General features: G+C 71.3%; 54 protein-coding genes and 1 other RNA gene (2 of these 55 only partly in view). 32 read left to right on the forward strand and 23 right to left on the reverse strand.

The features are described 5' to 3' along the window. On the reverse strand, nt 1–208 hold the 5' portion of the coding sequence (locus tag OG371_RS21265; protein WP_329071811.1) for a DUF3224 domain-containing protein. The gene continues 188 nt to the left of window position 1, outside the view; 208 of the gene's 396 nt are visible here — the first part of the coding sequence; it begins with the start codon at nt 206–208; its stop codon lies beyond the left edge, outside the window. Nucleotides 209–270: 62 nt separating this feature from the next. On the opposite strand from OG371_RS21265, the gene OG371_RS21270 reads away from it, so the two are divergent. Both OG371_RS21270 and OG371_RS21275 read left to right on the forward strand, forming a co-directional pair. Beyond that, entirely contained in the window at nt 271–1248 is a 978-nt protein-coding gene (locus OG371_RS21270) for a helix-turn-helix transcriptional regulator (RefSeq protein ID WP_329071813.1), read from the forward strand. Then, nucleotides 1241–2056 carry a uroporphyrinogen-III synthase gene (locus OG371_RS21275; protein WP_329071815.1) on the forward strand — a complete coding sequence of 272 codons (816 nt, stop codon included), beginning with the start codon at nt 1241–1243 and terminating at the stop codon, nt 2054–2056. The genes OG371_RS21270 and OG371_RS21275 overlap by 8 nt, the downstream gene beginning before the upstream one ends. Nucleotides 2057–2059: 3 nt before the next feature. Here the strand turns inward: OG371_RS21275 and OG371_RS21280 are convergent, their stop codons facing one another. The 3 genes from OG371_RS21280 to OG371_RS21290 form a co-directional block, all read right to left on the reverse strand. Beyond that, nucleotides 2060–2533 (reverse strand): hypothetical protein, encoded by a 474-nt coding sequence (locus OG371_RS21280; protein ID WP_329071817.1) that lies wholly within the window; start codon nt 2531–2533, stop codon nt 2060–2062. Between the two features lie 57 nt (nt 2534–2590). Continuing rightward, entirely contained in the window at nt 2591–3412 is an 822-nt protein-coding gene (locus tag OG371_RS21285) for a siderophore-interacting protein (protein WP_329071819.1), read from the reverse strand. 111 nt (nt 3413–3523) lie between these two features. Next, nucleotides 3524–3853 carry an MGMT family protein gene (locus tag OG371_RS21290; protein ID WP_329071822.1) on the reverse strand — a complete coding sequence of 110 codons (330 nt, stop codon included), beginning with the start codon at nt 3851–3853 and terminating at the stop codon, nt 3524–3526. Between the two features lie 171 nt (nt 3854–4024). Here OG371_RS21290 and OG371_RS21295 point away from each other — a divergent pair, with 171 nt between their 5' ends. The 3 genes from OG371_RS21295 to OG371_RS21305 are packed head-to-tail and all read left to right on the forward strand — an operon-like array spanning nt 4025 to nt 10984. Continuing rightward, nucleotides 4025–7198: an ATP-dependent helicase gene (locus tag OG371_RS21295; RefSeq protein ID WP_329073237.1), complete on the forward strand. Its 3174-nt coding sequence runs from the start codon at nt 4025–4027 to the stop codon at nt 7196–7198. After that, complete coding sequence (locus OG371_RS21300) at nt 7195–10611, forward strand: ATP-dependent helicase (RefSeq protein ID WP_329071825.1); 3417 nt, start codon at nt 7195–7197, stop codon at nt 10609–10611. The genes OG371_RS21295 and OG371_RS21300 overlap by 4 nt, the downstream gene beginning before the upstream one ends. A 22-nt stretch (nt 10612–10633) precedes the next feature. Then, nucleotides 10634–10984: a VOC family protein gene (locus OG371_RS21305; RefSeq protein ID WP_329071827.1), complete on the forward strand. Its 351-nt coding sequence runs from the start codon at nt 10634–10636 to the stop codon at nt 10982–10984. 27 nt (nt 10985–11011) lie between these two features. Here the strand turns inward: OG371_RS21305 and OG371_RS21310 are convergent, their stop codons facing one another. Continuing rightward, nucleotides 11012–11395 (reverse strand): DoxX family protein, encoded by a 384-nt coding sequence (locus tag OG371_RS21310; protein WP_329071830.1) that lies wholly within the window; start codon nt 11393–11395, stop codon nt 11012–11014. Nucleotides 11396–11490: 95 nt separating this feature from the next. Between OG371_RS21310 and OG371_RS21315 the strand changes: the two genes are divergently transcribed. Together OG371_RS21315 and OG371_RS21320 are read left to right on the forward strand one after the other, a co-directional pair. After that, the gene (locus OG371_RS21315; RefSeq protein WP_329071832.1) at nt 11491–12573 is read left to right on the forward strand and encodes a potassium channel family protein; all 1083 of its coding nucleotides are present in this window, start codon (nt 11491–11493) and stop codon (nt 12571–12573) included. Nucleotides 12574–12656: 83 nt separating this feature from the next. Continuing rightward, a complete protein-coding gene (locus OG371_RS21320) occupies nt 12657–13127 on the forward strand; it encodes a hypothetical protein (protein ID WP_329071834.1) in 471 nt (156 codons plus the stop codon). Nucleotides 13128–13276: 149 nt separating this feature from the next. Here the strand turns inward: OG371_RS21320 and OG371_RS21325 are convergent, their stop codons facing one another. Then, the gene (locus OG371_RS21325; protein WP_442876130.1) at nt 13277–14503 is read right to left on the reverse strand and encodes a neutral zinc metallopeptidase; all 1227 of its coding nucleotides are present in this window, start codon (nt 14501–14503) and stop codon (nt 13277–13279) included. A 200-nt stretch (nt 14504–14703) separates the two neighbouring features. On the opposite strand from OG371_RS21325, the gene OG371_RS21330 reads away from it, so the two are divergent. From OG371_RS21330 to OG371_RS21350, 5 genes are read left to right on the forward strand one after another with little or no spacing between them, the layout of a single operon-like run. Continuing rightward, nucleotides 14704–16086, forward strand: coding sequence for a hypothetical protein (locus OG371_RS21330; RefSeq protein WP_329071836.1), 1383 nt, complete (start codon nt 14704–14706; stop codon nt 16084–16086). After that, on the forward strand, nt 16080–16715 hold the full coding sequence (locus OG371_RS21335; protein WP_329071838.1) for a DUF4129 domain-containing protein: 636 nt from the start codon (nt 16080–16082) through the stop codon (nt 16713–16715). The genes OG371_RS21330 and OG371_RS21335 overlap by 7 nt, the downstream gene beginning before the upstream one ends. Then, a complete protein-coding gene (locus OG371_RS21340) occupies nt 16712–17851 on the forward strand; it encodes a DUF4350 domain-containing protein (protein ID WP_329071840.1) in 1140 nt (379 codons plus the stop codon). The genes OG371_RS21335 and OG371_RS21340 overlap by 4 nt, the downstream gene beginning before the upstream one ends. After that, on the forward strand, nt 17848–18822 hold the full coding sequence (locus OG371_RS21345; protein ID WP_329071842.1) for an AAA family ATPase: 975 nt from the start codon (nt 17848–17850) through the stop codon (nt 18820–18822). Before OG371_RS21340 ends, OG371_RS21345 begins: the two co-directional genes overlap by 4 nt. 4 nt (nt 18823–18826) lie before the next feature. Beyond that, the gene (locus OG371_RS21350) at nt 18827–20119 is read left to right on the forward strand and encodes a DUF58 domain-containing protein (RefSeq protein ID WP_329071844.1); all 1293 of its coding nucleotides are present in this window, start codon (nt 18827–18829) and stop codon (nt 20117–20119) included. Nucleotides 20120–20177: 58 nt separating this feature from the next. Here the strand turns inward: OG371_RS21350 and OG371_RS21355 are convergent, their stop codons facing one another. Next, on the reverse strand, nt 20178–21182 hold the full coding sequence (locus tag OG371_RS21355; RefSeq protein ID WP_329071846.1) for a stage II sporulation protein M: 1005 nt from the start codon (nt 21180–21182) through the stop codon (nt 20178–20180). A gap of 52 nt (nt 21183–21234) precedes the next feature. Here OG371_RS21355 and OG371_RS21360 point away from each other — a divergent pair, with 52 nt between their 5' ends. From OG371_RS21360 to nudC, 6 genes are read left to right on the forward strand one after another with little or no spacing between them, the layout of a single operon-like run. After that, entirely contained in the window at nt 21235–22176 is a 942-nt protein-coding gene (locus OG371_RS21360; protein ID WP_329071847.1) for an RDD family protein, read from the forward strand. A gap of 22 nt (nt 22177–22198) precedes the next feature. After that, entirely contained in the window at nt 22199–23473 is a 1275-nt protein-coding gene (locus tag OG371_RS21365) for a hypothetical protein (protein WP_329071849.1), read from the forward strand. Beyond that, nucleotides 23470–25059, forward strand: coding sequence for a DUF2207 family protein (locus OG371_RS21370; RefSeq protein WP_329071852.1), 1590 nt, complete (start codon nt 23470–23472; stop codon nt 25057–25059). Before OG371_RS21365 ends, OG371_RS21370 begins: the two co-directional genes overlap by 4 nt. Nucleotides 25060–25068: 9 nt before the next feature. Next, nucleotides 25069–26373 carry a M16 family metallopeptidase gene (locus OG371_RS21375; protein WP_329071854.1) on the forward strand — a complete coding sequence of 435 codons (1305 nt, stop codon included), beginning with the start codon at nt 25069–25071 and terminating at the stop codon, nt 26371–26373. Then, a complete protein-coding gene (locus OG371_RS21380; protein ID WP_329071856.1) occupies nt 26370–27749 on the forward strand; it encodes a M16 family metallopeptidase in 1380 nt (459 codons plus the stop codon). The genes OG371_RS21375 and OG371_RS21380 overlap by 4 nt, the downstream gene beginning before the upstream one ends. Then, a complete protein-coding gene (gene nudC / locus OG371_RS21385; RefSeq protein WP_329071858.1) occupies nt 27749–28768 on the forward strand; it encodes an NAD(+) diphosphatase in 1020 nt (339 codons plus the stop codon). Before OG371_RS21380 ends, nudC begins: the two co-directional genes overlap by 1 nt. A 39-nt stretch (nt 28769–28807) precedes the next feature. Here the strand turns inward: nudC and OG371_RS21390 are convergent, their stop codons facing one another. Then, nucleotides 28808–29689, reverse strand: coding sequence for an SDR family oxidoreductase (locus OG371_RS21390; protein ID WP_329071860.1), 882 nt, complete (start codon nt 29687–29689; stop codon nt 28808–28810). Nucleotides 29690–29782: 93 nt separating this feature from the next. Between OG371_RS21390 and OG371_RS21395 the strand changes: the two genes are divergently transcribed. Beyond that, nucleotides 29783–30373 (forward strand): TetR/AcrR family transcriptional regulator, encoded by a 591-nt coding sequence (locus OG371_RS21395; RefSeq protein ID WP_329071862.1) that lies wholly within the window; start codon nt 29783–29785, stop codon nt 30371–30373. Between the two features lie 22 nt (nt 30374–30395). On the opposite strand, the gene OG371_RS21400 is transcribed toward OG371_RS21395, so the two are convergent. From OG371_RS21400 to OG371_RS21420, 5 genes are all read right to left on the reverse strand, one after another. Further along, nucleotides 30396–31127: an ESX secretion-associated protein EspG gene (locus OG371_RS21400; protein WP_329071864.1), complete on the reverse strand. Its 732-nt coding sequence runs from the start codon at nt 31125–31127 to the stop codon at nt 30396–30398. Then, entirely contained in the window at nt 31124–32419 is a 1296-nt protein-coding gene (locus tag OG371_RS21405; RefSeq protein WP_329071866.1) for a WXG100 family type VII secretion target, read from the reverse strand. Before OG371_RS21405 ends, OG371_RS21400 begins: the two co-directional genes overlap by 4 nt. Then, nucleotides 32419–33039 (reverse strand): DUF3558 domain-containing protein, encoded by a 621-nt coding sequence (locus OG371_RS21410; RefSeq protein ID WP_329071868.1) that lies wholly within the window; start codon nt 33037–33039, stop codon nt 32419–32421. The genes OG371_RS21405 and OG371_RS21410 overlap by 1 nt, the downstream gene beginning before the upstream one ends. Then, the gene (locus tag OG371_RS21415; RefSeq protein ID WP_329071870.1) at nt 33032–33520 is read right to left on the reverse strand and encodes a hypothetical protein; all 489 of its coding nucleotides are present in this window, start codon (nt 33518–33520) and stop codon (nt 33032–33034) included. Before OG371_RS21415 ends, OG371_RS21410 begins: the two co-directional genes overlap by 8 nt. A 134-nt stretch (nt 33521–33654) precedes the next feature. Continuing rightward, entirely contained in the window at nt 33655–34266 is a 612-nt protein-coding gene (locus tag OG371_RS21420; protein ID WP_329071873.1) for a DUF3558 domain-containing protein, read from the reverse strand. A gap of 286 nt (nt 34267–34552) precedes the next feature. On the opposite strand from OG371_RS21420, the gene OG371_RS21425 reads away from it, so the two are divergent. The 6 genes from OG371_RS21425 (at nt 34553) to OG371_RS21450 (ending at nt 41369) form a co-directional block, all read left to right on the forward strand. After that, entirely contained in the window at nt 34553–35764 is a 1212-nt protein-coding gene (locus OG371_RS21425; protein ID WP_329073239.1) for an ROK family transcriptional regulator, read from the forward strand. 42 nt (nt 35765–35806) lie between these two features. Then, the gene (locus OG371_RS21430) at nt 35807–37180 is read left to right on the forward strand and encodes an extracellular solute-binding protein (RefSeq protein ID WP_329071875.1); all 1374 of its coding nucleotides are present in this window, start codon (nt 35807–35809) and stop codon (nt 37178–37180) included. Beyond that, nucleotides 37177–38166, forward strand: coding sequence for a carbohydrate ABC transporter permease (locus OG371_RS21435; RefSeq protein ID WP_329071877.1), 990 nt, complete (start codon nt 37177–37179; stop codon nt 38164–38166). Before OG371_RS21430 ends, OG371_RS21435 begins: the two co-directional genes overlap by 4 nt. A gap of 70 nt (nt 38167–38236) precedes the next feature. Continuing rightward, nucleotides 38237–39127, forward strand: a complete 891-nt coding sequence (locus OG371_RS21440; RefSeq protein WP_329071879.1) for a carbohydrate ABC transporter permease — start codon at nt 38237–38239, stop codon at nt 39125–39127. Continuing rightward, complete coding sequence (locus tag OG371_RS21445) at nt 39124–40383, forward strand: 6-phospho-beta-glucosidase (RefSeq protein WP_329071881.1); 1260 nt, start codon at nt 39124–39126, stop codon at nt 40381–40383. The genes OG371_RS21440 and OG371_RS21445 overlap by 4 nt, the downstream gene beginning before the upstream one ends. Beyond that, complete coding sequence (locus tag OG371_RS21450) at nt 40374–41369, forward strand: N-acetylglucosamine kinase (RefSeq protein WP_329071883.1); 996 nt, start codon at nt 40374–40376, stop codon at nt 41367–41369. The genes OG371_RS21445 and OG371_RS21450 overlap by 10 nt, the downstream gene beginning before the upstream one ends. Before the next feature lie 77 nt (nt 41370–41446). Here OG371_RS21450 and OG371_RS21455 read toward each other — a convergent pair whose 3' ends face one another. The 4 genes from OG371_RS21455 to OG371_RS21470 form a co-directional block, all read right to left on the reverse strand. Next, complete coding sequence (locus OG371_RS21455; protein WP_329071885.1) at nt 41447–41959, reverse strand: SRPBCC domain-containing protein; 513 nt, start codon at nt 41957–41959, stop codon at nt 41447–41449. Further along, nucleotides 41956–42282: an ArsR/SmtB family transcription factor gene (locus tag OG371_RS21460; protein ID WP_329071887.1), complete on the reverse strand. Its 327-nt coding sequence runs from the start codon at nt 42280–42282 to the stop codon at nt 41956–41958. Before OG371_RS21460 ends, OG371_RS21455 begins: the two co-directional genes overlap by 4 nt. 79 nt (nt 42283–42361) lie before the next feature. Beyond that, complete coding sequence (locus OG371_RS21465) at nt 42362–43729, reverse strand: GntT/GntP/DsdX family permease (RefSeq protein WP_329071889.1); 1368 nt, start codon at nt 43727–43729, stop codon at nt 42362–42364. Beyond that, complete coding sequence (locus OG371_RS21470) at nt 43726–44220, reverse strand: gluconokinase (RefSeq protein WP_329071891.1); 495 nt, start codon at nt 44218–44220, stop codon at nt 43726–43728. The genes OG371_RS21465 and OG371_RS21470 overlap by 4 nt, the downstream gene beginning before the upstream one ends. A 102-nt stretch (nt 44221–44322) precedes the next feature. Here OG371_RS21470 and OG371_RS21475 point away from each other — a divergent pair, with 102 nt between their 5' ends. Together OG371_RS21475 and OG371_RS21480 are read left to right on the forward strand one after the other, a co-directional pair. Then, nucleotides 44323–45018, forward strand: coding sequence for a FadR/GntR family transcriptional regulator (locus tag OG371_RS21475; protein WP_329071893.1), 696 nt, complete (start codon nt 44323–44325; stop codon nt 45016–45018). Between the two features lie 44 nt (nt 45019–45062). Beyond that, on the forward strand, nt 45063–45995 hold the full coding sequence (locus OG371_RS21480) for a cobalamin biosynthesis protein CobD/CbiB (protein WP_329071895.1): 933 nt from the start codon (nt 45063–45065) through the stop codon (nt 45993–45995). Nucleotides 45996–46007: 12 nt separating this feature from the next. On the opposite strand, the gene OG371_RS21485 is transcribed toward OG371_RS21480, so the two are convergent. Both OG371_RS21485 and OG371_RS21490 read right to left on the reverse strand, forming a co-directional pair. Next, on the reverse strand, nt 46008–46838 hold the full coding sequence (locus OG371_RS21485) for an SURF1 family cytochrome oxidase biogenesis protein (RefSeq protein ID WP_329071897.1): 831 nt from the start codon (nt 46836–46838) through the stop codon (nt 46008–46010). Between the two features lie 78 nt (nt 46839–46916). Further along, nucleotides 46917–47378, reverse strand: coding sequence for a low molecular weight protein-tyrosine-phosphatase (locus tag OG371_RS21490; RefSeq protein WP_329071899.1), 462 nt, complete (start codon nt 47376–47378; stop codon nt 46917–46919). A gap of 44 nt (nt 47379–47422) precedes the next feature. On the opposite strand from OG371_RS21490, the gene OG371_RS21495 reads away from it, so the two are divergent. The 4 genes from OG371_RS21495 to OG371_RS21510 all read left to right on the forward strand — a co-directional run bounded on the left by OG371_RS21495 (nt 47423) and on the right by OG371_RS21510 (nt 52051). After that, nucleotides 47423–48250: a Nif3-like dinuclear metal center hexameric protein gene (locus OG371_RS21495; protein ID WP_329071901.1), complete on the forward strand. Its 828-nt coding sequence runs from the start codon at nt 47423–47425 to the stop codon at nt 48248–48250. Beyond that, nucleotides 48247–48984, forward strand: coding sequence for a zinc ribbon domain-containing protein (locus tag OG371_RS21500; RefSeq protein WP_091626006.1), 738 nt, complete (start codon nt 48247–48249; stop codon nt 48982–48984). The genes OG371_RS21495 and OG371_RS21500 overlap by 4 nt, the downstream gene beginning before the upstream one ends. Continuing rightward, the gene (locus tag OG371_RS21505; RefSeq protein ID WP_329071904.1) at nt 48981–50126 is read left to right on the forward strand and encodes a bifunctional RNase H/acid phosphatase; all 1146 of its coding nucleotides are present in this window, start codon (nt 48981–48983) and stop codon (nt 50124–50126) included. Before OG371_RS21500 ends, OG371_RS21505 begins: the two co-directional genes overlap by 4 nt. A 182-nt stretch (nt 50127–50308) precedes the next feature. Continuing rightward, a complete protein-coding gene (locus OG371_RS21510; RefSeq protein WP_329071906.1) occupies nt 50309–52051 on the forward strand; it encodes a hypothetical protein in 1743 nt (580 codons plus the stop codon). 54 nt (nt 52052–52105) lie between these two features. On the opposite strand, the gene OG371_RS21515 is transcribed toward OG371_RS21510, so the two are convergent. From OG371_RS21515 to sfnG, 4 genes are all read right to left on the reverse strand, one after another. Further along, nucleotides 52106–53350 (reverse strand): SLC13 family permease, encoded by a 1245-nt coding sequence (locus tag OG371_RS21515; RefSeq protein WP_329071908.1) that lies wholly within the window; start codon nt 53348–53350, stop codon nt 52106–52108. Nucleotides 53351–53429: 79 nt separating this feature from the next. Then, on the reverse strand, nt 53430–53681 hold the full coding sequence (locus tag OG371_RS21520; protein ID WP_329071910.1) for a helix-turn-helix domain-containing protein: 252 nt from the start codon (nt 53679–53681) through the stop codon (nt 53430–53432). Nucleotides 53682–53740: 59 nt separating this feature from the next. Continuing rightward, nucleotides 53741–54436 carry a hypothetical protein gene (locus OG371_RS21525; protein ID WP_329071912.1) on the reverse strand — a complete coding sequence of 232 codons (696 nt, stop codon included), beginning with the start codon at nt 54434–54436 and terminating at the stop codon, nt 53741–53743. 253 nt (nt 54437–54689) lie between these two features. Next, entirely contained in the window at nt 54690–55817 is a 1128-nt protein-coding gene (sfnG, locus tag OG371_RS21530) for a dimethylsulfone monooxygenase SfnG (protein WP_329071914.1), read from the reverse strand. Nucleotides 55818–55970: 153 nt separating this feature from the next. Here sfnG and rnpB point away from each other — a divergent pair. Then, an RNA gene (rnpB, locus tag OG371_RS21535) (RNase P RNA component class A) lies at nt 55971–56301 on the forward strand; it runs 73 nt beyond the window's last position.

Consider the following 56301-nt stretch of genomic DNA (forward strand, 5'->3'; position numbering starts at 1 on the left):
CGGTGCCGTCGAAGCGCTCGTAGCCGGGCGACGTGGTGTCGCCGCCGTCGTAGCCCTCACCCGCGTAGTACAGCAGGTAATCGCAGATCGACTCGGCTTCGATCACGCCGGTGTACGCCATCGTGGCGTGCGCGTACGCCACCCGCGGCTGCCCTTCGGCGCCGCTGGCCAGGTGCTCTTCCCAGTTCTTCATGGTGAATGTGCTCATGGAAGACACTCAATCAGCCATACCTGTCAACTTGTGTCAGGTATTTCGGTCATACTCGAATCATGCGCGCCAGCCGGCTCCTGTCCGTCCTCCTGCTGCTGCAGAACCGCGGCCGGATGACGGCCGACGAGCTGGCGGCCGAGCTGGAGGTGTCCGTGCGCACCGTGTACCGCGACATCGACGCGCTGTCGGCGTCCGGCGTCCCGGTGTACGCGGACCGCGGCCGCACCGGCGGCTACCAGCTCGTCGACGGTTATCGCACGCGCCTGACCGGGATGACCGAGGAGGAGGCGCAGTCCCTCTCGCTCGCCGGGCTGCCGGGGGCGGCCGCCGAGCTGGGGCTCGGCACGGTGCTCGCGGCGGCCCAGCTCAAGCTGCACGCGGCGCTGCCGAAGGAGCTGCGCAGCCGCGCGGGACGCGTCGCCGAACGCTTCTACCTGGACGTGCCCGGCTGGCACCGCGGCATCGAAAGCCTGCCGCACCTTTCGGCCGTCGCGGACGCGGTGTGGTCGGCGCACCGCATCCGGATCCGGTACGAGCGCTGGGGCCGTCAGGTGGTCGAGCGGGAGCTGGAGCCGCTGGGCCTGATCCTCAAGGGCGGCAACTGGTATCTCGCCGGCCGGTGCGACGGCGCCGACCGCACGTACCGCGTTTCCCGCGTCCAGGAGCTGGAGGATCTCGGCGAGCCGTTCGAGCGGCCGCCGGACTTCGACCTCGCGGCGTACTGGCAGGAATGGTCGGCGCAGTTCGAAAAGCGTATGTATCCGACGGCCGCGAAGGTGCGGCTTTCGTCGCGCGCGCAGGCTCTCGTACCGTTCTACTTGGGCAGTGTCGGCGCGCGGGCGCTGCGCTCGGCCGTCGACGGCGGCGCGGAACCCGACGAAGACGGCTGGCTCACCATGGAGCTGCCGGTCGAGTCGGGGGAGCCCGCGATCGGCGAGCTGCTGCGGTTCGGGCCGCATCTGGAAGTGCTCGAACCGGCGGACCTGCGGGCGCGGCTCGCGAAGGCGATCGAGGAGATGGGCGCGGTGTATGGGTGAGCTGGACGGGGTCCGGATCGGGGTCACGGCCGAGCGGCGGGCCGACGACCTGATCGGGGCCCTGACCAGGGCCGGCGCCGAGGTCCGGCACGCGCCCACGATCACCATCGTCGATCTGCCCGACGACCCGCAGTTGCGCGACGGCACGGGCGAGGTGCTGGCCGAGCCGGTCGACTTCACCGCCGTGACCACCGGCGCGGGCTTCCGCGGCTGGCTCTCGGCGGCCGAGGGCTGGGGCTTGCGCCAGCCGTTGCTGGACGCCTTCAGCGCGTCACGGATCTTCGCGCGCGGCCCGAAAGCGGTCGGCGCGCTGCGGGGCGCCGGGCTGCGCGAGGAGTTCTCGGCGCCGGGGGAGAGCAACGCGGAACTGTTCGGCAGCTTGGTGGACGCGGGGGTCGCGGGCGCGCGCGTCGCCATCCAGCTGCACGGCACGCCGCTGCCGGAGTACACGAAGCTGCTCACCGACGCGGGCGCGTCGCTGGTCACCGTGCAGCCCTACCGGTGGCACTCGCCGCCCAACACCAAGCCGGTTTTCTCGCTGATCCACGACGTGCTGTCCGGCGAGGTCGAGGCCATCGCCTTCACCAGCGCCCCGGCGGCGACGAACTTCCTCGCGCTGGCCGGCGAGTATGGCCGTGGCGCTGAGCTGCTGGAGGTTCTGCGGCGCGGTGACGTGGTGTGCGCCTGTGTCGGGCCGGTTACTGCGGCGCCCTTGGAGGACGCCGGCGTCCGGACTGTGCAGCCGGAACGTCAGCGTCTTGGGGCGTTGGTGAAGTTGCTGGTTACGAGGCTGGGGCGGGAAAGCTGAGGTTCAGCTGCTCGCCGCAGCCTGGGCGCTCGCCGCGGTTCGCTTGCGGCGCCAGGTCAGCAGGACCGCGGCCAGGGCGAACAGCTGGAGTTCGGTGGCGAGGCCGGGCAGGTCGGCGGTAGCCCCGGCGCCGCCCATGCCGTCGCGGCGGAGGGTGCCGGTCGGGCTGCCGTCCGGGGCGAGCATCGAATACTCGCGGCTGCCCAAGGAGTTCGCGCGGAACCGGATGTCCTGGCCCGAGGCGTGCAGAGTCCAGTGGCGGCGTACGCGGTCGGTGCTCGCCAGGACCTCGTCGTTCTCGGCGAGCAGCTCGTAAACGCCGCTGAAACGGTGCCGGCGCACGCGGTAGCCGGTGCCGTCGAGGCTGAACTCGGCCTCGACGCGCCCGCGTTTCAGCACCAGTTCCGGCAGCTGCTGCCCGTCGTCGGTGACCTCGTACTGGTGGCCCAGCAGATGGGTCCGCTTCGCTTGCACCATGCCCATGAGGATTCCCCGAACTCCTGATCTCCATGCACTCTCGATTCGAGAGTATCCTCAGGCGCTCTCGGCCACGTTCGCGCGGCCCACGGCTTCCTCGCTCATCCCTTGACGCCAGTACCCGGTGAAGCAGATCGCGCGCTTGTCGAAGCCGCGCTCGCGCACCAGGTGACGGCGGACCTGCTTCACCACTCCCGCCTCGCCGGAAACCCAGGCGTACGGCACGCCGCCGGGGAGGTCGGCGGCGCGGACGGCGTCCAGGAGGGCCTCGCCGTGGCGGCGGCCGCTGTTGATGATCCAGTGCAGCTCGACCGCGCCGCGCGTCTCGAATGCTTGGCGTTCCTGACGATCCGGGACCTCGACGTACACGACCGCGCGCGTCGAGGCCGGCAGCGACTCGAGGATCGCGCCGATGGCGGGCAACGCCGTCAGGTCACCGACCAGCAGCTGCCAGCCGGTGTCCGCCGGCACGTCGTACAGGCCGTGGGGGCCGAGGAACGCGACCGCGTCGCCCACGCCGGCCTGCGCCGCCCACCCGGAAGCCTGGCCGCCGTCGTCCTCGTGCAGCACGAAATCGACGTCCACCTCGCCGGTGCCGGGGCGGGCGGCGCGCACGGTGTACGTGCGCATCGGCGGCCGCACGTCGTCCGGCATCGCCAGGTAGCTGCCGCGGTACCAGGACGCCACCTCGCCGTTCACCGGCGGCGGCAGCCGGGGCTCGGCTTCGCCGGGGAGCGGGAAGAAGACCTTCAGGTAGCCGTCAGGCGCGACCGGCCCGGCGGCGGCGAGGCTCGGCGCGGCGAACGTGATCCTGGCCATGCGCGGCGTCAGCCGGCGGACCGCGGTGACCCGGCCGCGGTGGTAGTTCAAGCTAATCATTAGGCCAGGCTAACCTACTCTGCTGTCCGGTTGCTGATCTGACGGCAGCTACGCGCATAGGGCTCAGCGAGCGGGCCGGTTGCAGACCGTATCCGCCTACTTTCGGTCAGATCAGCAAAACAACCCGTCCGGGCCGTCCTCCTCGACCACACCGTCCGGGCGCCAGCGGTACTTGCGCAGGTCGACGCGCTGACCGTCGGCGAGCACGCCCTCGCCGCGCAGGCGCTCCAGCTGCTCGTGCGCCAGATGGGGCGCCGGGGTGCCGTTCGCGCGCAGGATCCGTTGCCACGGCAGGTCGTGGCCGTCTTCGGCGAGGACCCGGCCGACCAGCCGGGGCGAGGGCGCGCCCGACAGCGTCGCGATGTCCCCGTATGTCGCGACGGTCCCCGCGGGCACGTCGGCGATGACCGCGCGGATCCGCTCGTGCAGTTCGTCGTCCATGACCACGCACTCTGTCGGATCGCACTTTGCCGCACCACACCGGCGCTCTGTCGGACAACACCGTGCCGCACCGGACCGCCAAGTGCGTGCCGGTGCGCCACCCCGGTCGGTCGGCGTGGTTCCATCGCTGGTGTGAACGGGCGGAGAACGGCGCAGGGGCAGGCGCGGCTGGTGCGCCCGCCGGTCGTCGGCGCGCCTTCGTTCACCTGGGACGCGGGCGCGCGAAAGGTCCTCTCGGCCCCGGCCGGTTTCGTGCGGGTGCTCGGCGGGCCGGGCACCGGGAAGACCTCGCTGCTCGCTTCCGCGGCGGCGCGGCGCATCGCCGACGGCGCGGACCCCGAGAGCGTGCTCGTGCTGACCACTTCGCGTAAGGCCGCGGACACGCTGCGGGCCGACATCACCCGGCGCCTCACCGCCGACCCCGACCAGGCGTCGCCGTTGCCGCGCACGGTGAGTGAACCGCTGGTGCGCACAGTGCACTCGTACGCGTTCTCCCTGCTACGCCTGGAGGCGCGCGCCGAAGAGCTGCCCGCGCCCCGCCTGCTGGCCGGCGCCGAGCAGGACGTCGTCGTGCGCGAGCTGCTCGAAGGAGACCTGGAATCGGGCGCGCTCGACTGGCCCGAGCAGCTGCGCCCGGCGCTGGTCGTGCCCGGGTTCGCCGAGGAGCTGCGCGACCTGCTGATGCGCGCGGCCGAACGCGGCCTCGGCCCCGAAGACCTCGAAGAGCTGGGAGGCCGCAAGGACCGTGAGGAGTGGGTGGCCGCCGGGCGGTTCTGGGCGCAGTACGAGGAGGTCACGCAGCTGCAGGGAGTGGGCGGCAACGCGCTCGGCGTCCGCAGCGCGCCGGCGCTCGACGCGGCCGAGCTGGTCACGTCCGCGCTGCTCGCGCTTGAGGACGACGACGAGCTGCGAGACCGTGAGCGCGCCCGCGTGCGGCACTTGTTCGTCGACGACGCGCACCACCTCGACCCGCTGCAGAGCCAGCTGATCCGGCTGATCGGGCACACCGCGGCCGAGTTCGTGGTGGCCGGGGACCCGGACCAGTCCGTGTTCTCCTTCCGCGGCGCCGACCCGAGCCTTTTCGCCGACGCGGACACCGACGGGGACCGGACGGTCATGTTGACCACCTCGCACCGGCTCGCCCCGACCGTGCGCGAGGCCGTGAACAGGCTCGGCGCCACGCTGCCCGGTGCGTCCCAGCATCGGAAACTCGTGACACCGCAAGGAAAACGCGGTGGCAAGGTGCGCGTGCGGCTGATGCCGACGCCGGCCGCGGAGGCCAGCTGGATCGCCGACCAGCTCCGCCGCGCCCACCTCGTCGACGGGGTGCCGTGGACCGAGATGGCCGTGCTGGTGCGCTCGCCCGCGCGGACTTTCCTGGTGCTGCAACGGGCTCTGCGTGCCGCGGGGGTGCCGATCGGCTCGGCGACCGAGGAGCTGCCGCTGGCCCGGCACTCCGCCGTGCGGCCCTTGCTGGCCGTGCTGCGGATCGCCGCCGAGCCGGAGCTGCTGGACGTCGACCTCGCCGAAATGCTGCTCTCGTCCGCGCTCGGCGGTGCGGACCCGCTGGCGCTGCGGCGGCTGCGACGCGGCCTACGCCGGCTGGAGCTGGCCGGCGGCGGGCAGCGCTCCAGCGACGAACTGCTCGTGGAAGCCTTGCGCGGCGGCGACATCCTGGCCGGGCTCGCCGACGCGGAGGCGCTGCCCGTACGCCGGGTCGGCTCGCTGCTGAGCGTCACGAACCAGGCGGTGCAACGCGGCGACGGCGTCGAGCAGGTGCTGTGGGAGCTGTGGCAGGCCAGCGGTCTGCAGGAACGGTTGCTGCGCATGGTCGAGCGCGGCGGTTCGCTGGGCGCGCAGGCCGACCGCGACCTCGACGCCGTGGTCGCGCTGTTCGACTCGGCCGGTCGGTATGTCGACCGGCTGCCGCGGGCGAGCGTCGCGGCGTTCGCCGACTACCTGTCCTCACAGAACATCGCGGGTGACACGCTCGCGCCCGCCGCGATCCCGGGCGACGGCGTCTCGCTGCTCACCGCGCACGCCTCGGCCGGTCGCGAGTGGACAGTGGTCGCGGTCGCCGGTGTGCAGGAGGGCGCGTGGCCGGACCTGCGGTTGCGCGGATCCCTGCTGGGCGTGGAACGGCTCGTCGACCTGCTGTCCGGAGTGGACGACAACGACAAGGTCTCCGCCATCGCGCCGATCCTCGCCGAGGAGCGGCGGCTGTTCTACCTGGCCGCCAGCCGCGCGCGCCGGACGCTGCTGGTCACCGCGGTCGCGGGGGAGGACGAGCAGCCCTCGCGCTTCCTCGACGACCTGGAGGAGAACGGCGCCGACGACGGCGCGCTCGACTCGCGGATGAAGCCGGCCGGCCGCTCGCTGGTGCTGGCCGAGCTGGTCGGCGAGCTGCGCGAGGTGGTCTGCGACGACAAGTCGGAACCCGGCCGCCGGGCCCGCGCGGCCAAGCAGCTGGCGCGGCTGGCGAACGCCGGGGTGCCCGGCGCGCACCCGAGCACCTGGTACGGCCTGCTGCCGCCGTCCACCGACCGGCCGGTGCACGGGCCCGGCGACCTGATGCGGATCTCACCGTCCACAGTGGAAATCCTGGTGAAGTGCCCGCTGCGCTGGCTGATCGAGCGCCACGGCGGCAGCGACCCGGCGCAGCTCGCCGCCGTCACCGGCACGCTGGTGCACGGCCTCGCGCAGGCCGTCGCGGGCGGCAGCACCGAGGACCAGATCCAGGCGGCGCTCGACGACGCGTGGGTGCGCGTGGACGCCGGCGCCCCGTGGTTCTCCCGCCGCGAGCGCGGCCGGGTGGAGAAGATGCTGCGCAACTTCGTCACCTGGCTGGAGACCAGCCGCCGGGAGCTGATCGAGGCCGGGGTCGAGCAGGACATCGAGGTCGAGCTGCCGATGGGCGACGACGAGGTGCGGGTGATGCTGCGCGGGCGCGTCGACCGGGTCGAGCTGGACAAGGACGGCCGGCCGGTGATCGTCGACATCAAGACCGGCAAGGTGCCCGTGTCCGCCGCCGACGCCGAGCAGCACCCGCAGCTCGCCGCGTACCAGCTGGCTGTGCTGCTCGGCGCGATCGAAGGCAAGAACACGCCCGGCGGCGCGCGGCTGGTGTACGTCGCGAAGTCCAACAAGCAGACCGGCTCGACCCAGCGCGACCAGCTGCCGCTCGACGAGGACGGCGGCAAGCAGTGGCTCGAGCTGGTGCGCTCGGCGGCGAACGCCGCGGCCGGGCCGGACTACCAGGCCAGCGAGAACCCGGACTGCGACCGCTGCCCGGCGCGCGGCTGCTGCCCGCTGCGCCCGGAGGGCCGGCAGGTGACCGGACCGTGAGCCCATTGCTTATTGCGAACCCGGTGGAGCCGGCGGAAATCGCCGACGCGCTGGGCCTGCACCGTCCGACGCCGGAGCAGGCGACCGTGATCGCGTCGCCGGTGGAGCCGTCGCTGGTGGTCGCGGGCGCCGGCGCGGGCAAGACCGAGACGATGGCCGCGCGGGTGGTCTGGCTGGTGACCAACGGGATCGTCAGCCCGGAACGCGTGCTGGGCCTGACGTTCACGCGCAAGGCCGCGCGGCAGCTCGGCGAGCGCGTGCGGGCGCGGCTGCGGCGGCTGGCCGGGTCCGGGCTGCTGGAACGGCTCGACCCGACGGGCGGGCTGCGCGCCACCGTCGTCGCCGGTGAGCCGACGGTGCTGACCTACCACGCGTACGCGGGCCGCCTGCTGAGCGAGCACGGGCTGCGGCTGCCGGTGCAGCCCGGCGTGCGGCTGCTTTCGGAGACGTCCTCGTGGCAGCTGGCCCATCGGGTTGTGTCTACATGGGACAACGACCTGGAGACCGACCGGGTGCCCTCCTCGGTCACCGCGCAGCTGCTCGCGCTGGCCGGGGAGCTGGGCGAGCACCTGGTGTCCACCGAGCGGCTGGGCGAGTACACCTCGTGGCTGTGCGAGGTGATCGAGAACGCGCCGCGCGCGAAGGGCCAGCGGGCCTCGCTGCCGGTGAAGCTCATGGAAGTCATGGCGGCGCAACGGTTCCGTCTCGAGCTGCTGCCGCTCGTCGAGGCGTACCACCGGCGTAAACGGGCCGAAGGCGCGCTCGACTTCGCCGACCAGATGTCCCTGGCGGCGCAGCTCGCCGACCACTACCCGGCGGTGGTGACCGGCGAGCGGGAGCGGTACGGCGCCGTGCTGCTCGACGAGTACCAGGACACCGGCCACGCCCAGCGCGTGCTGCTGCGGTCGTTGTTCGGCGGCGGTGGGCACCAGCCGATGCCGGTCACCGCGGTCGGCGACCCGGCGCAGGCGATCTACGGCTGGCGCGGGGCGAGCGCGGCCAACCTGCCGCGGTTCACCACGGACTTTCCCCGGCACAGCGGGGAAAGACTGGAGCCCGCGCACGAATTCGGGCTGCTGACCAGCTTCCGGAACCCGCCCGAGATCCTGGAGCTGGCCAACGCCGTGGCCGAGCCGCTACGGGCGCGCGGGCTGGGCGTGGAACGGCTGCGGGCACGCGAGGGCGCCGGGCCGGCGGACATCGCCGTCTCGCTGCAGCCGGACGTGCGCGCCGAACGCGAGTGGGTCGCGGACGCGCTGGCCCGCCGCTGGTTCGCGGAAAAAGAGGAGTCCGGCAAGCCGCCGACGGCCGCGGTGCTGGTGCGCCGCCGCGCGGACATGGCGCCGATCGCGAGCGAGCTGCGGATGCGCGGGCTGCCCGTGGAGGTCGTCGGCCTCGGCGGGCTGCTGGACGAGCCGGAGGTCGCCGACCTGGTCAGCACGCTCCGGGTGCTGGCCGACCCGCTCGCGGGCAGCGCCGCCGCCCGGCTGCTGACCGGTGCGCGCTGGCGGCTCGCGGCGGCGGACCTCGCGGCGTTGTGGCGGCGGGCCAATGAGCTTTCGTCGCCGGTGCCGTCCGGTGGCTCCGGTTCCGGCGAAGAGCCGACGCTGGTCATGGAACGCGCCGAGCAGGCGGGTCTGATCGACGCCGTCGACGAACCGGGCTCACCCGAGCGTTACTCCGAGGACGGGTATCGGCGGATCCGGCGCGTCGGTGCCGAGCTGGCGGCCTTGCGACGGCGGCTGGACCAGTCGCTGCCCGAGCTGGTGGCCGACGTCGAGCGGACGCTGCTGCTGGACGTCGAGTCGCTGGCCCGGCCGGGCTCGGCGGGGCGGGCGCACCTGGACGCGTTCGCCGAGGTCGTCACCGACTACGCGGAGACGGCGCCGACCGCCACCCTGCTGTCCTTTGTGGACTACCTGAACACGGCCGCGCACGCGGAGGACGGCCTGACGCCCGGCGAGGTCGAGGTGGCGCCGGACCGCGTGCAGGTGCTCACCGTCCACTCGGCGAAGGGGCTGGAGTGGGAGGTCGTCGCCGTTCCGCACCTGGTGGCCGACGTGTTCCCGAGCAAACGGCGCTCGTCCTCCTGGCTGCGGACCTCGACGGCGCTGCCCGCGATCCTGCGCGGCGACTCGGCGGACCTGCCGGAGCTGCGCGTCTCGGAAGGCTTTGACCGCAAGGAAGTCCAGGAAGCGCTTGAGCTGCACGAGGAGGGCTTCGCCGAGCGGGAGGCCGACGAGGAGCGGCGGCTCTGTTATGTCGCGCTGACTCGCTCCGAGCGCGCGCTGATCGTTTCCGGGCATTGGTGGAACGAGAGCAGTACCCGGCCCAAGGGGCCTTCGGTGTTCCTGACCGACATCGCGGAGGTGTTGCGCGCTGCCGACCCGCCGATCGGCTCGCTCGCGTCGTGGGCCGAGGAGCCGGCCGCGGACGAGGAGAACCCGCTGGTCGCGGACTCCCGGACCGGCCGCTGGCCGCTGGACCCGCTGGGCGACCGGCGGACCGGGGTGTCGACGGGGGTGGAGCTGGTCTTCGCGGAGATGGCCGCCGCGCCGCCGGAGCCGGACCCGGCCGCTCCCGTCGAGAAGGTCGAAACCCCGGTTGAAACGGCGGCGGACTCGGATGAAGAGTGGCCGCTGCCGCCAGAACCAGAGGAATTCGAGGACTCCTTCGCCGACGAGGAACCGTTCGAAGAGTCCGAAGAGGACCCTTCCGACGAGGTCGACCCGGAGGACCCGGACGGCTGGGCTTCGGACACCGACGTCCTGCTCGCCGAGCGCGCGCGGGCCCGGGCCACCGTGGACCGCGTGGTGCTCCCGTCGCAGCTGTCGGTGAGCCAGCTGGTGGAGCTGGCGGCCGACGCGGACGGGCTCGCGCAACGGCTGCGTCGCCCGCTTCCGTTGCCGCCCAACAGTTTCGCGCGCCGCGGCACGGCCTTCCACGGCTGGCTGGAGCAGCGCTTCTCCGGCGACCGACTGCTGGAGATCGACGACCTGCCCGGCGCCGCCGACTTCGGCGAGGCCCCGGACAGCGACTTCGAGGAGTTGCAGGAAGCCTTCGAACGCAGCGAGTGGGCCGAGCGCGTACCGCTGGCCGTCGAGATCCCGTTCTCGGCCGACGTCGAGGGCATCACCGTCCGCGGCCGGATGGACGCCGTGTATGCCGACGCCGACGGCGGGTGGACTGTGGTCGACTGGAAGACCGGCGGCGTGCCGTCCGCCGAGCGGCTGCCCGCGCTCGCCGTGCAGCTGGCCGCATACCGGCTCGCCTGGGCGGCGCTCAAGGGCGTGCCGGTCGAACGCGTGCGCGCGGCGTTCCACTACGTCCGCCCCGGCCACACGCTGCGCCCGGCGGACCTGCTGGACGCGGAAGGCCTGCGTGACCTGCTGCGAAACGTGCCCTCGGAGTAGCCCGCAGGCTTATCCTGGCGGCGTGATCAATGGTGGGCACGTCATCGTCTACAGCCGCGACGCGGAAGCGGACCGGGCCTTCTTCCGGGACGTGCTGGAGTTCCCGCATGTCGACGCGGGCGGCGGCTGGCTGATCTTCAAGCTTCCGCCGAGCGAGGTCGCGGTGCATCCCGCGGAGGGCCCGGAGACGCACGAGTTCTACCTGATGTGCGACGACGTAGACGCGACCGTGGCCGATTTGAGCGCGAAAGGCGTCGAGTTCACGCAGCCGGTCACCAACGCGGGCTGGGGACGGCTGACCAGGTTGCGCCTGCCGGGTGGCGGCGAGGTGGGCCTGTACGAACCCCGCCACGAGCGCGCCACGGAGCTGTAAAGGCGTCCAGCCACAACGAGTTCGGGCTCAGCCGCGGTCGCGGACCGTCAGCGCCCACCGGACCAGCGGCCACTGCACCGGCAGCCGCAGCCAGGCGATGGCGCGGTCGCGGGCCGGGCGGCCGAGCCGCTGGCAGTCGAGCGCCATCTTCACGTTGCCCGGGAACACCCCGACGAACAGCAGCGCCGCCGCGAGCCCGCCGAGCCGCCGGGTGCGCGGAGCGACGATGCTCGCCGCCACGCCCAGCTCGGCGACCCCTGAGCCGTACGTCCAGGCGCGGCGCGAGCCCGGCAGCTCCTTCGGGACCAGCGCGTCGAACGGCTTCGGGCGCAGGAAGTGCAGGGCGCCGGACGTCGCGAGCAGGCCGGCGAGGAGGTAGGCGGCCCGCTGTGAACCACGGGAGTCGGGCATGTGCTCACCCTGCCACAGCGACGGGTGTGCAGCGGGTGACCTTGAGCTAGGCTCCCCGACGTGAGTGACGCCGAACACCCGCGGGGAGCCGGTGCATGAAGGCCCTCAAACGGCTACCGCTGAACGTCCGGCTGAACGACCGCCCCGATCACGAGCTCGTCGGCGTGATCCGGATGCCGGAACTGACCGTCAGCCCGATGCGCTCGATCGTCAAGCGGGTCATCGGCGCGCTGCTGGCGCTGCTGGCGACGGTGCTGATCGTGTACGCCGACCGCGGCGGCTACCGCGACGTCAACGGGGACGGCGTCTCGTTCCTGGACGCCATCTACTACTCCACCGTCTCGCTTTCGACCACCGGCTACGGCGACATCGCGCCGGCCTCGGCGACGGCGCGGCTGGTCAACATCGTGATCATCACCCCGCTGCGGGTGCTGTTCCTCATCGTCCTCGTCGGCACCACGCTGGAAGTGCTCACCGAGCGCTCCCGGCAGGCATTCAAGATCCAGAAGTGGAGGACGAAGGTGCGCGACCACACCGTCGTCGTCGGGTTCGGCACCAAGGGCCGGTCGGCCGTCAACGCGCTGCTCGGCGACGAGGAGGTCCAGCCGAGCCGGATCGTGGTGGTCGACACCGACCAGCAGGCGCTGGACGCGGCGAGCGCCCTCGGCCTGGTCACCGTGCACGGCTCCGCGACCCGCGCGGACGTGCTGCGGGTGGCGGGCGTGCAGCACGCGCGGGCCGTGGTGGTCGCGCCGAACCGTGACGACACCGCCGTGCTCGTCACGCTGACCGCGCGTGAACTGGCGCCGAAGTCGCACATCGTGGCGTCGGTGCGGGAGGCGGAGAACGTCCACCTGCTCAAGCAGTCCGGGGCCAGCCAGGTGGTGGTGTCCAGCGAGACCGCGGGACGGCTGCTCGGCCTGGCCACGTCCACCCCGCTGGTGGTGGACATGGTCGAAGACCTGCTGACACCGGAATCGGGCCTGGCCATCGCGGAGCGCGCGGTGGAGCCGTCCGAGGAGGGCGGCTCGCCGCGGCACCTGCCGGACATCGTGCTCGGCGTGGTCCGCGACGGCGTGCTCTACCGCGTGGACGCCCCGCAGTCCGACGCCATCGAGCCCGGCGACAGGCTGCTGTACGTCAAGAAGGTCACCCAGTCCGACAAGGTCGAACGCTAAGGTCCGCAGGCCCGCGCGGGGTCACCCGGGGCCAGGCGTCACCTTCACTGGGTTTTGCCCGGGGTATCTGGAACCATGGCGGCGTGCTGTCTTCCGACCCGGCGAGAAAGACCTCCCTGCAGCGGTGGCTGCAGGTGGGCATCCCCACGGCCGCCGGTGTGCTCGTGGTCGTGCTGGCCTGGTTCGCCGGGCCCGGCCTGTTCGGCATCACCGTCAACGACGGGGGAGTGCCCACCCCGGCGGAGGTCACCAAGCCGGCGGCCTGCTCGGCCGCGAACCCGGTGGAGACGGTCAAGTTCACCCTCGGCGGCAAGCCGCGCGAGGGCACGTTGAACGCCTGCGGTCACGCCCAGGGCGACCACGTCGAGGTCGGCGTCCCCTCGGACGCCCCCGCCGACGGCCCGATCACCCTCCGCGCGTCCGACACCTCGGCCGGCGCCCAGGACCTGCGCGGCCCGATCGCGCTGGTGCTGCTGGTTTTCGCCTGCTTCGCGGGCGGGATGTACGCGTTCCTGGTGATCAAGGGACCCGGCCGGCTGGCCCTGCTCAGCTGACCTGCCCGCTCGCTCGCCCGGCTGCCCGGCCGGTTCGGTTGCGCCCCAATGTGGCGTTGGTTGCGTTCAACGCACCCAATGTGGCATTGGGGCGTTTGGGCCGGAGGCCGGGGCGGGCGCGGGCGGGCGAGCGAGCGGGGCGGCGTCGCTCAGCTGACTTCGGAGGCCGGGGCCGCGAAGGTGTTGCAGTCGGCGATCCGGTTGCTGCGCGCGCCGGCCCGCCACCACTGCGCGTAGTGGGCGTTGGTGCCGTGGTCGTGGCTGTGCGAGGTGTTGTCGCCGCGGGTTTCCTGGTCGTTCCAGGCCTTGTTGTACATGTCGCGGGTGACGGTGCCGCCCTGGTCGACGTGCGCGCCGAGGAACATGCCCGAGAAGCACTGGGCCTGCAGCTCCTTGCGGCGCGACATGTCCAGGCCGTCCGGGCTGTTCTGGCCGGCCGCGTAGATCTTCTGCCACGCGGCGTCCATGATCCCGGCGACCTCCTGCACGTGGTGGCCGTACTCGTGCGCGAACAGCGCCAGGTAGACGCCCGGGTTGTTGCCGTACTGGTCGGTCTGCAGGCCCTTGAACGGCACGTACAGGTTGTTCTCGCAGTAGTACGCGGCGGTCGCGATGCCGACCTGGATGGTGCCGCACTCGGTCTCGAAGCTCGGCCCGGTCGGGAAGTGCAGCGCGGGCGAGGTGAACGGCAGGTTGTAGGCCTGGAGGAACGGGCCCCACGCGGCGTCCAGGCACTTGCTGGCCGCGGTGAAGAACGCCTCGGCGCCGTCCTGCGTGCTCACCCACGGCGGCAGGTTGCAGACGCGGTTCTGCAGGCCCGCGTTCGGGTCCTGGAGGATCGGGTGATCGGCGAGCTTCAGGATCTTCTGCGGGCCGGTCGAGCTCGGCGCGCTGCTGGGCGCGTCCGAGGTCGACGGCTCGGACGAGGGGGTCGACGAGCCGTTGTTCGGCGGCAGCTCGAACGGGCTGCTCGGCGCGGGCGTCGGGGTGTTCTGGTAGCCGGCGTTGGTGACGCCGGAGCCGGACCCGTTCAGCGCGACGATCCCCACCACGCCCAGCACCAGCACGACCACCGCGCCGAGGCACAGTCCGATGATCAGGCCGGTCGAGCGCCGCTTCGGCGGCGGGAAGTTGTGCTGCTGCTGACCCCACGGCCCCTGCGGGGGCGGGCCCTGGTTGTACGAGCCGGGCTGTCCCTGCGGGGCGCCCTGGTACGGCTGGCCCGGGTACTGCTGACCGGCGTACGGCTGCTGACCGGAGTACTGCCGGCCCTGGTACGGCGGCCCCTGAGGCGGCTGGACCGGCCCCTGGCCCGGTACCGGAGGCGGTTGAACGGTCCCGCGAGGCGGCACTGGGCCGTAGGGCGGTTGCGTCATCAGGACAGTCCCGGTGGGTCTCGGCGGGAAGCCGGGCGGCCCCCGGCTTCCGTTCAGCATATCGGGGGAACGGGCCGCTTCCCCAGCACTTGCCGAGACTGGTCACCCGTCCCGGTCGTCACCCCAGGTCTGGCCGGGTTTGGGGGGCTCTGGAAGAGTGAGCGGCAGTTGGTGACGGGTCGTGAGGACTAGGGGTTTCGATGACAGACACACCCGGCTCGCCCGGGCCCGGTGCGGACGGCGAAACGCCCACCCCGAGCCAAGGCTTCCCGAGGCCCGAAGTGCCCGCCGCGTCCTCCCCGTCCGAAACCGGCGGCCCGGCCCCGGTCACGCCGCAGCAGGGCGCGGCGGGCGACGGCTCCGGTCCGGCGCCGGAGGTGACGCCCGGCAGCGCGACCTCGTCGTCGGGCGCGAGCGCTGAAGCGGCGACTTCCGCCACGAGCGCTGCGGCGGCTTCCGGCGCGAGCGCCGAGACCGGCGACGACGCCAAGACCCCGGCCTCGGGTCTCCCGCAGCAGGCCCCGCCGTCCGGGAACACCCCGGTGCCGCCGTCGGCCCCGCCGTCGTTCGGCGCCCAAAGCAGCGCGCCGGGCCAGCAGTGGCAGTCGCCCGGCCAGCCGCCGATGCCGCAGTACCCCGGTGGCGCGTACGGCCGTCCCGGCGGTGGCTGGAACCCGCAGGGACTCGGCAAACCGGGCGTGATCGCGTTGCGTCCGCTCAACATCGGCGACATCCTCGACGGCTCCATCACCGCGATCCGCCGCTACCCGTTGCTGGTGCTGGGGGTTTCGGCGGTCGTCGCGGTGGTCGTGGCGGCGCTGAACCTGGTGATCTCGCTGACGCTGCTGCCGGACGTCACGCGGGTGACCGCCCTCGGCCCCGGCGCGACCCAGCAGGAGCAGCTCGACGCGGTCTACAACCTGCTCGGCAGCACCCTGCTCACGCTGATCCCGACGCTGATCATCACGATCCTCGGCCAGACCTTCCTCACCGGCTTCCTGACCGTGGTGATGGGCAAGGCCGTGCTCGGCCGTCCGGTCGACTTCCGCACGGCGATGCGCGAAGCCGGCCCGCGGCTGCTGCCGCTGCTGGCCCTGACCTTGCTGTACACGCTGGCCACCATGGTCGCGGCGATCTTCTGCCTGCTGCCGGCGGTGATCCCGTACGTGTTCTGGGCGCTCGCCGGCCCGGCGCTGGTGCTGGAGCGCGGCACGATCCGCCAGTCGTTCGCGCGCTCGCGCCGGCTGGTGTCCGGCTCGTTCTGGCGGGTGCTGGGCATCCTGCTGCTGGCTACGCTGATCGGCTGGCTGATCACCACGATCATCGGCGTGCCGTTCAGCCTCGGCTCGGGCGCGTTCTCCGGGCTGTTCGACCCGCAGGCCGGGGTGCCGCAGCAGAGCACCGGCGGGCTGGTCCTGCAGTCGGTGGGCTCGGTGATCGCGGCGACGATCGTCACACCGTTCACCGCGCTGGTCACCGTGGTGCTCTACATCGACCAGCGGATGCGGCGTGAGGGCATGGACATCGAGCTGGCGCGGGCGGCGGGGATCAACCCGCAGGCGCCGCCGCAGCCGGCGTGGTGACGTTCCGGCTCACCGACGTCCCGGTCGACATCGACCGGGACCCCGCCCGCGTGCAAGCGGCCCAGGAGCTGACCGACCCCGGCTACCGGGCCGCCGAGCCGAGCCTGCTGGAACGGCTGGCCCACTGGCTGGGCGAGGTTTTCGACAAGCTGCTCAACTCGCTGTCCGGCGTGCCCGGCGGTCCGCTGGGTGTGCTGCTGGTCCTGGTGCTGCTGATCGTGCTGGTCGTGGTGGTACGGCTGCGCGTCGGCAAGGTCGGCCGCGCCGGGCAGGCGGCCAAGCAGGTTTTCGCGGGTCGTCGCCGTTCCGCCGACGAGTACCGCCGCGCCGCCGAAGAGGCTGCGGCGCAAGGACAGTTCGCCGACGCCGTGCGTGAACGCTTCCGCGCGCTCGTCCGGGGTCTGGAGGAACGCGCGCTGCTCGACAGCCGCTCCGGCCGGACCGCCGACGAGGCCGCCGCCGAAGCGGGCGCGCTGCTGCCGAACCTGACCGCCGACCTCACCGCCGGCGCCCGGCTGTTCGACGACGTGCACTACGGCGGCCGCCCCGGCACCGAGGACGGCTACCGCGCGCTGACCGATCTCGACAACCGCGTCCGCCGTGAGCGGCCGGCTCTGGTGGGCGCGTGAGCACCTCGGTCTCGCCTGATTTACGCCGGATTTGGCGCGGCGTAAGGATTCCGCTGGCGTTGCTGTTGCTCATCGTGCTGACCGGCCTGGTGCTGGTGCTCAGCCGCGGCGATCAGACGAGTGGCCAGCTGGAGCCCGGGTCCTACGAGCCGGGCGGCAGCCGTGCGCTCGCCCAGCTGCTCGGCCGCCAGGGTGTGGACGTCCATCCGGCGCACACCATCGACGAGGCCCTGCACCAGGTCGACGGCGGCACCCTGCTGGTCAGCGCGCCGGATTTGGTGCCTGGCAACGGACTTGCCGAGCTGCGCCGCCGCGTCGCGCACCTCGTGCTGATCGCGCCGGGGCCCGAAGCGCTGCGCGCGGTGCTGCCCACCGTCACCGCCGGGGGCAGCGGCGATGTGCAGACGCTGCAGCCGGATTGCACGGTCGGCTCGGCCGTCGCCGCGGGTTCGGCGTCGCTCGGCGGCGTGCGGTACCGCACCACGGACCCGTCCGCGCGGTCCTGTTACCGCGACGGTGAAGACCCGACGTTCGTGCAGGTCGCCGACCGCACGGGCACCGTCACCGTGCTCGGCACCTCCGCGCCGTTGACCAACGAGCGGCTTGCCGACGAGGGCAACGCGGCGCTTTCCATGCGAGTGCTGGGCGACCACGGACGGCTCGTCTGGTACCTGCCCTCGCCCGCGGATCCCGCGCTGGAAGGCCACCAGAAGCCGTTTTTCGAACTCATTCCCGCGGGCTGGCGGTACGGCGCGGTGATGGCCGGGATCGCCGTGGCGCTGCTGGCTTTGTGGCGGGCGAGGCGGCTCGGGCCGGTGGTGCGCGAGCCGCTGCCGATCGTCGTGCGCGCGGCTGAGACGGCCGAGGGGCGCGCGCGGCTGTACCGGCGGGGCGGCGCGACCGGGCACGCCGCTGAGACGTTGCGGGAGGCCGCCCGCGCGCGGCTGCGGTCGAGGCTCGGCCTGCCGGGTGACGCCGATCCGGCGTCGCTGGCGGAGACGGTGAGCACGCGCGCCGGACGCGCGCCGGCCGAGATCGGCGCGGTGCTGCACGGGCCGCCGCCGGTCGATGAAGCCGGTTTGGTGCGGCTGGCGGACGAACTGGACAGGGTGGAACGAGAGGTGGAGCGGTCTTGAGTACCGAACAGACGCAGGCGCCGGTAGACGCGCGGGCGGCGCTGATCGCCCTGCGCGCCGAGGTCGGCAAGGCCGTGGTTGGCAACGACGCGGCCGTCACCGGGCTCATCCTGGCGCTGCTCTGCCGTGGGCACGTGCTGCTCGAAGGCGTGCCCGGCGTCGCGAAAACGTTGCTGGTACGGGCTTTGGCGGCGTCGCTGGACCTGAAGACCACCCGCGTGCAGTTCACCCCGGACCTGATGCCGGGCGACGTCACCGGGTCCATTGTGTACGACGCGCACAGCGGCGAGTTCTCCTTCCGCCAGGGCCCGGTGTTCACCAACCTGCTGCTGGCCGACGAGATCAACCGGACCCCGCCGAAAACACAGTCCTCGCTGCTGGAGGCGATGGAGGAGCGGCAGGTCTCGATCGACGGCCGCTCGCACCCGCTGCCGGACCCGTTCGTGGTGGTGGCGACGCAGAACCCGGTGGAGTACGAGGGCACCTACCCGCTGCCCGAGGCGCAGCTGGACCGGTTCCTGCTCAAGCTGACCATGCCCGCGCCGTCGCGGGAGGACGAGATCGGCATCCTGTGGCGGCACGCGCAGGGCTTCGACCCGCGTGACCTCGCGGCCGCGGGCATCCGGCCGGTGGCCGGCGCGGCGCACCTGACGGCCGCGCGGCAGGCGGTCGCGCGGGTGACCGTTGGGCCCGAGGTGATCGGCTACGTCGTGGACCTGTGCCGCGCGACGCGTGAGCTGCCTTCGGTGCAGCTGGGCGTTTCCCCGCGTGGCGCAACGGCTTTGCTCGCCGTGACCCGCGCGTGGGCTTGGCTCGCCGGGCGCGACTACGCGACCCCGGACGACGTCAAGGCGCTGGCCCGCCCGGCGTTGCGGCACCGGCTGGGCGTGCGGCCGGAAGCCGAGCTGGAAGGCGTGACCGCGGACGGCGTCCTCGACCGGGTGCTGGCCTCCGTGCCGGTGCCGCGCTGAGCCGATGGCGCTGACCGGGCGGCTCGGGCTGCTGGCCCTGCTGGGCGCGCTGGTGGTCGGGCTGCTGGCCCCGTCCGGTGTGGGCGTGGCGGCCGTGCTCCTGGTGCTGCTGGTGCTGGTGGTGGTGGACCTGGTGCTCGCGGGCAGCGTGCGCGCGCTGCGGTTTTCGCGCACTGGAACGACTTCCGTGCGCCTGGGCGAACCGGCCGAGGTGACGCTGACCGTCACCAATCCCGGGCGGCGCGCGGTGCGCGGGCTGCTGCGTGACGCGTGGCCGCCGAGCGCCGCGGCCGAAGACCGGCACCGGATCGCCGTCCCGTCGGGGGAGCGGCGCGCATTCACCACGCGCCTGCTGCCGACGCGCCGCGGCGACCGGCCCGCGGTGCGCGTGACCGTGCGCGCGGTGGGGCCGTTGGGTCTGGCGGCGCGGCAGGGCTCGCACGAGGTGCCGTGGTCGGTGCGGGTGCTGCCGCCGTTCCACAGCCGCAAGCACCTGCCGTCGCGGCTCGCCCGGCTGCAGCAGCTCGACGGGCGCAACGCGGTGATGATCCGCGGCCAGGGCACGGAATTCGACTCCCTGCGCGAATACGTGATCGGCGACGACGTGCGCTCGATCGACTGGCGCGCCTCGGCCCGCGCGGCCGACGTGATGGTGCGGACCTGGCGCCCGGAGCGCGACCGCCACCTCGTCCTGGTCCTCGACACGGGCCGCGTCTCGGCCGGCCGCGTCGGCGACGCCCCCCGGCTCGACGCGGCGATGGACGCGGCGCTTTTGCTGGCTGCGCTGGCTTCCCGCGCGGGTGACCGAGTGGACCTGCTGGCTTACGACCGTCGTCTGCGCGCCGCGGTGCAGGGCTCTTCGGCGACTGCGCTGCTGCCTTCCCTGGTGAACGCGATGGCGCCGTTGGAGCCTTCGCTGGTGGAGACGGACGCGCGCGGCATGGTCGCGGAAATCCTGCGCCGCACCCGGCGACGGGCGCTGGTGGTGTTGTTGACCGGTCTCGACGCGGCGCCGTTGGAGGAGGGTTTGTTCCCGGTGCTGGGCTCGCTGACCTCGCGGCACGAGGTGATCGTCGCGTCGGTGGCGGACCCGCGGGTGGCTGAGATGGCGCGTGGCCGCGGCGACGCTGAGGCGGTTTACGACGCGGCCGCGGCGGAGCGGGCGATGGCCGAGCGTGCGTCGGCGGTGGCTCGGCTGGGTCGGCGTGGGGTGGCGGTTGTGGATGCTGTGCCGGAGGAGTTGCCTCCGGCGTTGGCTGACCGGTACTTGGCGTTGAAGGCGGCGGGGCGGTTGTGAGGCGCAAGGGCTCGTGAGTGCCTATGACGGTTAGAACCGGCATAAACACTCACGAGCCTCAACCGGCTTCAGGCAGAGCGTCACCAGCGTGCTGGGCCTCGAGATCGCCGACTTCGCCTTCGCGGGCGGCGCGGCGGCCGAGGGTGAAGACGTAGGTCAGGAAGAGCAGTTCCACCACCGCGCCGATGCCGATGCGCAGCCAGGTCGGCCAGCCCGAGGGCGTCACGAAGGCCTCGATCACGCCCGAGACCAGCAGCACGCAGGCCAGCCCCAGCGCGATCACCACCACCGAACGGCCCTGTTCGCCCAGCGCGGCGCTGCGGGAGCGGCGGCCGGGGTCGATCACGGTCCAGCCGAGTTTCAGGCCGGTGCCCGCGGCGATGAACACGGCCGTCAGCTCCAGCAGGCCGTGCGGCAGGAGCAGGCCGAGCAGCACGTCGCCGCGGCCGGCTGAGGACATCAGGCCGATGGCGACACCGGCGTTCAGCGAGTTCAGCCACAATGCGCTGATCACCGGCAGCCCGAGCGCGACGCCGAGGAACAGGCAGGTCGCCGCCACCCAGGCGTTGTTCGTCCAGACCTTCGCCGCGAACGAGGCCGCGGGCCCGGTCGAGTAGTACGTTTCGTACTGGCCGCCGGGCGCGGTCATGGCCTTCAGCTCGTCCGGCGAGATCAGCGACGCGCGCACCTGCGGGTCGCCCGCGATCCAGACGCCGAGCACGGCCATCAGGGCCACCGAGACCAGCGCGGCGGGGATCCACCAGCGCCGGCTCAGGTAAACCGCCGCCGGGAACCGGCGGGTGAAGAACAGCGCCACCTCGCGCCACGCCGGGCTGTGCGAGCCCGTGACGGCCGAGCGCGCCCGCGCCACCAGCGCGGACAGGCGCGCGAGCAGGGCCGGGTCCGGCGCCGTCGAGCGGATGATCGACAGATGCGTCGCCGTGCGCTGGTACAGCGTCACCAGCTCATCCGCCTCGGCGCCGCTGAGCCGTCGCCGGCGTACCAGCTCGCTGAGCCGCGACCACTCCGCGCTGTGCGCCGCGACGAAGACGTCGACGTCCACCTGTCACCTCCGTTTCGCCGAACCCCAGCCTAGGGCTCACTAGACTGACCCGGTGCAGGAAGAGTCCGATCTCGTCACCGGCGAAGCCGTGGTGCTGGACCTGCGGGTGGCCAAGCTCGCCAGCCGCGGGGTCGCGATGCTGCTCGACGTCCTCGTGCAGGGCGCGCTGCTGCTGATCGCCGTGCTGGTGCTGGTGTTCACCATGCCCAGCGCCGATTCGTCGCTGACCGTGGCGCTGCTGCTCACCCTGTTCGTGCTGATCGTGATCGGCTACCCGGTGCTGTTCGAGACGCTCAGCCGCGGCCGCTCGCTCGGCAAGCTGGCGCTGGGTCTGCGCGTGGTCCGCCTCGACGGCGGCCCGATCCGCTTCCGCCACGCCCTGACCCGCGCGCTGGCCGGGTTCTTCGTGGACTTCTGGGCGCTCGGCTTCCTGGGCGCGGTGGCGGTGATCGTCTCGCTGACCTCGTCGGACGGCCGCCGCGTCGGCGACTTCCTGGCCGGCACGCTGGTGATCCGCGAGCGCGTGCCGGAAAGCGCGCAGGCGTACGTCGTGATGCCGGTGGGCCTCGAGGCGTGGGCCTCGCAGCTCGACCTCAGCCGCTTGCCCGACGACCTGGCTTTGGCGTCCCGGCAGTTCCTCGGGCGGTACCACGAGCTGCGCCCGGACGCGGCCGCGTCGCTCGGCCAGGGGCTCGCGTACCAGGTGGCGAACGCCGTCGGGGTGGCTCTGCCGTACGGGATGCCGCCGTGGACGTTCTTGCAGGCCGTGCTGGCCGAACGCCGCAATCGGGATCAGGCCCGGCTCGCACCGGCGTATGGACGGCCCGCGCCGGTACCGGGTTATGTGCCGCAGCCCGGGCTGGCGCCGGGGTTCGCGCCGCAGCCGGGTTATGCGCAGCAGCCGGTCTCCCCGCAGCAGCCCGGAGTCACGTCGGGTTACGTGCCCGAGCCCCCGCGGCCCGAGCCGGACAACCCGTTCACCCCACCGAGCTGACCGTGGGCTCTACGCTGTCGCCGTGCTGACCGAACTGGCCGTGGCGCTGGTGCTCGCGCCGTCCGGCGGGGTGACCGACGACGTCGCCGTGACGGCCGCGCGGGACGCCTCGCTCACCGTGACCGAGCGGGTCACCACCCGTGGCCCCGCCGTCCACCGGATCCCGCTGCGGGTGCCCGCCACCGAGGCGCAGGACCGCGTCTACGCCGTCGACAACGTCCGCATCACTGGCGGTCACGTCGAAACCGGCGCCGACGGCGTGGTGGCGACGTTCGACGGCGGCCCGGCCACCTTGACGTACACAGTGGACGGTGCGGTCGACGGCAGCGGACAGCTGCGCTGGCAGGTCACCGGCGGCTGGGACGCCGACCTGGCCCGCGTGACCGCCGCCTTCACCCCGCCCGTGCCCGGAATGTCCACTGCGGACTGTTTCGCCGGCTCGCCCGGATCCGCGCGGCAGTGCACTTTCTCCGAGATCGGCGACCAGGGCGTGGTCCGCGTCGAGCAGGACGGCCTCGCCCGCGGAGACCGCATCGACCTCGCCGTGCGCCTGCCGGCCGGGGCGCTGCCGGCCAACGCTCGGTTCGTCCCGGTCTCGACGGTCGCGGCGGCCTTCGTCTTCGGCCCGGTTACGGCCGTGGGCCTCGGCGTTCTGGTGGTATTGCTGCTGCTCGGCGCGCTCGCCGTCTGGTGGCTGCGCCGCCGCGACCGCACCGCAACCGCGACCACCGCCGTCCCGCCCGCGTACGCCGCGATAGTCACCGAAGACCGTCTCGACCTCTCCGGCACGGCGCTCGACCTGGCCGCCCGCGGTCACCTGCACTTCGCCGAAACGGACGGCGCCGACTGGCTCATAACCCGCGCCGAAGGCGACGCCCCGCGCGACTTCGAACGCACCGTGCTCGCGGCCTTCAACGTGTCGCGGTTGTCGGAGGTCCGCGCCCTAGATCCGGCGGCGTTGCGTGCTCGCCTACGCGCCGACGCCGTCCGCGAAGGCTGGCTGTCCCGCTTACCCGGCCGGGCCCGGCTAAGTGGCTTCGGTCTGATCGTGCTGGGCGTGGTCGCGATGGCCGTGCTCACCTTCACTGTCGGGTACGCGTTGCTGGGAGTTGCGGTGGTCGTCGCCGGTCTCGCGTTGGTCGCCATCGCGCCGTGGCTGCCCCGCCGTACCGCGCGGGGGCGTGCACTCGCCGCCCCACCCAGACCGGACGACGAAGCCTTGGCCGCCGCCCTGGACGGCGTCCTCGCCCTGTCCGAACGCCGCCGCGCGCTGGAGCCGGACGGGGTTTTCGCATGAGGCGCACCGTTTTCCTCCTCATCCCGGCGCTGCTCCTAGCCCTGACCCCGACCGCATCCGCCCAGGACCTGCCCACCTTGCCGCAGAGCGCGGAGGTCACCCTGAAAGTCCAGCGTGACGGCAGCCTGTCCGTCACCGAGGCCGTCTCCGTGCCCGAGGGCACCTCGATGACCCGGCGCATCGCCCTGCGCGCGCCGGCCGACGACGACCAGGATCGGCTGCTCACCGTCCGGGACCTGAGCATCGAGGGCGCCGGCAGCTCCGAGACCTCGGCCGACGCCGTGACGCTCGACCTGCGCGGCGGTACCTCGATCGTCCAGTACACGGTGGACGGTGCGGTCGGGGCGGGCCGCGGCGTCGAGCGGGTGACGTGGGATCTCGCGGGTGGCTGGGACACGCGGCTGGAGCTGGTGCGAGCGACGTTCGCCGCGCCGAGGGTGCCGGACGCGCTGACCTGCCTCGCCGGTCCGCCCGGGACGGCCACCCCGTGCGGGGCCGCGCAGATCGACCACTCCGGCCTCACCCGCGTCCAGGTGCCGAACCTCGCCGCGGGCCAGCGCGTGGAGCTGACGGCCGAGCTGCCGGGCGGCACCGTGCCGGTCACCGAGCGGCTGGTGCCGTCGAAGACCGTGGCGGGCGCGATCTCGGCGTCGGCCCCGGTGTGGTGGGCCTGGGGCGCGTTCGCGGTGCTGCTGCTGGCGGCGCTGGCGCTGGTGGCGTTCCTGCGCCGCCGGGACGCCGCGCCCGTCGTGCCGATGCCGGTGGACCTGCTGTCGGACGGCCAGTTCTCCTCACCCGACGGCGTGCTGCCCGGCCACGTCGGCCCGCTGCTCACCGGCCGTGCCGACGCCGTCGACCTCGCCGCGACCGTGCTGGACCTGTGCGTGCGGAACTACATCTGGGTCAGCGAGGACGGCCCGCGCGACTGGGTGCTCGTCCGCCGGAACCCGCCGGACGAGCAGCTCGGCCGGTTCGAGCGCACGGTGTACGAGGCCGTGCTGCCGGGGGAGTCGGCGAAGGTGTCGTCGCTGGCCCCGTTCCAGACCGGCGTGCTGGCCGACGTCCTCCGTCGCCGCTGGCTCTCCCGTCGCGGCGCGAAGCTGGCACGGGCCGGCGCGCGACTGTGCCTGTACGGCGTCTTCCTGACGGTTCTGCTCACCTTCACCGTCGGCTACGCCCAGCTCGGCCTCGTGGTGATCGCTTGTGGAGTCGCGCTCTCGCTCGGGTCCCGTCTGCTCCCGGCGCGCACGACGTCAGGCCTGCTCCTGCGCCGCCGCTTACTCGGCCTGCGCGCTCGGCTGGCGGCGCCGGACCCCGCGCGTCTCACCGCCGCGGACCGAGAGCTGCTGTTCTCCCGCGCCCTCCCGTATGCACTCGCGCTCGGCGAAGCCGATCAATGGGTGACGGCCTTCGCGGCGCCCGGCCGTTCGCCACAGGCGTACTGGTACGGGACGGTCGCCGAAGGCCCGGCCGCAGTGGCCGCGACCAGCGGTTTCACGGCCGCGCTGGTCGCCGCGTTCGCCTCGGCGCACCACGGGGTGAGAGGCATCCGACCGGACGCACCGAGGGACCCCGCTCCTGCGTAGGGTGGGGGCATGGCCGATCCCGAACTCGTCCGCTTCACCACCGACAACGGTCTGCGCGTGGTGCTCGCCCCGGACCCGACCGCGCCGGTTGTCGGGGTCAGCGTGCACTACGACGTGGGCTTCCGTTCCGAGCCGGAGGGGCTGACGGGGTTCGCGCACCTCTTCGAGCACCTGATGTTCCAGGGCAGCGAGAGCCTGGAGAAGCTCGCCCACTTCCGGCACGTGCAGTCCAGCGGCGGGACCTTCAACGGGTCCACCCACCCGGACTACACGGACTACTTCGAGGTGCTGCCCTCGGCGGCGCTCGAGCGCGCGCTGTTCCTCGAGGCCGACCGCATGCGCGCGCCGAAGCTGACCGCGGAGAACCTGGCGAACCAGATCGAGGTCGTCAAGGAGGAGATCCGCCTCAACGTGCGGAACCGGCCGTACGGCGGCTTCCCGTGGATCCTGCTCCCGCCGGTGCTGTACAACACTTTCGCGAACGCCCACGACGGTTACGGCGCGTTCGAGGATCTCGAGGGCGCCACCCTGGAGGACTGCGCGGCGTTCTTCGACACCTTCTACTCCCCGGCGAACGCGGTGCTCACCGTCGCCGGCGACTTCGAGGTGGAGAACGCGAAGGCACTGATCGAGAAGCACTTCGGCGACGTCCCGTACCGGCCCGCGCCGCCGCGCCGCTCGTTCGCCGAGCCCGCGCCCACCAGCGAGCTGTACGGGGAGCACCAGGACGCGCACGCGCCGCTGCCCGCGCTCGCCGTGGGCTACCGCATGCCGGACCCGATCAACGACCTCGACGGCTACCTCGCGTACCTGGTGCTCGCCAGCGTGCTGACCGACGGCGACGGCTCCCGGCTGCAGCAGCGGCTGGTGCACCGCGAGCCGCTGGTGGTCGACATCGGCGCGGGCGCCGGGCTGTTCGGCCCGTTCGAGGCCCGCGATCCGGACACGTTCACCATCACCGCGATCCACCCGCCGGACGTTTCGCGCGAGCGCGTGCTCGCCGCCCTCGACGAGGAGCTGGAGAAGCTCGCGGCGACGGCGCCGGACGAGCAGGAACTCAAGAAGGTCACCGCCCGCTGGGCCGCGAGCCTGCACTCGGAGCACGACCGGCTGGTGTCGCGCACGCTGGCCTTCGGCGCGTTCGAGCTGCTGTACGGCGACGCGACGCTGGTGCACCGGCTGGCCGACCGCATGTCGGCGATCACCGGCGAGGCGGTGTCGGCCGCGGCGAAGGCGCTGCGCCCGGACTCGCGCGCCGTGCTGGTCGTGAAGCCGGCCGATTCCGAAGCTTCTGAAGGGACGAACGAACAGTGACTTCGGCTACGCATCGCAGTGCGGCGGAGATCGGCCGCACGGCCACGGGGCCGCGCCCGCTGCCTCCGCTGGGGTCGCAGTCCCCGGCCGCCGAGCTGTCCCATGTGGACACGACGCTGAGCAACGGCCTGCGGGTGGTGGCCGTGCGGAAGGCGACCGTGCCGCTGGTCGAGGTCCGCGTCTGGATCCCGTTCGCGGGCGAGGACAAGCTGCACCCGGCCACCGCGGAGGTGCTGGCGGAGACCCTGCTCACCGGCACCGCGCGCCGCGATCGGGTCGAGATCGACGCCGAGCTGGCGCTGATCGGCGGCGACCTCGGCACCGGCGTCGACCCGGAACGCCTGTACGTCACCGGTTCCGCGCTGTCCAGCGGCCTGCCGACGCTGCTCGACGTGCTCGGCGACGTGTTCACCGGCGCGGCCTACACCGACGCCGAGGTGGGCCGCGAGCGTGAGCGGCTGATCGAGCGCATCGCGGTCTCGCGCACGCAGCCGCGCACGATCGCGCGGGAGGCGTTGCAGAAGCAGCGTTACGGCGACCACCCGGCCACCCGCGAGGTGCCGGAGGCCGCCGACGTCGAGGTGGTGACGCCGGAGCAGGTGCGGGCGCTGCACGCGGCTTCGGTGCTGCCGCGCGGTTCCGTGCTGGTGATCGTCGGCGACATCGACCCGCAGACCGTGCCGGGCGACCTCGAGCGCGCGCTCGGCGGCTGGGCGTCGGACCGCTCCGCGCCGCGGCTGCCCGCGCTGCCCGAGCTGACCGGCGGCAACGTGCTGCTGGTGCCGCGCTCCGGTGCCGTCCAGTCGCAGATCCGGCTGTCCGCGCAGACGGTGCCGCGCACCGACCCGCGTTACGCCGCGGTGCAGCTGGCGAACCTGGCGTACGGCGGCTACTTCTCCTCGCGCCTGGTGGAGAACATCCGTGAGGACAAGGGTTACACGTACGGCGCGCACTCGGGCTTCGAGTTCACGGACCAGAACGCGACGGTGAACGTCGACGCCGACACGGCGAACGAGGTGACGGCCGCGGCGCTGCTCGAGACGCGCTACGAGCTGGGCCGCCTCGGCCTGGTGCCGCCGACCGGCGTCGAGGTCGAGTCGGTGCGGCAGTACGCGATCGGCTCGCTGCTCACCTCGACGTCCTCGCAGTCCGGCCTGGCCGGGCAGGTGATGGCGCTCGCATCGACCGGCCTGGGCGTCGAGTGGCTGCAGGAGCACCCGGCGCGGGTCGCGGCGGTGACGGAGGAGGAGGTCGCCCAGGCGGCGCTGGACTTCTTCGCGCCCAAGCGGTTCACCGGCGTGGTCGTGGGCGACGCGGATCTGCTGGCCCCGAAGCTCACCGCGCTCGGCGACGTCACGGTCGGCGAAGAGGCCTGATGACCGCCCCGTACACGCTCGGCTCGCTCCCGACGCTGTCCCGGTCCACTGTGGACCGTCAGGAGATGTTGCGCACCAACCCGGAGCGGCTCGCCGCGAAGTGGCCGACGGCCCGGGTGGTGCTGCTCGACGACACCGGGCGCACCCCGGTGGTCGAGGGCACCACCTCGCTGGCCACGCGCAAGGCGGCCAACTACGGCAGCGAGCCGCCCGCCGACGCGGTGTTCCTCGGCGAGTGGGAGGACACCGACTACTGGTCGCTGCCCGGCCGCGCCGAGGGCGACGCGGACACCGTGCGGATGGCCGGCAGCTGGGGTTTCGTCGAGGAGGTCCCGCGGGTCGACGGCGAGATCTGGGTCGAGCTGCGCGGTCACGGCGACCTGCTGGACGACACGTCGGCCGGCCTGTTCACCACCGCCCAGGCGCTGCGGAACTGGCGCCGCCAGGCGAAATACTGCACCCGCGACGGCTCGCCGACCGAGCTGATCCAGTTCGGCTGGGCCAGCCGCTGCGCGGCGAACGGGCACGAGGAGTACCCGCGGACGGACCCGGCGGTGATCTGCCTGGTGCACGACTACGAAGGCGCCAACGGCTCGCGCGTGCTGCTCGCGCGCCAGCCGGTGTGGCCCGCGGGCCGCTACTCGGTGCTGGCAGGCTTCGTCGAGGCCGGCGAATCGCTGGAAGGCTGTGTCGAGCGCGAGATCCTCGAGGAAGTCGGCGCGAAGGTGTCCGACGTGCGGTACCTGGGCAGCCAGCCCTGGCCGTTCCCGCGCTCGATCATGCTGGGCTTCACCGCCCGCGCCGACCCGTCGGTGCCGCTGGTCCCCGCGGACGGCGAGATCGAGGAAGCCCTGTGGGTCACCCGCGAGGAGGTCCGCGCGGCCTTCCGCAACAGCCAGGTCCGCAACGAGGGCGCCGTCCCGACCCCCATCGCCGGCGGCGCAGCGGAAATCATCCTCCCCGGCAACTCCTCGATCGCCCGCGTGATGCTCAAAGCCTGGGCCGACGCGGACGAGTGACTCGTGAGTGTTCATGACGGTTAGAACCGTCATGAACACTCACGAGAAGTAATGGCCCTGCTCGATGTCCTCGATGAGGCCCGGGTGGGTGGGCGTCCAGCCGAGGAGCTCCCGGGTGATGGCGCTGGAGGCGGGCATGTCGGTGCCGAGCAGGCGCACGACCATGCCCTCGTACTCGGTGGCGGGCAAGGACTTGGCCGGCAGGCCGAGGTGCCGGCCGATGGCTTCGGCAATGTCGCGGACCGGCACGCCTTCGTCGCCGACCGCGTGGAGCACCGCGCCGGCGGGTGCCTTCTCGATGGCCAGCCGGTAGAGGCTCGCAGCGTCCTTCACGTGGACGGCGGGCCAGCGGCTGGTCCCGTCGCCGAGGTAGCCGGACACGCCCTTGGCCTGGGCCAAAGTGACGAGCCGGGGGACGAATCCGTGCCGGTCGCCCTCGCCGTGCACTGAGCGCGGCAGCATGACCAGGCAGGATCGAACGCCCTGGTCGGCGGCGGCCAGCGCGGCCCGCATGTTCGTGATGCGGGCCGCGATCGGTCCTTCGGCGATGAGTTCGTCGCGCTCGGTCGCGGGTCGTCCGGGCCGGACGAGCGTTCCGCCGGAGACCACCAAGGGCTTGCCGGAACCGGCGAGGCTGGTGGCAAAAGTGTTGATGGCCAAGGCATCCGTCCGCGTCGCGGCCTCGGTTGTGCTGGGCACGACAAAGGCCAGATGGATGACGCCGTCGCTGTCGAGGGCGCCGGCCCGCAGCACGTCGAGGTCGTTCAGGTCGCCGCGCACCACCTCGGCACCCAGCTCGGCGACGGCTTTTGCGGCGGCGTCCGAGCGGGCCAGCCCGAGGACCTGATGGCCGGCGTCGAGGAGTTCGGGGACTACGGCTGAGCCGATCCAGCCGGAGGCACCGGTGACGAAGACGCGCATGGGAGTTCTCCTGCGGTGAGTGAGTGATGCGATCGAGTCGCATCAACGCTAGCACAAGTGATGCGACCCAGTCGCCTTGCTTAGACTGGTCCGGTGAGTAGATGGGCGCCGGACGCGCGCGAGCGCCTCGAGGCCGCGGCGCTGGACCTGTTCGTGAAGAACGGGTACGAGGAGACGACCGTCGCGCAGATCGCTGATCGGGCCGGGCTGAACCGCGCCACGTTCTTCCGGCACTTCGCCGACAAACGGGAGGTCTTGTTCGGCGGTGAGGACGTGCTGGCCGGGCTGTTCGGCGACGCCGTCCGGGCGGCCCCGCCGGGCGCGACGCTCACCGAGTGCCTGCGGGCCGCGCTCACGGCCGCCGAGGTCGCGATGACCCCGCAGCGGCGGGCCAAAGCCCTTCAACGCGTGCAGGTGGTTGCGGCGAACGCCGAGGCGCAGGAACGGGGACTGCTCAAGTACGCCCGGATCTCCGCCTCGATCAGCGACGCCCTGCGTGCCCGTGGCGCGGACGACCTGACTGCCCGGCTGGGCGCGGAAGTGGGCATGCTCGCCTTCCGCATCGCCCTCGAACGCTGGATGGCGTCGGAGAACGAGGACTTCGCGCGCCATGCTGCCGCGGCCTTGAACGAGGTGCAGGAATGCGCGGCCAGACTCGATTCGCTTCCTCAATCGCCTCCGTGATGTTCAAAGCCGGGCGTCGGGCTCACTGGGAGCGGAGGTCGGATTCGAGCCGCTGGAGCCGGTGGGCCACGTCCTGGGCACTCGCGGCGGCGACGCTCAGCCAGCCCTCGCTCACCGAGGCGATGAAGCGTCCCTGCTCGGTGTCGATCCAGTAGGGCGGAGTCTCGTTGCGGATGCGCTTCCCGCCGCTGCGTACTGCGGCATACAGCCGTCCGACGTGCACGCGGGGCAACTGCATCCATTCCGCGGCGCGGCGGGCGTCGCGGGCGCTGTTGGTCCGGCTGGGCGGGGCGTCGCCCGCGAGCACGGCCGTGTAGTCCTCTTCCGAGCAGGACAGCGAGTGCATCCGCGCGACGGGTGGGGTGTCAGGCAGCGCTGTCGCCAGGTCCCACGCTGCCGTCTCGGCGGAGCTGGGGAAGAGGTGCACCGTCTCGTCGTCGGCGACGGCGAGTACCGCGTCGCGTCCCTGCGACGCTGCTTGGAGCGTGACGTCGCGACCGGAAATCCGTGCCCAGCAATAGTGATCGACGGCCGGACGCTGCAGCAGCGTGACGACGTCGGCGAAGTCTCGGGACCGCCAGCCGACGCGTTGGAGTTCCGCGTCGGCCCGCGCCGCGAGCTGGTCCTGTTCATCCGGCGGGTACCACTTCTCCCCGCCGATCAGCGTCGGGTGGAGTTCACCGCCGTCCAGCCGTCGCACCAGGTTCTGGTACGCCTCCCGGCTCAGTTTCAGCGGCGCACGCAGCACGCTCACGCGCCGATGGTGGGCGGGGTCGGCCGCATGCCGTCGGGGTAGCCACCGAACAGCTCGTCGGCGTCCTGGTCGGGCAGAGTGACCTTCCGCTCGTGCTCCTCGTCTGCGCCGCCCTTGCCCTTCCCGGCGCCGGCGCCCATGCCGCCCATGCCCGAAGAGCCTTTCGCGCCTGGGGCGCCGGCGGTCCCGCCTCCGGGGCGGGCCACGCCTTGCCCAGCCGGGCCGCCGCTGCCGGTGCCCGCACCGTTGCCGAGCTGCTGTCCGGCTCCGCCGCCCAAGCGGGAGCCTGCGCCGGCTCCGGTGCCCGCGCCGATTCCGCCGGCGGTTCCGCCGCCCAGGCCGGAACCGGAACCGCCGGGCACTCCGAATCCGCCGATCGGGCCGGCTCCTCCGCCGGTGCTCGAGTCTCCGCCACCACTGCCCGGTCCGAACGTCGGCAGCTGCCCCGAGCCGAATCCGGGCGCGTTGCTGGCCGGCGGCTTCGGTGTGTACCCCGCCGTCGAAGTGGAGTCCGTGGAAGTCCCGCCATATGGGGGAGGGGTGGCTCCCGCCCCGTGCGTCCCACCCGGAGCGGTTCCCGAAGCTGCGGGGGACGGACCGGTCGCAGTGCTGTGTGGTCCGACCTGGCCGGTGCCGCCCGCGCTGTGTCCACTTGGGACTCCACCGTGCCCGGTGCCGCCTGTTCCGCCAGGGCCCCCGGTGCTGCCGGTCCCGCCTGTTCCGCCGGTACCGCTTGTGCCGTGGCCTCCCGGCGGCGGCGCCGGTGCCACCGCAAGTCCGGCTGGAGCCGCATTCAGCGCCGGGTAATCCTTCGCGGCGCTGTTCCGGTTTCCGTCCGTCGTCGCGTAATAGGAGCCGTAAGCGTTCTTGTTGGCCTGGTCATTGGTGTCCCACTGCGCGGCTTTCTTCTCCGAGTCGCTCGCATGGAACGGGTTGTAACTGGCCAGGTCATTGGTGTCGGGCCGATTGCTGTCCATCGGCGCGAGCTTCGTCAGCGTTTCGTGGAACCCGCTGTTCTGCGCGGTGATGGACTCCGCGCTGCGATTCAAGTCGTCAGCCGCCTGCTGCGAAGACTGGATCAGGGGCGCAAACCCGGCCTGCGCCTTCTGCGACGCATCACCTTGCCACGATCCGTCAAGTTTGCCCTGCAGCTTGGTGATCCGGGCGACCAGGTCGTCATGCCCGCCCTTGAGTGCCTGAGCCGCTTGCTGGCCGCTGTCCAGCGTCGAGGTGTCGCCGTTGAAGCGGTGCATCCGGGCGTAGACGTCCGCCCCGGTGTATCCGTCCGGCATCAGTGGCCCCCTTGCTGGAGATAGGTGATCACAAAGCCGGCGACCTTTTTACCGAGTTCGCAGCCGTCGGCGAAAGGATGTTCGAGTGCGTCCAGGCTGACGCTGATGGTGTAACTGAGGTCGTTGCGGAGCCCGACGGCCACTGCGCAACCGCCGGCTGGCGTATTGGTTCCCGCGTCGTAGACGACACCGGGGTAGCCGTCGACCGAAAATGGTTGAAATTTGCTGAGTCCGCCGGTCTGCTGCTGGCCGTAGAGTCCGCTGATGCCGCCGTGGCTGGGGTCTCCGGTGAATACTGCGCCGCTGACCGAGGCAGGCGCGTCCGGGGTGACGAAACGCCATCCGCAGCTTGGCCCGGTGGGATCGTCGGGCTTGGGGACTGTGTTCTTGAGCGGAGCACCGAGACTCGCCACCTGTGCTGGGGTCATTGCGGCGCAGGGGTCTTTCTCGAGCGGTGCAGGGTCCAGTGGTGCTGGAACCGGAGGCGCCCCAAATCGGAGGCCGGTCGAGCTGGGAGGTGCCGGGGATGCGGGCGCGGCAGTGCCGGGCTGACCGGAACAGCCGACGATCAGGGTGGCTGTGGCAAGCAGCGTCAGTACGGTCGTGCAGGACTTAGGCATGGCGGCTGGTCGTGCCTTTCAGCTGGTTGGCGGCCTGGTGTTCTTGCTCCTGGTAAGTATTCAGCGCCTGCTGAACTGCCTCTCGCTGACGCTTGAGTTCGGCCACCACACTGGTGAGGTAGTTGTTGTAGGACGCACCTGCAGCGTTGAGATCCTGCACGTAGTTGATGCTGGCGACCTCGTCACCCATGGGTGTGAAGGCTCTGAGCTGACGGGCATGTTGGCTGAGATCCAATTGGATCCAGTCCAGGATGTCGTCGATCTCGGTGATGACCTCGTGGGCGGTGTCGGGGTCCAGGCGGTAGCCGCTGCCGCCGGTGGGCATGGACGCGTTGGCCTTGGCCTGGGCGTCCGCCGCTTCCTGGGCGATCTGCTCCGGAGTCTTGTCCCGCACGTAGGTGTAGCCGGGCACCAGCGGGCCCTGCATGTTCGCTGGTAGGTGCCGCACGCGCTGCACAGGGTCTGTCACGTTGTCCGTCATCGAAGGCCTCCCCGCCCGTAACTCGAACGGACAGAGGGTAGCAGTTCGTCTGCAGATGGTGACAGGAATCGGTGATCATCCACTGAGTGGGCGAAGCGCGCCCACTGCGTGTCCTACGGGCCCACATATCGGCGTCAGCGGCCCCCGTTCTGGAGATATCGGATGACGAAGCCGGCGACTTTTTTGCCGAGTTCACATGCGTCGGCGAAGGGGTGATCGAGGCCGTCGAGGTCCACGCTGATGGTGTAAGTGAGGTCGTTGCGGAGGCCGATGGCAAGTGGGCAACTGCCTGGTGGGGTGTTGCTTGCCGCGTCGTAAATCACGCCGGGGTAGCCGTTGGCGGTGAAAGGTTGGAATTTGGTCAGTCCGCCCATTTGTTGCCGACCGTAGAGGCCGCTGATGCCGCCGTGACTGGGGTCTCCGGTGAACACTGCACCAGTGGTGGACGAACGGCCGTCTTCGGTAGCGAAGCTCCAGCTGCAGGCTGGGCCGAGAGGGTCGGCGGGTTTCGACTCTTCGTTTTTGAAAGGCGCGCCAAGACTGGCCACCTGCACAGGTGTCATAGCCGCGCACGGATCCGTCTCCAGCGGCGTCGGGTCCAACGGCGCAGGCACGGGCGGCGCGCCGAACCGGAGCCCGGTGGAGCTAGCCGGCGACGCGGGCACGGCGGTGCCGGTCTGACCGGAGCAGCCGGCCACCAGCGTGGCCACAACCAGCAGGGCAGGCGCGAAGGTGTTCTTGGACATTCGGGCGACGGCAGCCTTTCAAGCGAATCGGACCGGGTGGTCGAGCAGGGCAGGATCGGAACGACGAGCGCAGGGTAACTGTCTGCGGGTGGCGACAGGTGGCTCGAAGTGCCCAACCGACCGCAGAGCGTAGGTAAACCAAGCGTTTCCCTGCCGGGCCCGAAGCGTTACCCGCCCGTTCCCGATGGCCATTGACGTGCTGTGGCCGCGCTCACTACAGTCCCCGGAAACCGTCTGTAAAGTATCCTAATTAAGGGGATCAAGAGTGCGAGCCGGCAGTCCGCGGATGCTGCGCGAGATCAACGATCGCGCGGCGATCGAGGCGCTTCTGCGTGCTGGGCCGTTGACGCGGTCCGAGCTGGAGGTCGCCATCGGGCTGTCGAAGCCCGCCACCGCGCAGCTGCTGACCCGGCTCGAGCAGGAGAAAGTCGTTGGCAAGGCCGGAGAACGCGGGGGTGGCCGCGGGCCGCGCGCGCAGCTCTGGGCGGTCAACGGCGGGCTGGCGCACGTGGTCGCCGTCGACCTCACGCCGCAGCTCGCGGACTTCATCGTCGCCGACGTAGCCGGGACCGTGCTCGCCGAGTACCAGGTGCAGCTGCCCGTGCACGAGGGCGCGGATGTCGTCGGCACGTTCGGGGAGGCACTGCGGCACGTCACCGCCGAGGCCGGGCTTGAGCTCGCCGACCTGGCGAACGTCGTGATCGGCGCGCAGGGCGCGTTCGACCCGCGCACCGGGCTGCTGTCCTCCGCGCCGCACATCCCCGGCTGGCTCGGCTTCGACGTCCCGGCACGGCTTTCGCAGGAGCTGGGCATCGCCGTCACCATCGAGAACGACGTGAACCTCGTCGCGGTGGAGGAGATGAGCGAGGGCAAAGCCCAGCACGTCGACGACTTCGTCATGGTCTGGCTCTCCGAGGGCGTCGGCGGCGCCGTGGTCATCGGCCGCCGGCTGCTGCGCGGCGCGACCGGCGGCGGCGGGGAGATCGACTGGATGCGCGTGCCCGATCCGGCCACTGTGGACACCGGCGACGAGTGGCCCGAGGCGGGCGCGCGGTTCGGCAACCTCGTCGACTCGCCCGCCGTGACCCGCCTGGCGAAGGCTCACGGCATCACCGCCGAAGCCGGCTGGGACGCGGTGAACCAGGCGAAATCCCTGTCCGGCAACGGTTTCCTCGACGATCTGGCGCGCCGGGTCGCGGGCGGCATCGCCAGCCTCGTCGCCGTCGCCGACCCGCAGCTGATCCTGCTCTGCGGCGAGACCAGCCGCGCCGGCGGCGAGGAGTTCGCCGCGAACGTCGCCGAGAAGCTGCACGCGCTGGTCCTGCCCCGCACGCCAGTCGGCGTCGCTTCGGTGCAGGGCAACGCGGTGCGCGCGGGCGCGTTGCAGTCCGCGCTCGCCACCGCCCGTGAGGACGTCTTCGGCGTCGTCACCCCCACGCTCCTCGGGTCGCGCAGGCCCGCAGGGGGAACGCCGCCCGCGGCGCTCCCGACCGAGTAGTCCGAGTAGTCCCCGTAGTCCCCACCGATGAGGAGGAGGGTCATGCCCCTCACGACCCGCATCCGGAGAATCGCCCGAAGGCGCGGCTCTCTGCTGCTCTGCGCCGCGACCGCCACCGCGCTGCTCACGTCCGCCTGTGGCGCGGCCGCGCCGACCGCCTCGGGTGACGCCGCCGCGCCGCCGGGCAAGGACGACAAGCTCACCATCACCGTCTACAGCAAGTTCACCGACCGTGAGTACGGCGTGGTCACCGCGGCGCTGAACAAGCTCAAGGCCAAGTTCCCCAGCATCACCATCAACCACGAGGGCAACCAGGACGACGACAAGCTCACCCAGTCGATCCGCGGCGGCAACCCGCCGGACGTGGCGATCTCGTTCTACACCGACAACCTCGGCGCCTGGTGCTCCACCGGCAGCTTCCAGGACCTCAAGCCCTACCTGGACCGGGACAAGATCGACCTGAACCAGATCCCCGAGGCGGTCCGCAACTACACCTCGTACCAGGGCAAGCGCTGCGCCATGCCGATGCTCGCCGACGTCTACGGGCTGTACTACAACAAGGACCAGTTCGCGGCCAAGGGCATCACCTCGCCGCCGAAGACGACCACCGAGCTGCTCCAGGACGCCGAGAAGCTCACCGAGTTCAACCCGGACGGCTCGATCAAGACCGCGGGCTTCATCCCTGCGATGCCGTTCTACGCCAACCAGGCGCAGTACTGGGCCCCGAACTTCGGCGCGCAGTTCATCGGCCCGGACGGCAAGTCCTCACTCTCGTCCAGCCCCGGCTGGAAGGCGATGTTCGAGTTCCAGAAGAAGCTGATCGACTTCTACGGCGGCCACGACAAGGTGGAGAAGTTCAAGGCCGGCCTCGGCGACGAGTACTCGGCCGACAACGGCTTCCAGACCGGCAAGCTGGCGATGATGTACGACGGCGAGTTCCGCACCGCGTTCATCAAGGACCAGACCCCGAAGCTGAACTACGCCACCGCGCCCGCGCCGGTGCTCGACAGCATGGCCGACCACTACGGCGGCGGTTTCGCCACCGGCACCATCATCGCCATCCCCAAGGGCGCCAAGAACCCCGGCGCGGCCTGGGAGCTGATCAAGCAGGCCAGCCTCGACACCGACACCCTGGTGGACATGGCCAACGGCCTGAAGAACGTGCCCAGCACCAAGGATTCGCTGTCGTCGCCGAAGCTCGACGTGCCGCCGCAGTTCAAGACCTTCCTGGACATCTACGACAGCGGCAAGATGGTCGCGAACCCGTCCACCCCGATCGGCGACGCCTTCCTCAAGGCGGTCAACGATTTCGCCGAGAAGTGGCAGGCCGGCTCCGTGCCCGATCTCGACGCCGGCCTCAAGCAGGTCGACGCGCAGGTGAACGACGAGCTGGCGCAGAAGGGCGCGGGCGGATGACCTCGACGCTGCCCGTCGAGGCGAGCGCCCCGCCCGCACCCGCGAAGGTGCGGGCGGGGGCCCGCCGGGCGAAGCGCAGGCGGACGGTGTTCTTCTTCATGGCACCGGCGACGCTCGGGTTCTTGATCTTCTTCGGCTACCCGCTGATCGCCACCGTCTACTACTCCTTCACCCGCTACGACCTGATCAACCCGCCGCAGTGGATCGGGTTCGAGAACTACGTGCGGATGTTCACCAGCGAGCCGCTGGTGAAGACCGCGGCGTACAACACGTTGTGGCTGGTGATCATCCTGACCGTCTGCCGGGTGCTGTTCTCGCTCGGCGTCGCCTCGGTGATCTCGCGGCTGAAGTCGGGCGTCGGCATCGTCCGGACGCTCTGCTACCTGCCGGCGCTGGCCCCGCCGGCCGCGGCCACGCTGGCGTTCGTCTTCGTGTTCAACCCCGAATTCGGCCCGGTGAACCGGTTCCTGCGCTTGCTGGGCATCGACGGCGGGCTGTGGTTCAACAGCCCGGAGATGTCGAAGCCCGCGCTGACGCTGCTGGCGTTGTGGGGCTCCGGCGAGCTGATGATCATCATCCTGGCCGCGCTGCTGGACGTGCCCGCCGAGCAGTACGAGGCGGCGGAGCTGGACGGCGCCGGCCCGGTCCGCCGGTTCTGGCACGTGACGCTGCCGTCGATCTCGCCGGTGCTGCTGTTCGGCGTGGTCAACTCGATGATCTACGCGCTGCAGTTCTTCACGCAGGCGATCGTGGCCTCGTCCGCTTCGGCGGGCACGGCGGACGTCGCGGGCAACTCGAAGCTGATCGGCGCGCCGGAGAACTCGACGCTGACTTACCCGATCTGGTTGTACGTGCAGGGTTTCCGCTACTTCAACATGGGTTACGCGGCGGCCATGGCCGTGCTGCTGTTCATCGTTTCCGCCGGGTTCACGTGGATTCTGGTCAGGCAATTGCGTAAGGCCCAACACCAGGAGGAGGGGGCATGAACTTATCCTCGCGACAGCCCGTTCGTGGCCCCGACTGGGTGCGGGTATCCCGCATGAACGGAGCGGGGGCATGACCACGATCTCGGCGCCCGCGCGCCCGCCCGCGTCCGTGCCCCCGCGCGTACAGTTCAAGCGCCAGTGGGAAAAACGCCTCGGCTACATCGCGACGCACGCGATCGGCATCGCGCTCGGCGTGGTCTTCGTGCTGCCGCTGCTGTTCGTCTTCCTCACCGCGGTGATGAAGAGCGACCAGGCGATGTCCTCGAGCCTGTGGCCGACGGAGTGGCACTTCGAGAACTTCGTCGAGGTGTTCCGCCGGGCGCCGCTGCTGGAGTACTTCGGCAACAGCCTGCTCTACTCCTCGCTGGCGACGGTCGGGGCGCTGGTCTCGGCCATCCCGGCGGCGTACGGGCTGGCGAAGCTGCGGTGGCGCGGGCAGAACCTGTTCTTCATGCTCACGGTGGCGGCGATGATGCTGCCACCGCAGGTGACCATCGTGCCGCTGTACGACCTGTGGGTGCGGCTCGGCCTCACCGGCACGCTGGTGCCGCTGATCGTGCCGTACTTCTTCTTCGACGCGTTCTCGATCTTCCTGCTGCGGCAGTTCTTCCTCACCATTCCCAAGGACTACCTCGAAGCGGCGAAGATCGACGGCTGCAACGAGTTCCAGGCCATGATCAGGGTGCTGCTGCCGATGGCCAAGCCGGGCATCGCGGCCACCGGGATGTTCTGCTTCCTGTTCACCTGGAACGACTACTTCGGGCCGCTGCTCTACACCGGCGAGAACCAGGACAACTGGCCGCTCTCGCTGGCGATCGCGTCGTTCCGCGGCATGCACCACGTGGAGTGGAACCTCACGATGGCCGCCACCGCGCTGATCATGGCGCCGGTGATCGTGCTGTTCGTGTTCGCGCAGAAGTCGTTTGTCAAGGGCATCACGTTCACGGGAGTCAAGGGATGAAGCTGGCTGTGGTCGGCGGTGGGTCCACCTACACGCCGGAGCTGGTCGACGGGATCGCCGGGCGGCGCTCCACATTGGACGTCGACGAGATCGTGCTGATCGACCCCGACGCCTACCGGGTGGAGGCCGTCGGCGGGTTCAGCCAGCGGCTGCTGGACCACGCCGGGCACCCGGCCCGGGTGCGCACGACCGCGAACCTGGAGGAAGGCGTCGAGGGTGCTTCGGCGGTCCTGATCCAGCTGCGCGTCGGCGGGCAGCGGGCGCGCGCGACGGACGAGACGTTCCCGCACGCGTGCGGCTGCCTCGGCCAGGAGACGACGGGTGCGGGCGGGCTGGCGAAGGCGCTGCGGACGGTGCCGGTGGTGCTCGACATCGCCGAGCGCGTGCGCAAAGTGGCGGGCGAGGACACCTGGATCGTCAACTTCACCAACCCGGTCGGCATCGTCACGCGGGCGTTGCTGCAGGAGGGCCACCGCGCGGTCGGGCTGTGCAACGTCGCGATCAACCTGCAGCGGAAGTTCGGGAAGCTGCTCGGCGCCGGCACCGGGGACGTCAAGCTCGTCCACACCGGACTGAACCACCTGAGCTGGGAGCGCGGCGTTTTCGTCAACGGCGTGGACCGGCTGCCCGAGCTGCTGTCCGAGCACGCGGAGTTCCTCGGCGAGGAGGTCACGGCGCCGGTCGAGTGGATGCGGCGGATGAACGCCGTGCCGTCGTACTACCTCAAGTACTACTACGCCCACGACGAGCAGGTGGCCAAGCAGCTCAAAGAGCGCCCGCGCGCCGAGGTGGTCAGCGATGTGGAGGAGGAGCTGCTGAAGCTCTACCTCGACCCGGAGCAGGTGACGAAGCCGGATTCGCTGGAGAAGCGCGGCGGCGCGTACTACTCGGAGGCGGCGGTGCAGCTCGTGCACGCGCTGACCGCGGGCGGGCCGGCGGAGGAGCACGTGGTGAACGTGCCCAACAACGGCACGTTCGGCTTCCTGCCGGACGACGCGGTGATCGAGGTGTCCTCCACTGTGGACTCCGGCGGGGCGGTGGCGATCCCGCAGAAGCCCGTCGAGCCGCGGTTCGCCGGGCTGATCGCGGCCGTGACGGCGTACGAGCACCTGGCGTTGGAGGCGGCGGTCAAGGGCGGGCGCGACCGGGTGGCCGACGCGCTGCTGGCCCACCCGCTGATCGGGCAGTACACCAAGGCCGACCAGCTGGCCGACTCCCTGGTGTCGATCAACCGCGACTTCCTGCCATGGGCATGAGGCCGGTCGAACCAGCAGTCGTCGCAATCGACGGAGGCAACAGCAAAACCGAGGTGCTGCTGGTGTCGCGCGACGGCGGGGTGCTCGCCCAGTCGCGCGGCCCCGGCGCCTCGCCGCAGAACGTCGGGGTGGAAGGATGTGTTACGGCGCTTGAATCCCTGGTGGCCGAGGCGCTGACTTCGGCCGGGCTGCCGGCGGAGCGGCCGTACGGCGTGCACACCTCGGCGTACCTGGCCGGGCTCGACTTCCCGCGTGAGGAAGAACCGCTGTTCGAAGCGCTCCTCGCGCGCGGCTGGAGCACCACGCTGGAGGTCGGCAACGACGTCCTCGCGCTGCTGCGCGCGGGCAGCTCGGACGGCACCGGCATCGCCGTGGTCTGCGGTGCGGGGATCAACGCCGCGGGCATCGGCCCGGACGGCCGCGTGCACCGGTTTCCCGCGCTGGGCAGGGTTTCCGGCGACTGGGGCGGCGGCTACCGGCTCGGTGAGGAGGCCCTGTGGTGGGCCGTCCGCGCGGAAGACGGACGTGGCCCCCGGACGGAATTGCAGACCGCGGTGGCGGGCTTCTTCGGCCTGCCGACGCTGCTCGACGTGGTGCAGGGCCTGCACTTCGGCGAAATCGACTCGGCGTCGATCCACGGCCTGTGCCCGCTGCTGTTCGAGGTCGCGGCCGAGGGTGACGAGGTGGCCCAAGAAGTGGTCACGCGGTTCGTCGAGGAGGTGAGCGTGCTGGTCGCGGTGATCGTGCGACGGCTGGACCTCACCGAATCGGCCCCGGAGGTGATCCTCGGCGGCGGCGTGCTGACCGGCGTCGGCGCGCCGGTGATCGCGGAGATCGAGCGGCGATGCCTGAAAGTGGCGCCGCTCGCGCGAGTGCGGGTGGTCGACGTGAACCCGGTTGTCGGCGCGGCCCTGTTCGGCCTCGACGCGCTGGGCGCGCCCGCCTCGGCGAAGGCCGCGCTGAAGGCCGCCACCCAGCGGGCCTGACCACCAAAGCCGTCAAGGCCTCCTTACCCGCGTCCGGCGCGGGCAAGGAGGCCTTGACGGCCGTTGTCCCAGTGAGGTCAGCGGACCGCGACGGTCTCGCCGGTCTCCAGCAGGGACTTGAGGTCCGAGAGGACCCAGGCCCAGCCGCCGCCCGCGTTCTGGCCGGGGCCGGCGTCGAGGTCCTCGTGCACCCCGGCGACCATCGCGGCGTGGTTCGGCGCGCCGGTGACGTCGTGGGTGACGGTGAGCCGGGTGCCCGTCGACTTGGTTTCCTCGATGTCGTAGGTGAGCGTGGTGTACGGCTCCGCGATCAGCGACGGGTCCATGGTCAGCCGCCAGGTGATGACCAGTCTGCGCGGCGGGTCGACCTCGACGACCTCACCGTCGAGCAGGTCGCCGGTGAACCCGGAGTCGATGAACGCCTGCGTCGGGCGGACGCGGTGCTTGCCGCCGGGCGTGAGGTCGAAGTCGGCCAGGCCGCCGTAGCCGTACTTCTCCGTCCACTCGGGCTTGGTGATGGCGTCCCAGATCGCCTGCGGGCTCGCCTTGATGTAGACGCGGTTGACCTGCACGGTCTTCGTCTCGGTCATTCGGGTGACTCCTTCTCCAGTTCGGCTTTGAGGTCGAGCAGCGCCGCGGTGTGGCGGGCGGTGTACTTGCCGATCCACCGGTCGTGGATCTGCCGGATCGGCACCGCGTTCAGGAAGTGCCGCTTCTCGCGGCCTTCCTTGCGGCTGGTGACCAGTCCGGCTTCTTCCAACAGCTTCAGGTGTTTCATCACGCCGAAGCGCGTCATGTCCACTTCGGACTCCAGCTCGCCCAGCGTCCGCCCGTCCCGGGCGAACAGCAGGTCGAGCAGGAACCGCCGGGTGGGGTCGGCCAGCGCCTTGAACACCTGGTCGTCCTCCGGCATGAGCCGAGAATAGGTGACCAAAAGGTCACATGTCAACCAATGCGGCGCCGCAGGACCGTTCGCGGTCCTGCGGCGCTGGTTACAGCAGGGCGCCGAGCGGGAGGATCAGCCCGATCGCGACCACGGAGATGATCGTCTCCATCACCGACCAGGTCTTCAGCGTCTGGCCGACCGACATGCCGAAGTACTCCTTGACCAGCCAGAACCCGGCGTCGTTCACGTGCGAGAAGAACAGCGAGCCGGCGCCGATGGCGAGCACCAGCAGGGCGTTGTGGGTCGGGTCGAGGGTGGCGGCCAGCGGGGCGACGATGCCGGCGGCGGACACCGTCGCGACCGTCGCCGAGCCCGTGGCCAGCCGGATCGCGACGGCGACCAGCCAGCCCAGCAGCAGCGGGGAGAAGTGGGCGCCGGTGGCGAGGCTGGTGATCACGTCGCCGACGCCCGCGTCCACCAGCGTCTGCTTGAATCCGCCGCCCGCGGCGACGATCAGCATGATGCCGGCGATCGGGCCCAGTGACTCGCCGATGATCGAGGTCAGCTTGGCGCGGTTGAGCCGCGCGGGGCGGCCCAGCACGACCATGCCGACGAGCACGGCGAGCAACAGGGCGACCAGCGGGTCGCCGACGAAGTCGAGCACCCGGCGGACGCCGTTTTCCTTGCCCGCCAGGATGTCCGCCAGCGCCTTGGCCAGCATGAGCACCACGGGCAGGAGCACAGTGGACAGTGTCGCGGCGAAGCTCGGCCGGTGCTCGGTGTCGCTGCGCTCCGAATCGGGCACGAGCCGTTCGGGCGGCGTGGCGTCGGGCACGAGCTTCGCGGCCAGGCGGCCGAACAGCGGGCCGGCGATGACCACCGTCGGCAGGCCGACGAGCAGGCCGAGGGCGAGCGTGAGGCCGACGTTCGCGCCGAGTGAGCCGGCGGCCGCGAGCGGGCCGGGGTGCGGCGGGATCAGGCCGTGCAGCACCGAGAGCCCGGCCAGCGCCGGAACTCCCAGCAGCAGCACGGGTTTCCCGCTGCGCTTGGCGACCAGCAGCACCACCGGGATCAGCATCACCAGGCCGATCTCGAAGAACATCGGCAGCCCGATCAGCGCGGCGATCAGCGCCATCGCCCACGGCAGCCCGCGCCCGCGGACCCGGCCGAGCACGGTGTCGACGATCCGGTCCGCGCCACCGGAATCGGCCAGCAGCTTGCCGAGCATCGCGCCGAACGCGATCAGCACGCCCACCGACGCGATGGTGCTGCCGACCCCGCTCTCGAAGCTCTTCAGCAGCTTGTCGACCGGCATCCCGGCAACCAGGCCGAGCACGCCGGAGCCGAGGGTGAGCGCGAGCAGCGGGTGCAGCTTCACCTTGCTGATCAGGACGACGATCACGGCGATGGCGAGCACCGTCGCGGCGATCAGGCGGGTGTCGTGGCCGGTCCAGCCGGCGGCGAGGGTGGTCATGCGTGCTCCCGGAAGCCGCTCAGAGCGGCGGCGATGATGTCGGCAGGGCTGTCGGCGATGTCGAAGACGCGGCCCGCCTCGTCTGGCTGCAGCGGCTCGAGGTCCGCGAGCTGGGAGTCGAGCAGCGAGACGGGCATGAAGTGGCCGGTGCGGGTTTTCATCCGCTCGGCGAGCAGGTTCCGGTCGCCGTTCAGGTGCAGGAACCAGACGCGGCCGCCGGTCCGCAGCACGTCGCGGTACCGGCGTTTGAGCGCGGACGACGTGACTACGCCGCCGGTCTCCTGGTGCCGCCGGATCCAGTCGGCGATGGACTCGAGCCAGGGCGCGCGGTCGGCGTCGGTGAGCGCGTGGCCCGCGGTCATCTTGTCGATGTTGGCCTGCGGGTGGAAGGTGTCGGCCTCGGCGTACTCGACGCCCAGCTGTTCGGCCAGTGCCGTGCCGACCGTCGTCTTGCCGGATCCCGAAACGCCCATCACCACGATGACGGTCATCCGCACCTCCCACGTCGTTGTGCCCGGAGCAGTCAAACTCAAAAGTACTACTTAATCAAGAAGAAGTAGTACTTAATCGAATCAGAGGGCTAGGTTGATCGAGTGGGGAGTGACAGGCACGAGGAAGTCCTCGACGCATTGGGCGCGGCGATCGCGGGCGGTGAGCTGGCGCCGGGTTCGGTGCTGCGCTCGGACGAGCTGCAGGAGCGCTTCGGGGCGTCGCGGACTGTCGCGCGCGAAGTCGTGCGCGTGCTGGAGACGATGCGGCTGACCAGCAGCCGGCGGCGCGTCGGCGTGATCGTGCGCGAACCGGCCGAGTGGAACCACTACGACCCGCGGCTGATCCGCTGGCAGCTGGACGGCCCGGGCCGCGCCGTCGCCCTGCGGACGCTGACCGAGCTGCGGTCCGGCGTCGAGCCGTGTGCCGCGCGGTTCGCGGCCCTGCGCGCGACGCCGGAGGACCGTGGCCGGCTGCGCGCGCTGGCGGCGCACCTCGAGCGCACGGCGCGGGAACGGGACCTTTCGACGTTCCTCGGCCACGACGTCGCGTTCCATGATCTGGTGCTTTCGGCCTCGGGAAATCCGATGTTCGCGCAGCTGTCCTCGGTGGTCGCCGAGGTGCTGGCGGGCCGCACCGAGCACGGCCTGATGCCCGCGGAGCCGCAGCCGGAAGCCGTCGCCTGGCATGTGGAGGTCGCCCACGCGATCGACGCGGGCGAGGCCGGCCGGGCGGAGCGCGCGATGCGCGACATCGTGGACCAGGCACGCGACGAGATCGCCGCCGCCGTGGCCGGGTAATCTCGGGCCTGCACTCGACTCTTCACGAATCCGGGGGACTTGAAGTGAGCGCGGCGCGTGCCATCGGTTTGATGCTGGGCCTGGCGGCCGACGGCGCCCTGGGCAACCCCCGGCGACGCCCTCCGGTCACCGCCTTCCGCCGTCTGGCTTCGGTCCCGGCTGCCCCGGCCCCCGCGTCGGTGCGGTCCGTGGTGGCCGGATTGGGCGTGACGGCCGCGGCGGTGGCCGTCGGAGTGGTCGCCGAACGGGCCGGCCGCGGCCGCCCGGTGATCCAGGCCGCGACGACCGCCGTGACCACCTGGGCGGTCGTCGGCGCCGCGGGCCTCGCCACGCAGGGCACCGAACTGGCGCGGGACCTCGAAGAAGGCCGTCTCGAACCGGCCCGCGGCACACTGTCCGAATTGGACACCCGCGTCGCGGACAGCCTCGGCATGATCGGGCTTTCCCGTGCGGCCGTGGAAACCCTGGCGGAGAACACGTCCGAAGTGGTCGTCGCGCCGCTGCTGTGGGGCGCGCTCGCGGGGGTGCCGGGCCTGCTGGCGTCCCGCATGATCAGCGTGCTGCGCCAGACGGCCAGGGGCACCGGCCGGCACCACTGGGCGGTCGAACGGATCGACGAGCTGATCCACCTCATCCCGACCCGCGCCGCGGCGGCCCTGACGGTACTGGCGGCCCCCGTCGTCGGCGGCTCCGCGGGCGGCGCCTGGCGAGCCTGGCGCCGCGACACCATCGCCCACCCCAGCCCCAACGCCGGTCGCGTCGAGGCCGCTTTCGCCGGCGCCCTGGAAATCCGCGTCGGCGGCCGCACGGTGTACCCGCACGGAGTCGTCGAACTCCCGGTCCTGGGCGTCGGCCGCAACCCGGACGCGGGCCATGTGACGAGGGCTGTGGAGCTTTCCCGGGTGGTGGGGTGGCTCGCGGGCGCTACTTCGGTAGTGGTGGCCGTGACTGTGGGACTGCGTCACCGCAAGAGCTGACCGCAGTCCGCTTTATCGAACCGCAGTGAACTCTTCGTCGTCTTCAGCCAGCATCTCGGCGACCGACTTCCGCCGTGTCCGGTCCGCCTTGTCCACGGTCAGCGCGCCACCAGGCTTCAGCTCGCGGATGGTGAAGTACAGCCACCCCAGCACCGCCATGGTGCCGAACGCGATCCACTGCAGCGCGTACGAGAAGAACGGTCCAGAGTCCAGCTGCGGCAGCGGCAGCGCGCCCAGCACGCCGGGCTGGTTCTGGTCGAGCTGGAAGTAACCGGGCCGGATGGTCAGGCCGGACGAGCGCGCGACCACCTGCGAGTCGACGGTGTAGCTCTGGAGCTTGCCGTCGGTGGAGGCGTCCGCGAAGGCGTTGCGGTGCTTCGGGTCGGCTTCGTCGCTGCGGATGCGCGCGACCACCGTCACCTGGCCGCCCGGCGCCGCGGCGTACGGGAGCACGCCGGACTTGTCGTCGAGCCGGACGTAGCCGCGGTCGACGAGGTAGACGGTGCCGTCAGTCGCGCGCAGGGGCGTCAGCACCTCGAACGCGGCTTCGCCCTGCACGGTCCGCAGCCGGGCCACGACCTCGGCGGACGGGATGTACGTGCCGGTCAGCGACACCAGGTGCCACTCGTTCTGCTGGTTCGGCGCCGCACCGGGCGCCAGCAGCTGCGAGACGGCCGCCGGCTGCGCGGTGAACGACGCGGTCAGCGCGTTGTTCTGGGCCGACTGCTCGCCGTCGCGCCGGAACTGCCACGGCGCGAGGAGCGTGAAGCAGCAGACGGCGAAGGTGAACACCACCACCGTCAAAGCCAGCCAGCCGGGCCGGAGCAGAAAGCGCAACCGCACCCCTCCACGGTAGGCGGTCACCATCCCCGGGCGCGCGGCGACCTCTCCACCAGGCGCGTTCGGGTGGGACAAAGCGTGCTAACCGTGCGCGCGCACCCAGTCGACGAGGGCGGGCATGGCCCGTTCGATCATGCCGAGCACCTCTTCGAACCCGCCGTCGGCGCCGTAGTACGGGTCCGGCACCTCGGAGCACGGCGGCGCGACGGGGTCGAAGTCCCTGAGCAGCCGAACCCGCCCCGGCTCGGCGACGCGCGCCTGAAGGAACTCGAGGTGCCCTTCGTCGGCGGCCAGCAGCAGGTCGGCTTCGAGGTCTTCATCGCTCACCTCGGACGCGACGTGCTCCGTGGGGTAGCCGTGCGCCTTCAACGTCGCGCGCGCCCGCCGGTCTGCCGCCTCCCCGACATGCCACGGCCCCGTCCCGGCACTCGACACCCGAACGGCCCCGTCGAGCCCCGCTTCGGCCAGCTTCGCCCGGAACACCAGCTCCGCCATGGGAGAGCGGCAGATGTTGCCCGAGCACACGAACACGACATGAGTCACGGGCGTGAGTCTTCCAGAACCCGGTGACGTGGGAAGATCCCCTCGTGCCCGCCCTGACCGAGATCATCGAAGTCCTCGAACGCAGTTATCCGAAGGAGCTCGCCGAGAGCTGGGACGCCGTCGGGCTCGTGTGCGGGGATCCCGCGGACGAGGTGACGCGGGTGTTGTTCTGCGTGGACCCCGTCGAGGCGACCGTGGCCGAGGCCGAGGAGCTGGGCGCGCAGCTGATCGTCGCGCATCATCCGTTGTTGCTCCGGGGGGTGCACGGGGTGCCGGCGGACACGCCGAAGGGCGGGCTCGTGCACCGCATGATCCGGGGCGGCATCGCGCTCTACTGCGCGCACACCAACGCCGACTCGGCCGACCCCGGGGTCTCCGACGCGCTCGCCGAGGCCATCGGGCTCACCGTGCGACGGCCGCTGGAACCCCACGTTCCCGGTGGCCGCACCGGGATCGGCCGGATCGGGGAGCTGGCCGACGCCGAGCCCTTCGAAGCGTTCGTACGGCGGGTGGCCGAGGCGTTGCCCGCGACGCTGCCCGGCGTGCTCGGCGCCGGCGATCCGGACCGGCCGATCCGCACCGTCGCGGTGTCCGGCGGGGCCGGCGACTCCTATCTCGCCAAGGCCGCCGCGGCGGGCGTCGACGCCTACGTCACCGCGGACCTGCGCCATCACCCCGCCGGTGAGCACCTCGCCGCGACCGGGGGAGCGCCGGCACTGGTCGGGCTCACGCACTGGGCCAGCGAATGGCCCTGGTGCAGGCAAGCCTCGGCCATTGTCGGCGCGGCCTTTGCGGGTAACGTCGACAGTCACGTCTCCACGCGGTGCACCGACCCGTGGACCGTCCGCGCTAGCCAACAAGGAGCACCGTGAAGGCCGACCCCGCCGTCCAGCGCCAGCTGCTCGAACTCGCGAAGGTGGACGCCGAGCTTTCGCGCACGGCGCACCGCCGCCGCACCCTCCCCGAGCTCGCCGAGATCGACGCGGGGGAGAAGACCGCGCGGGACAAGCGTGACGCCCTCGTGTCGGTCCAGACCGCCGTGTCCGACCTCGACCGCGAGATCGCCCGGCAGGAGAAGGAGATCGAGTCGGTGCGCGCCCGCGAGGACCGCGACCGCAAGCTCCTCGAGTCCGGTTCCGTGAACTCCAAGCAGATGACCGACATCGAGCACGAGCTGCAGACGCTCGGCCGCCGGCAGGGCGCGCTGGAGGACGACCTGCTGGAGCTGATGGAGCAGCGCGAGGCGCTCGAGCTGGACGCGCAGCGCACCGGTGCCGAGGTCGACAAGGCGGAGCAGGAGGTCGCCGCCGCGATCGTCCGCCGAGACGAGGCGTTCAAGGACCTCGACACCACCCGCGCCCGCCGCGACGAGGACCGCGCGAAGCTGCTGCCGCGGTTCCCGGAGCCGCTGCTCAAGCTGTATCAGCGCACCCTCGAGCACAAGGGCATCGGCGCGGCCCTGCTGCGCGCCCGCCGCTGCGGCGCCTGCCAGCTGGAGCTGGACCGCAACACGATCAACGAGATCAAGGCCACCGCCGAGGACGCCGTCGTGCAGTGCGAGAACTGCGGGGCGATCCTCGTCCGCACCCTGGAGTCGGGCCTGTGACCGACCGGGTGGTCGTGGAGGCCGACGGCGGCTCGCGCGGCAACCCCGGCCCGGCCGGTTACGGCGCCGTGGTCAAGGACGCCGCCACCGGCGAAATCCTGCTCGAGCGGCACGAGTTCCTCGGCGTGGTCACCAACAACGTGGCCGAGTACTCGGGCCTGATCGCGGGGCTCACCGCGGCCGCCGAGACCGGTGCGTCCATTGTGGACGTCCGGATGGACTCGAAGCTCGTCGTGGAGCAGATGTCCGGCCGGTGGAAGATCAAGCACGCCGCGCTGCAGCCGCTGGCCGCGCAGGCGCGTGAACTCGCGGACCGCTTCGACCGTGTCAGTTACATGTGGATCCCCCGCGCCGAGAACTCGGACGCCGACCGGCTCGCCAACGTCGCGATGGACGCCGGCACCGGCCGTCCCGCCAAGCCCGCGCCCGCCGCGTCGGCCAAGACCACGCCCGCGCAAGTCACCGAGCCGGACCGGGTCTCCCCGGCCGGCTGGACCGGCGCCCGCGGCACCCCGACCAAGCTGCTCCTGCTGCGCCACGGCCAGACGGAGATGTCCGTCGACCGCCGTTACTCCGGCCGCGGCGACGTCCCGCTCACCGAGCACGGCCGTGGCCAGGCCGCCGCCGCGGCGAAGCGCCTGGCCACCATGCCGGGCCTGATCGGCGAGGACGGCGAGGCCGCGCCCATCGTCGCGTCGCCGCTGACCCGGACGAAGCAGACCGCGCAGGCCGTCGCCGACGCGCTCGGCGGCCGGGTCGAAACGCACCCGGGCCTGATCGAAACCGACTTCGGCGAGTGGGAGGGCCTCACCTTCGCCGAGGCCGCGGAGCACGACCCGGAGCTGCACCGCTGCTGGTTGTCCGATCCTTCGTGCGCGCCGCCCGGCGGCGAGAGCTTCGACACGGTGTACGTGCGCGTCCGCCAGGCTCTCGAGGACCTGGTCGAGCAGTACGCCGGGCAGACGGTTGTGGTGGTCAGCCACGTGACGCCGATCAAGACGCTGCTCCGCTTGGGCCTGGACGCCGGGCCGTCGCTGCTGTTCCGGCTGCACTTGGATCTGGCCTCGCTGTCGATCGTCGAGTTCTACCCCGACGGCAACGCCTCCGTCCGGCTGGTCAACGACATCTCGCACCTGAGCTGACCGGCACCGGATGTGCCGCGGATCACGCCCAACGGTGACGCGTGGGAACCGGCCGGTGAGGTATTGGCTAGAGTGCTCAGTCGACCGCGGCGCCGCGGCGCGGATCCCCGGGGATCCTCACAGGGGGGCGCAGGCTCGTGCGTTTCTCGGCAAGATCTGCGAGTAGAAACAGTGACGAGGACATGACGGCTAGCGCACTCAGCGAAGCATCCGAACGCGACCTGCCTGAGCAGGACGCGCCCGAGACCGCCCGCGGCCTGCGCCACGGCTGGATCGCCGCCACGCTGGCGGTGCTCGCCGGGGTGGCCGGGGTCGCCTGGCACGCCACCCGCTACGGCCACTGGATCGTGGACGACGCGGCCATCACGTTCTCCTACGCGCGCAGCTTCGCCGACGGCCTCGGCCCGGTCCTGCAGCCCGGCGCGCCGCCGGTCGAGGGCTTCTCCGACCCGACCTGGATGCTGCTGCTCGCGCTCGGCAAGGTGGCCGGCCTGTTCGACCACGGCCTGCTGTTCGGCATCCCGGACTACGTGCTGTTCCCGAAGCTGCTCGGCCTGCTGTTCACCGCGGGCATCCTGATCCTCTGCCACCTGGCGGCGCGCCAGCTGTTCCCGCGCCGCGCGTGGGCGGTGACGCTGGCCGTCGGGCTGACGCTGGCCACCATCCCGTCGTTCGTCATCTGGGTGGTGTCGGGCCTGGAGAACTCGCTGTTCGCGTTCGCCGTGCTCGGCCTGGCTGTGCTGCTGTTCACCGCGGTGAACAAGGAGCGCGCGCTCACGCCGAAGGTGGCTATCGCGGCCGGGGTGATCGTCACGTTCGCGGCGCTGACCCGGCCGGAAGGCCTGATCTACGCGGCCGCGTACCCGATCGTCCTGCTCTTCGGCGTCCGGCGGGAGGGCTTCTGGCGCAGCTTCCGCTTCGCCGCGCTGTCCATCGCGTCGTTCGCCGTCCTGTTCGGGTCTTATGTGGCCTGGCGCTACAGCGAGTTCCACCGGCTGCTGGCGAACCCGTCGGTGGCGAAGAAGCAGGGCCTGCCCGACCTGATGTCGATCATCCGGCCCGGCAACCTGATCGCGTACGCCGGGATCGCGGCCACGATCGTGCTCGCCGCCGTGGTGATCTGGGCGCTGGTCAAGGCCCCGTGGCGCCGGGCCCTGGTGGCGCTGATGACGCCGTTCGCGCTGGGGGTTATCGCCTTCGGCGTGATGATCCCGGACTGGATGGCGCAGAACCGGTTCGCGACGCCGGTGTGGGTGCTGGGCGCGCTGGGCGGGACCCTGGCGTTCGCCGAGCTGCTGCGCGCGGTCAAGGTGCGCTGGCGCGCGGTCGCTTCGGTCGTGGTGGTGGCGGCGGCGATCCCGTCGCTGGTCGGGTTCACACACGCGTCGGACCAGTTCATCAAGAGCCCCACCATTCCCGCGTGCCTGGTCGCCGACCGCTTCGGCCGCGGCTTCAACACGTACGCCGACATGCTGGGCCTCCAGCAGGCCTCGCTGCTGCTGCCGGACCTCGGCGGCTCGTCGATGACCAGCCGGCTGCACCTGGTGGACATGGCCGGGCTGGTGAACGCGGACATCGCGGACCTGACCAAGAACGACGACATCGCCGGTCTGCGCAACTACGTGTTCGACTCGGTCAAGCCGACCTTCATCCACTCCTGGGGCCCGTGGGCGGCGGGCAACGGGATCACGGTCGACCCGCGCGTGGACCGCGACTACTACCCGATCTTCGTCTACCCCGGCCCCGGCCCGCGCAACGGTGACTTCGTGCGCAAGGACGCCATCACGGACCTGGCCAAGCTCAAGGCCGTCCAGAACTACGCGGCGACCACGATGATGGACGTCGAGGCCTACCGGTTCGGCGACGGCCTGAAGGACTGCGGCCCGACGATGGAGCCGGGCCAGACCATTCCGCCGCGTCCCTGAGCCCTCGTGAGTGTTTATGACGGTTAGAACCGTCATAAACACTCACGAGTCTTTTCAGGGGAGCACGAGCCAGAGCGCCGTGGTGGCCGCGGCGAGGGAGAGCGGCGTGGTCAGCACGCCGAGCTTCAGGAACTCCCTCGCCGACGGCCGGTGCCCGGCTTTCGCGAGCACGCGGCGCCACAGCAGCGTGGCAAGTGAGCCGAGGTAGGTCGCGTTCGGGCCGATGTTCACGCCGAGCAGCACGGCCAGCAGGATGCCGGTGTTCGGGTGCGGGCCCAGCACCGTCAGCAGGATCAGCGTGGCCGGCAGGTTGTTGACGACGTTGGCCAGCACGGCCGCGATCGCGGCGGTGGCCAGCAGCTCGGGCAGCCCGGCGGTGTCCGGCAGCAGGGTGCGCAGGAGGCCGCCCAGCAGGTGCTCCGAAACGGCCTCGACGACGACGGCCAGCCCGAGCACGAACAGGATCAGCATCGGCGAGGCCTCGGTGACCAGCTGCCAGGGCTTGATCTTGCGTTCCCCCAGCGCTTTCGCGCCGAGGATGAGCGCGGCCAGCGTGGCCACCCAGACCGGCTCGACGTGCACCAGCTGCCCGGCCCCGAACCCGATCAGCGTGCCCGCCAGCACCACGAGCGCGAACACCGGCGCTTCGCGGTGCTCGGGGGTCTCGGCGCTGGGCGCGGCCTGAAGGTCCTCGCGGAAGAACCGGGCGAACACGGCCAGCTCGATGGCCAGCGTGACCAGCCACGGCAGCGCCATCAGCGCCGTGAACCCGGCGAACGTGAGCCCGGACGCGGCGAAGGCGAGCAGGTTGGTGAGGTTCGAGACGGGCAGCAGGGTGGACGCGGAGTTGGCGAGGTGCGCGCACGCGTAAACGTGGGGCCTCGACTCGAGCCGCAGCCCCTCGGCCGTCGCGAGGACAACGGGCGTGAGCAGCACGACGGTCGCGTCGAGGCTGAGGATCGCCGTCACCCCAGCCGCCGCGGCGAACGTGAGCACCAGCAACCGCCGCGGCCGCCCGCGGCAAAGCTCTGCGAGCCTGGTCCCCAGCCAGCTGAACACCCCGTCCTTCGCGGCGAGATGGCTGACCAGCAGAATCGCCGCGAGAAACCCCATCGTCGGCAGAATCTCGACGACCCGCTTCCCGGCTTCCGCGGGCGTCGCCAGCCCCAGCGCCAGCGCCACCCCGGCCAACGGCACCGCGGCCACCGCCTCGGGCCACCCCCGCGGCCGCACCATGGCGAACACCAGCGTGGCGGCCAAGAGGATCAGGCTGGCTACGGCCGCCGCGGTTCCGGTCACTCCTGAACGCTAACCGGCTCGCTGTGATGCGGGATCGGGCGGTGGCCGTCGTGGCCGAGCGGCCACCGCCCCGTACTGCCTATTCGGACCGAGAGGCGTTTTCCGCGCCGCGATCGACATCTTCGAGATAGATCGGCACTTCGTCGATCTGCAAGGCTGCCAGCAACGCCTTGGTGGGAACCAGGTAGCGCCCACCAGGGCGGATCACCGCGCACGGGAACGTGCCGCGCCGGATGTGCTGGTACGCGGTGTTGACATGCATGTTGAACGCCTTCGCGGCCGTGGCCAGGTCGACCGTCGCCGGCAACCGGAACAGCTCGGGGAAAGTCATCGACCGCCGGGAACGGTAGACAAAGGCGAGCGAAGGGCCCTGGGTATCGTCTCGTGGGTTCACGCGACCTCACCCGGCCTGTCGTTGTGCGCGTTGATCAGGGAGCGCAGGCCCATCCGGTCGGCCAAGGCGCCGATGCGTTCCCCTTCTACCGTGGTGCCGTCGGGCCGGGAATGCAGAGGCACCACGGTGAGGTCGGTCTCGGCCACGTAACCCAGCCTCCGCTGGTGCGATTCGATGTCATCGCACGGCAAGTCCTGCGTTGCACTGCGGCAGGCCTGTTTGGCGAACTCGTGGGTGCCCCAATACAGGCGCGAGGGGAGACGCTCGTCGTTCACATCGACATCCCGCGCCGTCAGGAGGAATCCGAGGAGCACGTCTGACTGGATGTCCAAGCGGTCGTTGCGCCAGTTCGAATGCAGTCGCCTGGTGAGTGCCCGGAGACGGGGAACCCAGGACCAGAGCAGGACCCGTTCCCAGTACTGGCTGTTTCGGCTGCCCAGCACGAGCCGGGACCAGACGGCCTGGCAAACCGGATCGGGCACGTCGGCGCCGCGGACGATGTCGCACGCGAGGCCGGGCGTGACGGCGGCAGTCGGCACCCCCGGCCCGAGTTCGCCCTCCTGCACCAACACTTTGCTGCAAGCTGACGGCGAGGCGAACCCCGCCGCGATGACGTCGAGGATGCTCGAAAATTCCAACAGAGTGGGTTCGGTTACGACGGTTTCCCCGGACGACGATCGGTACTCGAACATGCAACCTCCGGAAGGTGGTGCCTCGGAAGTTTGAATACGCGATCGTCGCGGGTTTTGGATAGACCGGTCAGCGGAAGGTGTGGAGCCGAGGAGGATTTCGGCACCGGCAGTGCTGCAGCAGGTGGATGTGCTCACTCCATGAGGTGGTGCGACTGGGCCGGACGTGCGTGACCTCGCGGTACGGCTGGTGCCTCGCTGTCGGCCGTTGGAGTCAGTGAAACCCAGCAAACTCAGCGAAGCCCGCCGAGCAGCCTCAGACCCGCCCGGTCGCCGGTTCCGGAACCCCAGCACCACGAGCCACGTCCCGTTCCTTGGACCGGATGACCGGCAGCACCTCAGACCCGAAATGCGCCACGTCCTCCAGATAGTGCAGGAAGCCCAGCAACAAAAGGTGAGCCCCCCGCCGCTTGTACTCGATGGCCCGGTCCGCGATCTGCTCCGGCGTGCCGATCAGGCCCGTGCGGAAGCCGTCGTTGTACTGGACCAGGTCCTTGAACTCCGAGTCCGCCCACATGCCCTTTGCGTCCGAAGTGGACTTTCCGGCCTGCTTGACCGCGGAGCGGAAGCCCTCGACGGCGTCCACATTGGCCTTCGCGACGATCTCGCGCAGGACGTCGCGTGCCTCGGACTCCGATTCGCGGGCGATGACGAAACCGTTCAGTCCGAAGCGGACACTGTGGTTGTTCGCCGCCGCGTAGCCGTTGACCTCTTCGACCTGTTCGGTGAAGCCGTCGAAATCCTTGCCGTTGCTGAAGTACCAGTCCGAGACGCGGCCGGCCAGCTTGCGGGCCGCGGTGGAGTTGCCGCCCTGGAAGATCTCCGGGTGGGGGCGGCTTTCAGGCTTGGGCTTGATGTCGAAATCGTGGATGCGGTAGAAGTCGCCGCCGAACTCCGCGTGGTCGTCGGTCCAGAGTTCCTTGAGCACACGGATGAACTCCTCCGTGCGGCGGTACCGCTCGTCGTGTTCCAGCCACGGTTCGCCGAGCTTCGTGAACTCGTCCTTGAACCAGCCGCTCACCACGTTGACCGCGGCGCGGCCGCCCGAGATCACGTCGGCGCTCGCGATGAACTTCGCCAGCACGCCCGGGTGCCACAGCCCCGGGTGCACGGCCGCGATCACCTTCAGTCGCTGCGTCGCCAGAAGCAGCGCGAGGCTGAAGCCGGTCGACTCGTGCTGGTAGGCGGCGCCGTAGCTGGCGGTGTAGCGGACCTGGCTCAGCGCGTACTCGAAGCCGTTGTCCTCCGCGAGCACGGCCAGTTTCCGGTTGTACTCATACCCCCAGTCGGTGCGCTGCTCGATGTCGCTCGTCACCAGGCCGCCGCTCACGTTCGGCACCCAGTAGGCGAATTTCAGTGGCTCGTGCGGGTCTGGTGCGGACATGGGCCCGAGTGAACAGCGGGGCCTCAGCACCGTCAACGGTCGTCCACGCGATGAGAACCGCGTCCACAAAGGATGGTGCAAAACCCCGGGCCGCGGTAACCGCCACCGCGCGCGAGGCCGGCGACCCCGGCACGGGTACCATTCACCGGCGGACGAGCTGGCAGGACGGTCGCGGCCCGGGGAAACCCGGTCCGAGGAAAGTCCGGACTCCGCAGGGCAGGGTGGTTGTTAACGGCAACCCGGGGCGACCCGCGGGACAGTGCCACAGAAAACAGACCGCCCCCGTCAACGTTCCATCCGACGGGGGTAAGGGTGAAACGGTGGTGTAAGAGACCACCAGCATCCCGGGTGACCGGGATGGCTCGGTAAACCCCACCCGGAGCAAGGCCAAGAGGGAGCTCACGCTCCTGCGCAGGCGTTCGAGGACGGCCCGTCCGATGCCTGCGGGTAGGCCGCTGGAGCCTGCCGGCGACGGCAGGCCGAG

It is taken from the genome of Amycolatopsis sp. NBC_01480, from assembly GCF_036227205.1.
In the GTDB taxonomy this organism is placed as follows: Bacteria; Actinomycetota; Actinomycetes; order Mycobacteriales; family Pseudonocardiaceae; genus Amycolatopsis.

Coding starts and splice junctions, on each gene's coding strand:
- OG371_RS21435 (WP_329071877.1), top strand. CDS start 37,177: ATGACCTCGACGCTGCCCGTCGAGGCGAGCGCCCCGCCCGCACCCGCG.
- OG371_RS21430 (WP_329071875.1), top strand. CDS start 35,807: ATGCCCCTCACGACCCGCATCCGGAGAATCGCCCGAAGGCGCGGCTCT.
- OG371_RS21420 (WP_329071873.1), bottom strand. CDS start 34,266: ATGTCCAAGAACACCTTCGCGCCTGCCCTGCTGGTTGTGGCCACGCTG.
- nudC (WP_329071858.1), top strand. CDS start 27,749: ATGACCGCCCCGTACACGCTCGGCTCGCTCCCGACGCTGTCCCGGTCC.
- OG371_RS21370 (WP_329071852.1), top strand. CDS start 23,470: ATGAGGCGCACCGTTTTCCTCCTCATCCCGGCGCTGCTCCTAGCCCTG.
- OG371_RS21310 (WP_329071830.1), bottom strand. CDS start 11,395: ATGCCCGACTCCCGTGGTTCACAGCGGGCCGCCTACCTCCTCGCCGGC.
- OG371_RS21465 (WP_329071889.1), bottom strand. CDS start 43,729: ATGACCACCCTCGCCGCCGGCTGGACCGGCCACGACACCCGCCTGATC.
- OG371_RS21415 (WP_329071870.1), bottom strand. CDS start 33,520: ATGACGGACAACGTGACAGACCCTGTGCAGCGCGTGCGGCACCTACCA.
- OG371_RS21460 (WP_329071887.1), bottom strand. CDS start 42,282: ATGCCGGAGGACGACCAGGTGTTCAAGGCGCTGGCCGACCCCACCCGG.
- OG371_RS21425 (WP_329073239.1), top strand. CDS start 34,553: ATGCTGCGCGAGATCAACGATCGCGCGGCGATCGAGGCGCTTCTGCGT.
- OG371_RS21405 (WP_329071866.1), bottom strand. CDS start 32,419: ATGCCGGACGGATACACCGGGGCGGACGTCTACGCCCGGATGCACCGC.
- OG371_RS21455 (WP_329071885.1), bottom strand. CDS start 41,959: ATGACCGAGACGAAGACCGTGCAGGTCAACCGCGTCTACATCAAGGCG.
- OG371_RS21410 (WP_329071868.1), bottom strand. CDS start 33,039: ATGCCTAAGTCCTGCACGACCGTACTGACGCTGCTTGCCACAGCCACC.
- OG371_RS21510 (WP_329071906.1), top strand. CDS start 50,309: ATGACGGCTAGCGCACTCAGCGAAGCATCCGAACGCGACCTGCCTGAG.
- OG371_RS21350 (WP_329071844.1), top strand. CDS start 18,827: ATGGCGCTGACCGGGCGGCTCGGGCTGCTGGCCCTGCTGGGCGCGCTG.
- OG371_RS21290 (WP_329071822.1), bottom strand. CDS start 3,853: ATGGACGACGAACTGCACGAGCGGATCCGCGCGGTCATCGCCGACGTG.
- OG371_RS21315 (WP_329071832.1), top strand. CDS start 11,491: ATGAAGGCCCTCAAACGGCTACCGCTGAACGTCCGGCTGAACGACCGC.
- OG371_RS21375 (WP_329071854.1), top strand. CDS start 25,069: ATGGCCGATCCCGAACTCGTCCGCTTCACCACCGACAACGGTCTGCGC.
- OG371_RS21280 (WP_329071817.1), bottom strand. CDS start 2,533: ATGGTGCAAGCGAAGCGGACCCATCTGCTGGGCCACCAGTACGAGGTC.
- sfnG (WP_329071914.1), bottom strand. CDS start 55,817: ATGTCCGCACCAGACCCGCACGAGCCACTGAAATTCGCCTACTGGGTG.
- OG371_RS21470 (WP_329071891.1), bottom strand. CDS start 44,220: ATGACCGTCATCGTGGTGATGGGCGTTTCGGGATCCGGCAAGACGACG.
- OG371_RS21450 (WP_329071883.1), top strand. CDS start 40,374: ATGGGCATGAGGCCGGTCGAACCAGCAGTCGTCGCAATCGACGGAGGC.
- OG371_RS21390 (WP_329071860.1), bottom strand. CDS start 29,689: ATGCGCGTCTTCGTCACCGGTGCCTCCGGCTGGATCGGCTCAGCCGTA.
- OG371_RS21275 (WP_329071815.1), top strand. CDS start 1,241: ATGGGTGAGCTGGACGGGGTCCGGATCGGGGTCACGGCCGAGCGGCGG.
- OG371_RS21270 (WP_329071813.1), top strand. CDS start 271: ATGCGCGCCAGCCGGCTCCTGTCCGTCCTCCTGCTGCTGCAGAACCGC.
- OG371_RS21445 (WP_329071881.1), top strand. CDS start 39,124: ATGAAGCTGGCTGTGGTCGGCGGTGGGTCCACCTACACGCCGGAGCTG.
- OG371_RS21285 (WP_329071819.1), bottom strand. CDS start 3,412: ATGATTAGCTTGAACTACCACCGCGGCCGGGTCACCGCGGTCCGCCGG.
- OG371_RS21440 (WP_329071879.1), top strand. CDS start 38,237: ATGACCACGATCTCGGCGCCCGCGCGCCCGCCCGCGTCCGTGCCCCCG.
- OG371_RS21325 (WP_442876130.1), bottom strand. CDS start 14,503: ATGACGCAACCGCCCTACGGCCCAGTGCCGCCTCGCGGGACCGTTCAA.
- OG371_RS21330 (WP_329071836.1), top strand. CDS start 14,704: ATGACAGACACACCCGGCTCGCCCGGGCCCGGTGCGGACGGCGAAACG.
- OG371_RS21520 (WP_329071910.1), bottom strand. CDS start 53,681: ATGACTTTCCCCGAGCTGTTCCGGTTGCCGGCGACGGTCGACCTGGCC.
- OG371_RS21525 (WP_329071912.1), bottom strand. CDS start 54,436: ATGTTCGAGTACCGATCGTCGTCCGGGGAAACCGTCGTAACCGAACCC.